Origin of the sequence: Staphylococcus sp. GDB20D11A (assembly GCF_016893255.1) — a bacterium.
GTDB classification, from domain to species: domain Bacteria; phylum Bacillota; class Bacilli; order Staphylococcales; family Staphylococcaceae; genus Staphylococcus; species Staphylococcus aureus.
In genome coordinates, this window is the sequence record NZ_JAFEPJ010000002.1 from 57,672 (window position 1) to 115,342 (window position 57,671).

The 57,671-nt window shown below is 32.6% G+C and carries 59 protein-coding genes, 3 pseudogenes and 1 riboswitch (2 of these 63 cut by a window edge); of the genes and pseudogenes, 8 read left to right on the forward strand and 54 right to left on the reverse strand.

Annotated elements, in window-relative coordinates; genetic code table 11:
- The 20 genes from bshA to cmk form a co-directional block, all read right to left on the reverse strand.
- Positions 1-674 carry the 5' portion of an N-acetyl-alpha-D-glucosaminyl L-malate synthase BshA gene (gene bshA / locus JV528_RS01160; RefSeq protein WP_065315720.1) on the reverse strand. The gene continues 469 nt to the left of window position 1, outside the view, so 674 of the gene's 1,143 nt are visible here — the first part of the coding sequence; its start codon is at positions 672-674; its stop codon lies off the left edge, out of view.
- Positions 675-917: 243 nt separating this feature from the next.
- Positions 918-1,235 (reverse strand): nucleotide pyrophosphohydrolase, encoded by a 318-nt coding sequence (locus tag JV528_RS01165; protein WP_000839926.1) that lies wholly within the window; start codon positions 1,233-1,235, stop codon positions 918-920.
- 335 nt (positions 1,236-1,570) lie between these two features.
- The gene (locus JV528_RS01170) at positions 1,571-2,251 is read right to left on the reverse strand and encodes a zinc metallopeptidase (RefSeq protein WP_031774998.1); all 681 of its coding nucleotides are present in this window, start codon (positions 2,249-2,251) and stop codon (positions 1,571-1,573) included.
- A gap of 71 nt (positions 2,252-2,322) precedes the next feature.
- Entirely contained in the window at positions 2,323-2,910 is a 588-nt protein-coding gene (locus JV528_RS01175; protein WP_069993905.1) for a DUF1405 domain-containing protein, read from the reverse strand.
- A complete protein-coding gene (locus tag JV528_RS01180) occupies positions 2,900-3,475 on the reverse strand; it encodes a YpiB family protein (RefSeq protein WP_000005212.1) in 576 nt (191 codons plus the stop codon). Before JV528_RS01180 ends, JV528_RS01175 begins: the two co-directional genes overlap by 11 nt.
- A gap of 13 nt (positions 3,476-3,488) precedes the next feature.
- Positions 3,489-4,733 carry a tetratricopeptide repeat protein gene (locus tag JV528_RS01185; protein WP_000389525.1) on the reverse strand — a complete coding sequence of 415 codons (1,245 nt, stop codon included), beginning with the start codon at positions 4,731-4,733 and terminating at the stop codon, positions 3,489-3,491.
- A gap of 6 nt (positions 4,734-4,739) precedes the next feature.
- Positions 4,740-6,038, reverse strand: coding sequence for a 3-phosphoshikimate 1-carboxyvinyltransferase (gene aroA / locus JV528_RS01190; RefSeq protein WP_000245905.1), 1,299 nt, complete (start codon positions 6,036-6,038; stop codon positions 4,740-4,742).
- A gap of 9 nt (positions 6,039-6,047) precedes the next feature.
- The gene (gene aroB, locus JV528_RS01195; RefSeq protein ID WP_000776335.1) at positions 6,048-7,112 is read right to left on the reverse strand and encodes a 3-dehydroquinate synthase; all 1,065 of its coding nucleotides are present in this window, start codon (positions 7,110-7,112) and stop codon (positions 6,048-6,050) included.
- A gap of 25 nt (positions 7,113-7,137) precedes the next feature.
- Positions 7,138-8,304 carry a chorismate synthase gene (gene aroC / locus JV528_RS01200; protein WP_204177147.1) on the reverse strand — a complete coding sequence of 389 codons (1,167 nt, stop codon included), beginning with the start codon at positions 8,302-8,304 and terminating at the stop codon, positions 7,138-7,140.
- Positions 8,305-8,772: 468 nt separating this feature from the next.
- Positions 8,773-9,222, reverse strand: coding sequence for a nucleoside-diphosphate kinase (gene ndk, locus JV528_RS01205; RefSeq protein WP_000442480.1), 450 nt, complete (start codon positions 9,220-9,222; stop codon positions 8,773-8,775).
- Between the two features lie 91 nt (positions 9,223-9,313).
- The gene (locus tag JV528_RS01210) at positions 9,314-10,273 is read right to left on the reverse strand and encodes a polyprenyl synthetase family protein (RefSeq protein WP_001096476.1); all 960 of its coding nucleotides are present in this window, start codon (positions 10,271-10,273) and stop codon (positions 9,314-9,316) included.
- A 1-nt stretch (position 10,274) separates the two neighbouring features.
- The gene (locus tag JV528_RS01215) at positions 10,275-11,000 is read right to left on the reverse strand and encodes a demethylmenaquinone methyltransferase (protein WP_000774684.1); all 726 of its coding nucleotides are present in this window, start codon (positions 10,998-11,000) and stop codon (positions 10,275-10,277) included.
- A gap of 2 nt (positions 11,001-11,002) precedes the next feature.
- On the reverse strand, positions 11,003-11,575 hold the full coding sequence (locus JV528_RS01220; protein WP_000450559.1) for a heptaprenyl diphosphate synthase component 1: 573 nt from the start codon (positions 11,573-11,575) through the stop codon (positions 11,003-11,005).
- 430 nt (positions 11,576-12,005) lie between these two features.
- On the reverse strand, positions 12,006-12,278 hold the full coding sequence (locus tag JV528_RS01225; RefSeq protein ID WP_001043863.1) for an HU family DNA-binding protein: 273 nt from the start codon (positions 12,276-12,278) through the stop codon (positions 12,006-12,008).
- Between the two features lie 170 nt (positions 12,279-12,448).
- A complete protein-coding gene (locus JV528_RS01230) occupies positions 12,449-13,447 on the reverse strand; it encodes an NAD(P)H-dependent glycerol-3-phosphate dehydrogenase (RefSeq protein ID WP_000161749.1) in 999 nt (332 codons plus the stop codon).
- A 16-nt stretch (positions 13,448-13,463) separates the two neighbouring features.
- Positions 13,464-14,774 carry a ribosome biogenesis GTPase Der gene (der, locus tag JV528_RS01235; RefSeq protein WP_000165530.1) on the reverse strand — a complete coding sequence of 437 codons (1,311 nt, stop codon included), beginning with the start codon at positions 14,772-14,774 and terminating at the stop codon, positions 13,464-13,466.
- 221 nt (positions 14,775-14,995) lie between these two features.
- Entirely contained in the window at positions 14,996-16,171 is a 1,176-nt protein-coding gene (gene rpsA, locus JV528_RS01240; RefSeq protein ID WP_000133955.1) for a 30S ribosomal protein S1, read from the reverse strand.
- 256 nt (positions 16,172-16,427) lie between these two features.
- The gene (locus tag JV528_RS01245) at positions 16,428-16,619 is read right to left on the reverse strand and encodes a hypothetical protein (protein ID WP_014532634.1); all 192 of its coding nucleotides are present in this window, start codon (positions 16,617-16,619) and stop codon (positions 16,428-16,430) included.
- Between the two features lie 116 nt (positions 16,620-16,735).
- Positions 16,736-16,852 carry a hypothetical protein gene (locus JV528_RS01250; protein ID WP_014533108.1) on the reverse strand — a complete coding sequence of 39 codons (117 nt, stop codon included), beginning with the start codon at positions 16,850-16,852 and terminating at the stop codon, positions 16,736-16,738.
- A gap of 30 nt (positions 16,853-16,882) precedes the next feature.
- Positions 16,883-17,542: a (d)CMP kinase gene (gene cmk / locus JV528_RS01255; RefSeq protein ID WP_000644391.1), complete on the reverse strand. Its 660-nt coding sequence runs from the start codon at positions 17,540-17,542 to the stop codon at positions 16,883-16,885.
- A 76-nt stretch (positions 17,543-17,618) separates the two neighbouring features.
- Between cmk and JV528_RS01260 the strand changes: the two genes are divergently transcribed.
- The gene (locus JV528_RS01260) at positions 17,619-18,584 is read left to right on the forward strand and encodes an asparaginase (protein ID WP_000681764.1); all 966 of its coding nucleotides are present in this window, start codon (positions 17,619-17,621) and stop codon (positions 18,582-18,584) included.
- Positions 18,585-18,701: 117 nt separating this feature from the next.
- Here the strand turns inward: JV528_RS01260 and ypdA are convergent, their stop codons facing one another.
- From ypdA to JV528_RS01285, 5 genes are all read right to left on the reverse strand, one after another.
- Positions 18,702-19,688 (reverse strand): bacillithiol disulfide reductase YpdA, encoded by a 987-nt coding sequence (ypdA, locus tag JV528_RS01265; RefSeq protein WP_001174260.1) that lies wholly within the window; start codon positions 19,686-19,688, stop codon positions 18,702-18,704.
- A 160-nt stretch (positions 19,689-19,848) separates the two neighbouring features.
- On the reverse strand, positions 19,849-19,965 hold the full coding sequence (locus JV528_RS01270) for a hypothetical protein (protein WP_041201401.1): 117 nt from the start codon (positions 19,963-19,965) through the stop codon (positions 19,849-19,851).
- A gap of 124 nt (positions 19,966-20,089) precedes the next feature.
- On the reverse strand, positions 20,090-21,553 hold the full coding sequence (gene ebpS, locus JV528_RS01275) for an elastin-binding protein EbpS (protein ID WP_000069303.1): 1,464 nt from the start codon (positions 21,551-21,553) through the stop codon (positions 20,090-20,092).
- Between the two features lie 152 nt (positions 21,554-21,705).
- Positions 21,706-23,085 carry a RecQ family ATP-dependent DNA helicase gene (locus tag JV528_RS01280; RefSeq protein WP_000902110.1) on the reverse strand — a complete coding sequence of 460 codons (1,380 nt, stop codon included), beginning with the start codon at positions 23,083-23,085 and terminating at the stop codon, positions 21,706-21,708.
- Positions 23,075-24,028: a YpbB family protein gene (locus JV528_RS01285; RefSeq protein WP_001163810.1), complete on the reverse strand. Its 954-nt coding sequence runs from the start codon at positions 24,026-24,028 to the stop codon at positions 23,075-23,077. Before JV528_RS01285 ends, JV528_RS01280 begins: the two co-directional genes overlap by 11 nt.
- Positions 24,029-24,135: 107 nt before the next feature.
- Here JV528_RS01285 and JV528_RS01290 point away from each other — a divergent pair, with 107 nt between their 5' ends.
- A complete protein-coding gene (locus tag JV528_RS01290; protein WP_001151997.1) occupies positions 24,136-24,384 on the forward strand; it encodes a ferredoxin in 249 nt (82 codons plus the stop codon).
- Between the two features lie 105 nt (positions 24,385-24,489).
- Here the strand turns inward: JV528_RS01290 and JV528_RS01295 are convergent, their stop codons facing one another.
- The 8 genes and pseudogenes from JV528_RS01295 to JV528_RS01330 all read right to left on the reverse strand — a co-directional run bounded on the left by JV528_RS01295 (position 24,490) and on the right by JV528_RS01330 (position 31,399).
- Complete coding sequence (locus tag JV528_RS01295) at positions 24,490-25,035, reverse strand: ECF transporter S component (RefSeq protein ID WP_001186908.1); 546 nt, start codon at positions 25,033-25,035, stop codon at positions 24,490-24,492.
- Between the two features lie 61 nt (positions 25,036-25,096).
- Positions 25,097-25,231: riboswitch (FMN riboswitch) on the reverse strand.
- Positions 25,232-25,313: 82 nt separating this feature from the next.
- Positions 25,314-25,444: pseudogene (locus JV528_RS01300) on the reverse strand (hypothetical protein).
- A 204-nt stretch (positions 25,445-25,648) separates the two neighbouring features.
- Positions 25,649-26,568 (reverse strand): annotated as a pseudogene (locus JV528_RS01305) (DUF1672 domain-containing protein).
- 244 nt (positions 26,569-26,812) lie between these two features.
- Positions 26,813-28,564, reverse strand: a complete 1,752-nt coding sequence (gene srrB, locus JV528_RS01310) for a two-component system sensor histidine kinase SrrB (RefSeq protein WP_000987768.1) — start codon at positions 28,562-28,564, stop codon at positions 26,813-26,815.
- Complete coding sequence (srrA, locus tag JV528_RS01315) at positions 28,545-29,270, reverse strand: two-component system response regulator SrrA (RefSeq protein ID WP_000064078.1); 726 nt, start codon at positions 29,268-29,270, stop codon at positions 28,545-28,547. Before srrA ends, srrB begins: the two co-directional genes overlap by 20 nt.
- 132 nt (positions 29,271-29,402) lie before the next feature.
- Complete coding sequence (locus JV528_RS01320; RefSeq protein ID WP_000159573.1) at positions 29,403-30,140, reverse strand: pseudouridine synthase; 738 nt, start codon at positions 30,138-30,140, stop codon at positions 29,403-29,405.
- Positions 30,133-30,675, reverse strand: coding sequence for an SMC-Scp complex subunit ScpB (gene scpB / locus JV528_RS01325; RefSeq protein ID WP_000368650.1), 543 nt, complete (start codon positions 30,673-30,675; stop codon positions 30,133-30,135). Before scpB ends, JV528_RS01320 begins: the two co-directional genes overlap by 8 nt.
- On the reverse strand, positions 30,668-31,399 hold the full coding sequence (locus JV528_RS01330) for a segregation and condensation protein A (RefSeq protein WP_000273371.1): 732 nt from the start codon (positions 31,397-31,399) through the stop codon (positions 30,668-30,670). Before JV528_RS01330 ends, scpB begins: the two co-directional genes overlap by 8 nt.
- 91 nt (positions 31,400-31,490) lie before the next feature.
- Between JV528_RS01330 and JV528_RS01335 the strand changes: the two genes are divergently transcribed.
- Positions 31,491-31,997, forward strand: coding sequence for a DUF309 domain-containing protein (locus JV528_RS01335; protein ID WP_001183425.1), 507 nt, complete (start codon positions 31,491-31,493; stop codon positions 31,995-31,997).
- 77 nt (positions 31,998-32,074) lie between these two features.
- On the opposite strand, the gene xerD is transcribed toward JV528_RS01335, so the two are convergent.
- From xerD to JV528_RS01350, 3 genes are all read right to left on the reverse strand, one after another.
- Entirely contained in the window at positions 32,075-32,962 is an 888-nt protein-coding gene (gene xerD, locus JV528_RS01340) for a site-specific tyrosine recombinase XerD (protein ID WP_000447733.1), read from the reverse strand.
- Between the two features lie 48 nt (positions 32,963-33,010).
- Positions 33,011-33,460, reverse strand: coding sequence for a ferric iron uptake transcriptional regulator (fur, locus tag JV528_RS01345; RefSeq protein ID WP_000392691.1), 450 nt, complete (start codon positions 33,458-33,460; stop codon positions 33,011-33,013).
- 104 nt (positions 33,461-33,564) lie between these two features.
- Entirely contained in the window at positions 33,565-34,107 is a 543-nt protein-coding gene (locus JV528_RS01350) for an NUDIX hydrolase (RefSeq protein ID WP_000365246.1), read from the reverse strand.
- 81 nt (positions 34,108-34,188) lie between these two features.
- Between JV528_RS01350 and JV528_RS01355 the strand changes: the two genes are divergently transcribed.
- A complete protein-coding gene (locus JV528_RS01355) occupies positions 34,189-35,097 on the forward strand; it encodes an aldo/keto reductase (protein WP_001171341.1) in 909 nt (302 codons plus the stop codon).
- A gap of 215 nt (positions 35,098-35,312) precedes the next feature.
- Here the strand turns inward: JV528_RS01355 and JV528_RS01360 are convergent, their stop codons facing one another.
- Both JV528_RS01360 and JV528_RS01365 read right to left on the reverse strand, forming a co-directional pair.
- Complete coding sequence (locus JV528_RS01360; RefSeq protein ID WP_000995802.1) at positions 35,313-35,561, reverse strand: hypothetical protein; 249 nt, start codon at positions 35,559-35,561, stop codon at positions 35,313-35,315.
- Between the two features lie 15 nt (positions 35,562-35,576).
- Positions 35,577-36,332, reverse strand: a complete 756-nt coding sequence (locus tag JV528_RS01365) for an SDR family NAD(P)-dependent oxidoreductase (RefSeq protein WP_000678229.1) — start codon at positions 36,330-36,332, stop codon at positions 35,577-35,579.
- 141 nt (positions 36,333-36,473) lie between these two features.
- On the opposite strand from JV528_RS01365, the gene proC reads away from it, so the two are divergent.
- Positions 36,474-37,289, forward strand: coding sequence for a pyrroline-5-carboxylate reductase (gene proC / locus JV528_RS01370; RefSeq protein WP_000779753.1), 816 nt, complete (start codon positions 36,474-36,476; stop codon positions 37,287-37,289).
- A 104-nt stretch (positions 37,290-37,393) separates the two neighbouring features.
- Here the strand turns inward: proC and rnz are convergent, their stop codons facing one another.
- Positions 37,394-38,314: a ribonuclease Z gene (gene rnz, locus JV528_RS01375; RefSeq protein ID WP_000454059.1), complete on the reverse strand. Its 921-nt coding sequence runs from the start codon at positions 38,312-38,314 to the stop codon at positions 37,394-37,396.
- Positions 38,315-38,626: 312 nt separating this feature from the next.
- Between rnz and zwf the strand changes: the two genes are divergently transcribed.
- Complete coding sequence (gene zwf, locus JV528_RS01380; protein WP_000105070.1) at positions 38,627-40,111, forward strand: glucose-6-phosphate dehydrogenase; 1,485 nt, start codon at positions 38,627-38,629, stop codon at positions 40,109-40,111.
- Between the two features lie 229 nt (positions 40,112-40,340).
- Complete coding sequence (locus tag JV528_RS01385; RefSeq protein WP_000382585.1) at positions 40,341-41,207, forward strand: AraC family transcriptional regulator; 867 nt, start codon at positions 40,341-40,343, stop codon at positions 41,205-41,207.
- An 82-nt stretch (positions 41,208-41,289) separates the two neighbouring features.
- Here JV528_RS01385 and JV528_RS01390 read toward each other — a convergent pair whose 3' ends face one another.
- From JV528_RS01390 to JV528_RS01415, 6 genes and pseudogenes are all read right to left on the reverse strand, one after another.
- A complete protein-coding gene (locus JV528_RS01390; RefSeq protein ID WP_001041924.1) occupies positions 41,290-42,939 on the reverse strand; it encodes a glycoside hydrolase family 13 protein in 1,650 nt (549 codons plus the stop codon).
- Positions 42,940-42,954: 15 nt separating this feature from the next.
- Complete coding sequence (locus JV528_RS01395; protein ID WP_204177148.1) at positions 42,955-43,974, reverse strand: LacI family DNA-binding transcriptional regulator; 1,020 nt, start codon at positions 43,972-43,974, stop codon at positions 42,955-42,957.
- Positions 43,975-44,230, reverse strand: a pseudogene (locus JV528_RS01400) (hypothetical protein).
- The gene (locus JV528_RS01405; RefSeq protein ID WP_000413439.1) at positions 44,169-44,540 is read right to left on the reverse strand and encodes a VOC family protein; all 372 of its coding nucleotides are present in this window, start codon (positions 44,538-44,540) and stop codon (positions 44,169-44,171) included. Before JV528_RS01405 ends, JV528_RS01400 begins: the two are co-directional and overlap by 62 nt.
- A gap of 218 nt (positions 44,541-44,758) precedes the next feature.
- Positions 44,759-46,165: an NADP-dependent phosphogluconate dehydrogenase gene (gene gndA, locus JV528_RS01410; RefSeq protein WP_000193707.1), complete on the reverse strand. Its 1,407-nt coding sequence runs from the start codon at positions 46,163-46,165 to the stop codon at positions 44,759-44,761.
- A gap of 67 nt (positions 46,166-46,232) precedes the next feature.
- On the reverse strand, positions 46,233-47,366 hold the full coding sequence (locus tag JV528_RS01415; protein WP_000606697.1) for a tripeptidase T: 1,134 nt from the start codon (positions 47,364-47,366) through the stop codon (positions 46,233-46,235).
- Positions 47,367-47,628: 262 nt separating this feature from the next.
- Here JV528_RS01415 and prli42 point away from each other — a divergent pair, with 262 nt between their 5' ends.
- A complete protein-coding gene (gene prli42, locus JV528_RS01420) occupies positions 47,629-47,808 on the forward strand; it encodes a stressosome-associated protein Prli42 (RefSeq protein WP_001789875.1) in 180 nt (59 codons plus the stop codon).
- Between the two features lie 126 nt (positions 47,809-47,934).
- Here the strand turns inward: prli42 and JV528_RS01425 are convergent, their stop codons facing one another.
- The 9 genes from JV528_RS01425 to JV528_RS01465 form a co-directional block, all read right to left on the reverse strand.
- Positions 47,935-48,915 carry an aromatic acid exporter family protein gene (locus JV528_RS01425; protein ID WP_000916199.1) on the reverse strand — a complete coding sequence of 327 codons (981 nt, stop codon included), beginning with the start codon at positions 48,913-48,915 and terminating at the stop codon, positions 47,935-47,937.
- Between the two features lie 13 nt (positions 48,916-48,928).
- A complete protein-coding gene (gene brxB, locus JV528_RS01430) occupies positions 48,929-49,366 on the reverse strand; it encodes a bacilliredoxin BrxB (protein ID WP_000367419.1) in 438 nt (145 codons plus the stop codon).
- A 350-nt stretch (positions 49,367-49,716) separates the two neighbouring features.
- The gene (locus tag JV528_RS01435) at positions 49,717-50,991 is read right to left on the reverse strand and encodes a dihydrolipoamide acetyltransferase family protein (RefSeq protein WP_000406850.1); all 1,275 of its coding nucleotides are present in this window, start codon (positions 50,989-50,991) and stop codon (positions 49,717-49,719) included.
- Between the two features lie 12 nt (positions 50,992-51,003).
- On the reverse strand, positions 51,004-51,987 hold the full coding sequence (locus tag JV528_RS01440; protein ID WP_065315726.1) for an alpha-ketoacid dehydrogenase subunit beta: 984 nt from the start codon (positions 51,985-51,987) through the stop codon (positions 51,004-51,006).
- Complete coding sequence (locus JV528_RS01445) at positions 51,987-52,979, reverse strand: thiamine pyrophosphate-dependent dehydrogenase E1 component subunit alpha (RefSeq protein ID WP_000568355.1); 993 nt, start codon at positions 52,977-52,979, stop codon at positions 51,987-51,989. The genes JV528_RS01440 and JV528_RS01445 overlap by 1 nt, the downstream gene beginning before the upstream one ends.
- Before the next feature lie 15 nt (positions 52,980-52,994).
- Entirely contained in the window at positions 52,995-54,416 is a 1,422-nt protein-coding gene (gene lpdA / locus JV528_RS01450; protein ID WP_001291537.1) for a dihydrolipoyl dehydrogenase, read from the reverse strand.
- Positions 54,417-54,566: 150 nt separating this feature from the next.
- Positions 54,567-56,246 carry a DNA repair protein RecN gene (gene recN / locus JV528_RS01455; protein ID WP_000942210.1) on the reverse strand — a complete coding sequence of 560 codons (1,680 nt, stop codon included), beginning with the start codon at positions 56,244-56,246 and terminating at the stop codon, positions 54,567-54,569.
- Between the two features lie 15 nt (positions 56,247-56,261).
- On the reverse strand, positions 56,262-56,714 hold the full coding sequence (ahrC, locus tag JV528_RS01460; RefSeq protein WP_001124985.1) for a transcriptional regulator AhrC/ArgR: 453 nt from the start codon (positions 56,712-56,714) through the stop codon (positions 56,262-56,264).
- 430 nt (positions 56,715-57,144) lie between these two features.
- Positions 57,145-57,671, reverse strand: the 3' portion of a protein-coding gene (locus JV528_RS01465; RefSeq protein ID WP_000183372.1) for a polyprenyl synthetase family protein. The gene runs 355 nt beyond the window's last position; only the last 527 of its 882 coding nucleotides appear in the window; its start codon lies off the right edge, out of view — the gene reads right to left on this strand; its stop codon occupies positions 57,145-57,147.

Here is a 57,671-nt window from a genome sequence, read left to right on the forward strand (position 1 = left end):
ATCTTTTCACGTACTTTTGCAAATGTTTCTATAATAGTATCTATGCGTTTTACTTGTCTAAAATTCGATACATGTATTAACACTTTTTCATCTGGTGCTATACCAAATTGTGATTTTAATGCTGTGTTATGTTTAGTTGGAAACTCATTTTCACGTACAAAATTATAAATCGGTATAATTTCTTTGTTAGTTTCAATAATTTCATGTGTTTCTTGCGCTAAAGATTTACTCACACTTGTCACAATATCACTTTTTTCAATGCCAAATTTAATTGCACCTTGGAGTGAATGATCATAGCCCAAAACAGTAATATCAGTACCGTGTAACGTTGTCATAATTTTTATATCTTTACCTGACATCTCACGAGCTAAAATCCCACAAATTGCATGAGGTACAGCATAGTGCATATGCAACAAATCAAGATCATATTCTTTAATAACTTCAGCGATTTTAGTACTTAACGTAATATCATACGGTGGATATTGAAATACTGCATATTGATTCACTTCAACTTGATGAAAAATCATATTCGGTAATGGTTTTCTTATTCTAAACGGGATATTTGAAGTGATAAAATGTACTTCGTGACCTCGCTCTGCTAATTTAATTCCTAATTCTGTGGCAATAATTCCAGAACCACCCATGGACGGGTAACATGTTATACCTATCTTCATTCGCTTGCCCATCCTTTCTTTCTATTTCTCTTTCTATTATTCTCGATGCGTAGATAATTGTTTAAATTTAAGTTTATAGTAATGTTGAGTTTATAATTTCAAATATCTAAAAAACAGGTGTTGTATATATAATCATTTATCTAGTTATACTTACTTTAAAAATAATATGATTTCATGCGATGCAATTCATTGGTCTATGATTTTAATCTTAATCAAATCCAAATAAAGCAAATATTTTTATATTCACTTTCTTTCGAATCGATTTTTATCTCTTGTATTAAACTTTTCCATTGTTTCATTAAAGCTCTCTGTCATATCTATTCCCATTGAATTCGCCAAACATAACAACACAAATAAATTATCACCTAATTCTGCTTTAATCGTATTTGCTTCCTCTGAATCTTTCTTCTTTTTTTCACCATATGTATGATTTATTTCACGTGCAAGTTCGCCCACTTCTTCAGTCAATCTAGCTAAGTTAGCTAATGGTGAAAAATATCCTGTTTTAAATTGTCCAATATATTCATCAACTTCACGTTGCATTTCTACCATTGATTTCATTTCTACGTTCTCCTTATATTGCATTTCTAATATAGTATATATCAATTTGAAGTCTCATGCATGTTTAGTGCAATTTACTGACTCTAGCTAAACTAGATGACAAATTGTTTATTTTAGTAGTTTAATAATTCAGTTTATATAAATGTAATGCATTCCTAACTAAATTAAATCAATTGAAATTGGGATTATAACTTTATGATTCGTACCACTACAATAAAATAATATAGTGAATAATCAACCATTAGAAAAATAAGCACAAAAAAACTAGCAATCACACAAAATGTGATAAGCTAGTTAATAAGTGTCTAATTTAAGTTAATTGTTAATCTATAAGATTAATCACTTGAACGCGCAAGCAAGATAATACGTACAAGCTCTGCTACAGCGACAGCAGTTGCTGCAACATAAGTCATTGCTGCTGCAGATAATACTTTACGCGCATGTTTGTATTCCTTTTCATTTACAATGTTCAATGCCGTAATTTGTTTCATCGCTCTTGAACTCGCATCAAACTCAACTGGTAACGTAACAATTGAGAATAATACCGCTAATGACATTAAACCAGCACCAATCCATAAAGCAGTTGAACCAAATGCACTACCTATCGCTGTTAAGATAATACCTAACATGATGATCATATAACTTAATGAACTCCCTAGGTTTGCAACAGGTACTAATGCTGCTCTGAATCTTAAGAACCAATATCCTTGGTGATCTTGAATGGCATGACCAACTTCGTGGGCTGCAATTGCAGTTCCAGCAACTGATGGTCTGTCATAGTTTGCAGGAGATAGTGAAACAACTTTCTTTTTAGGATCGTAATGATCTGTTAAGAATCCTTCACCTTTAACAACTTCGACATCATAAATACCGTTTGCATGTAAAATTTCTAATGCAACTTCACGACCCGTTTTACCACTAGTTGATCTAACTTGTGAATATTTCTCATAGTTAGATTTAACTTTGTGTTGTGCCCATAAAGGAAGCACCATTAATATTACGAAATAAATTATCATAGTAAAAATTGAAGACAATAAACTCACTCTCCTTTATAAATATTTTACTGTCATTTGCAGTTTTTATCAAATCATTTACACTTTAATAATTTGTTTAATTCAATATAAAGCAAAAGTCCAAAAACACTCAGACAACATGATAATACACCAATTTGCCACACATGTGTAGTTATAAAATCATAATATGGAAATTGAAGGTGAAAATAGTCAATATAATCATTCAAAAATACCCAAGTCATCGCTACAATGATTCCAATCATAGAACGTTTAAACCTAGGATAGAAGTAAATTGCCTGAACAGCCATTATACTGTGGGAAAACATTAATACCAGGCCATTTACTGTAATATCCCCTTGTTCAATAATAAATAATATATTCATAATAACTGCCCATATCCCATATTTGAATAATGTTACAAATGCCAGTGCATCGATAATACTATTTTGTTTTCGGATTAATATCAATGAGATAGAAATAACTAAGAATAATATTGCAGTTGGGCTATCTGGAACAAAAATCTTAAACTGCCACGGCGTATGACTTAATTGTTCACCATACCATATATAACCATAAATCATCCCTAATATATTACAAATGAGGAGCATCATTAACCAAGAACGTTGATAAAGTGTATATTGCCAAAGTGTATTAATCGTCATCTGCTAAGTCCTCAAATTGATTATGTTTATTTACTAGCTTGAGTGTATTTAAAATTTGCGTTAGTTGATAAAAACGTTGCTTTTCATTCATCTGTAAACTTAAATCAATATTATGTAGCAAGTAATCTATTAATAACGCATGTTTATGCCGATCTATAGCCATACTATTTAAATCATGAAGATAAGTTTGATAGCTAGGCGATTCCGTTAGTTGAGCAACTATTAAATCATCTAGCCTTTGCTCACGCTTTGACACGTTTGCGAAGTGAATTTGAATATCAAAAGCACAGTTATGATTAGCGATATAATCAAATATTTCATTTGTATTCATTAACTTTATATTACGCTTAGTAAATTGAATTGCAGAAGCGTGACTTCCCACTTCTGCAATTTCTAATGTTTCATGATGATTAATTTTTGTATCTACAAAATGAATGTTTGCCAACTTCGCCTCATTCACTTTTATATAGTTAAGCACCCAAACTGCAATACGCGACTTAAATCGATATTGAAAAAGTAAATATTCAATAAAACTTTCTTTAATTTGATTGAGTGTCTCTGACATCAAATACCCCATTTTAAGATTGCAATCTTGATAATTCGTCATGCCAATTTTCGTTACTTGGTTCTAGTTCCAACAATTGATTTAAAATAGTAATTGCTTGTTCCTTTTGACCAGTTTCAATTAAATAGAAATAATAATCACTCATAAAATCAATATTTGTTTTCATCGTTGGATATGCTAATTCAAAGAAATGTTGAGCTTCTTTATCTCGCTCTTCTTGACCATAGGCAAACGCTAAATGCCACATGAATGTAGGATCCAAATCTTCTTCATCTACATATGTTAATAATTCAATGATTGCTTCATAATCTTCTTCATTACGATATAAATCGCTTAAAATCAATAAAGGTTCTTGGTAAGCATTATCAACCTCTAATGCTTGTTTTAACAATAATACACCTTCATTAGCATCGCCGTGTTCTATTTCCAAACATCCAGTTGTATACATTAACTCTTTATAAAATTGACTTAGTCGTAATCCTTCTTTACCCGTTTCAATGGCATCTGGATAATTTTTTTCATTTTCATATAATGATTGTAAATACAAGTAGCCTTGAATATAATCAGGATCTTTAGAAAGTAATGTAGTCATTATTTTAATTGCTTCTTGAGTGATGTCATTTTTATCGTAAGAAATGGCTTTTTTAAGATAATCTTCTGAAGTCATTTCATCTTCATTAATTTCATCGTATAAGCGAATCGCATCACTATAGTTACCACTTTGTAAACTACAATCTGCCATACGAGAGAATAAGTTTACACCATTAACTTGATATTCACCAGTTTCTAAAACAGTTTCGTATTCAGAGGTAGCACGTAAATATTGACCATCATAATATAACATTTCAGCCAATGCGAAATGGATTATTGGATCATTTGGCTCTAGTTCAAGTGCTTCTTGTAATTTATCAATAGCAACTTCCATCATATTAATTTGTTGATATAAATCTGCTTCTAACATCAACTTTTCAGGTGATGGTTCAACATAACTTAAATATTCTAACGCTTCGTCAGTTTGATTTTCAGACATTAAACCTTCAATAAAATAAATCAGCAATTCACTTTCGTCTGGATATTTGTGATATAACACGCGGAATACTTCTAAACCTTGTGGCATTAATCCAAAATTGTAAAGTGTCTCTCCTAGAATAAATAATGCGTCATCGTTGTCAGTAGTTATTGCTTCATTAACACGAGAGTCTAAATTTTCTAGTTTTTGTAGATTGATATCGTCTATTAATTTATAGATATCTTCCATTTTATATTATCCCTCATTTTCTAAAAGCTTTAGTTTTGGTAAAAATCCTGGAAATGATACATTTACAGCATCAAATTGTTTAATTTTGACAGGTTCGCTTGAAAGTAGAGAAGCAACTGCAAGCATCATCCCTATTCGATGATCCGTTAAACTATCCACTGTTGCATTTGTTTTAAATTCTGACGGATGAATAATCAATCCATCATTAGTTGGTTGTAATTCAAACCCTAACAAGTTTAACATATCAGCCGTTGTATCAATTCTATTTGTTTCTTTTACTTTTAATTCCTCGGCATCTTTAATTGTACTCGTGCCAACTGCTTGTGTACAAAGTAATGCTATCACTGGCAGTTCATCAATTGCTTTTGGCACTAATTCTCCTTCGATTGTTATTGGTTGAAGCATTGGTGTGTATTGAATACGAATAGAAGCAGTAGGTTCAGCACCAGTTGTTTGATTGAAAAGTTGAATATTACCGCCCATTTTTTCAACAATATCAATAATACCTGAACGTGTTGGATTGATTCCAACATTATGAATTGTTACATCACTTCCTGGTGTGATAAGTGCTGCAACAATAAAGAACGCTGCAGATGAAATATCGCCAGGAACATGAAAATCTGCAGGTTTAATGTATCGAATTGCTTCAGGGGTTGTAGTAATTGATAACCCTTCTGCTTCAATTGGAATATTAAAATGTCTGAACATCGTCTCAGTATGATTTCGACTTACATCTAATTCTTTAATGATGGTCGCTTCCTTAGAAAATAGACTTGCGAATAAGATGGCACTTTTCACTTGTGCACTTGCCACTTCCATCTTGTAATTAATACCTTTAATTACAGATGGTTTAATGATTAATGGGGTGTAATTGTCTTCAATTCCTTCAATATTTGCATTCATACTTTTTAACGGTCTTAAAACACGATCCATCGGCCTTTTACCTATGGAAACATCTCCAGACAAGACACTTTCAATACCTAAACCACTTAACAAACCTGCCAATAATCGTGTTGTCGTACCAGAATTACCTGTATACAATACTTGATGTGGCGTGTTAAAAGATTGATATCCTGGGGAAGTCACAACTAATTTTTCATCATCTTCTTTGATTTCTACACCTAACAGTCGGAAAATGTCCATCGTACGACGACAATCTTCGCCAAGTAGTGGCTTATATATAGTAGATACACCTTCAGCTAGCGACGCCAACATGATTGCACGGTGTGTCATTGATTTATCACCCGGCACTTCTATTTCGCCCTTTAACGGACCTGAAATATCAATGATTTGTTCATTTACCATTTCATTCACCTACTTAAAATATGTTTTTAATTGTTCACATGCATGTTGTAATGTTAGTTGATCAACATGTTGTACAACGATATCTCCAAATTGTCTAATCAAGACCATTTGTACACCTTGCTTATCATTCTTTTTATCACTTAGCATATATTGGTATAACGTTTCAAAATCCAAGTCAGTTATCATGTCTAAAGGATAGCCGAGTTGTAATAAATATTGAATATAATGATTAATATCATGCTTAGAATCAAACAAAGCATTCGCAACTATAAATTGATAGATAATGCCAACCATCACTGCATGACCATGAGGTATTTTATGATAGTATTCAACAGCATGCCCAAATGTATGACCTAAATTTAAAAATTTACGTACACCTTGTTCTTTTTCATCTGCAACAACAATATCCAGCTTCGTTTCAATACCTTTAGCAATATATTTATCCATACCATTTAATGACTGTAATATCTCTCTATCTTTAAAGTGCTGTTCGATATCTTGCGTCGCTGATTCACCATTCAATAACGCATGCTTATAAACTTCTGCATAGCCACTTAATATTTGCTCAAATGGTAACGTCTTTAAGAAGTCTAAATCATAAATCACAGCAGTTGGACGATAAAATGCACCGATAAGGTTTTTACCTTGCTTTGAGTTAATACCCACTTTACCGCCAACACTAGAATCATGCGCCAAAATCGTTGTGGGAACTTGTATAAAATGGACACCTCTTAATAGTGTTGCTGCTACAAATCCTGCAAAATCTCCTGTTGCACCACCACCAACAGCTATAATCGCTGTATTACGCGTTACATGATGCGACAAAATGTATTCTAAGGTTTCTTGATATTGCTCAAATGTTTTCGTCTTTTCACCAGCTGGAATAATGACTTTATGCACATTTTCATATGATAAAATATCATCAAATTTATTCGCAAAATATTGATTTACATATTCATCAATTAACAAGAAACTTTGGTCAAATTGATTTAAATATGTGCCTATATACTTGATTGCACCGTGTTCAACATATATTGGATAATTGTTTGAAGGGTATGTTGTTTGTAATTTCATGATTACACCTCAATTGTTCTTGTTGTTAAAACTCAATATTTAATTGTCTGCGCTCAATAATTTGTTGTTTAAGTTGCTCAATATGATTTGATTGGAATTCTTCCAATAATGCTTTTGCAATTTCAAATGCTACGACATGTTCGCAGACGATACTTGCTGCAGGAACAGCACAACTATCAGAACGTTCAATTGTTGCTTTAAAGTCTTCTTTGGTATTAATGTCTACTGAATTTAATGGTTTATATAACGTTGGAATTGGTTTCATTACACCATTAATGATAATTGGCATTCCATTTGACATACCGCCTTCTAAACCACCTAAGTGATTTGACCCACGATAATAGCCCAATTCAGTATCGTAGAGAATTTCGTCTTGAATTTCGCTACCAGGCTTTTCAGCGGCTTTAAATCCTTCTCCAAAACTTACACCTTTAAATGCATTAATACTAACGACACCCTGTGCTATTCTTCCATCTAATTTACGATCATAATGTACATAACTACCTACACCAACAGGCATATTTTCAACTACAACTTGAACTACGCCCCCTATTGAATCACCATCGTTTTTCGCTTCATCAATTTTATCGCGCATTGCTTGTGCGATGCCATCATCAATTACACGGACGTCATTTCGATCAAGGTTTGCTTTAAATGTTTCTGAATCATAAAAATCTTTATCTTTAATGCCACCTATCTCAACAACACGACTGTATATTTCGATATCTAATTGTTCTAATAAAACTTTGCATAGTGCACCGACCGCTACACGTGCTGCTGTTTCTCTGGCAGATGAACGTTCTAATACATTTCGTAAGTCACGATGATTATATTTCATACCGCCAACTAAATCTGCATGTCCCGGTCTTGGCTTCGTAATTGTACGTTTCATATTTTCTCGTTCTTCGTCGCTTATTGGCGCAGCGCCCATAATTTTTCGCCAATGTGTAAAATCATCATTAGTAACAACCATTGTAATAGGGCTACCTAATGTATAACCATTTCTTACACCCGAAACAATCTCCACTGTATCTTTTTCGATTTGCATACGACGTCCACGTCCGTAACCGCCTTGACGCTTAAACATTTCTTTATTAATATCCTCAACCTTAATTTCTAAATTTGCAGGTACACCTTCAACAATAACTGTTAATTGAGGTCCATGTGATTCTCCTGATGTTAGGTATCTCATACACACTCGCTCCTTTCATACTTCCACGATAACATTATAATATGTTGTTAATCTTATCATATTCATTGTGCATTCATAAATGTTTGTTTTCAAGCTCAATTAAGAAATTGATTTATATCTCTTTTTAAATGTCAGAATTATCTTAATATTAAACGAACTAAGATTCATTATAATATATTCACAACGAGAAAAGTATTATGAATTTCTAATATTGTTAGATTGTTTAAACAACCATTTGAAAATTTAAAATTTATTCGAACAACTTATACCGCATATAATCGTAGCTAACCACTAATAAATAATATACAAGCTATATTTCTTTATATAAAAGTAAATGGACTGATCATTTTTTATAAAGTTAATCAGTCCGTATAAAAATAGGGCTTTGTTATGAATGATCATAAATCACTAACCACATAACAAAACCCTTTTTCCTTTTATAAATCAGAAAGGTTTATAGCTTATATTTTATTCGTATAACCAAGCATCACGTGGTGAAGCATAGCTAGTAATTTCATTTTCATTAAACCATAAATTAATTTCACGTTCAGCAGACTCTAATGAATCTGAACCGTGAATGATATTTCTACCAACAGTTAAACCTAAATCACCTCTAATTGATCCTGGTGAAGCTTCTGAAGGATTGGTGCTGCCAATAATATGTCTAGATACATTAACTGCATCTTCACCTTCAACTACCATTGCGAACACTGGTGCTGATGTAATAAATGAAATTAAATCATTATAAAATGGTTTACCTTGGTGTTCACCATAATGTGTTTCAGCAAGTTCCATTGGTACTTGCATTAATTTACCACCGACAAGTTTTAGTCCTTTTCTTTCAATTCTTGAAATTACTTCACCAATTAGATTTCTTTGTACTGCATCTGGTTTAATCATTAAAAATGTACGTTCCACTTTATGTATCCCCCTGTGTTTAATAGGTTTATGTATATTACTATTATATATTAACAGGTTGGTAAAGCGCTTTCAATACTTTTCATAAATACTATGTGTTTCTTGACCCCATTTTTTTCGTCAAACTTAAAAGTAGTGATTTCGGATGTCCATCTGGTAACTCAGAAATCAAATCCAAAGCTTTACTTAAATACTTCGAACTTACTGCCTTAGCTTCATCGATGCTGTCAGATTTTCTAATGATTTGGATACAATCTTCAAATTCTTTGCGATCACTATCACGACGTAACTGTTCGATTTTCAATTTGAAGTCTGGATTTTTACGCATTTCTAATAAAATCGGTAACGTAATATGACCATTAAGCAAATCACTTCCGACCGGCTTACCTAATTTCTTTTCAGTACTTGTGAAGTCTAATACATCATCAATGATTTGGAAGCTCATGCCTATATAATGACCAATCATTTTCAATTTTCGTACAGTCTCTTTATCAGATTGAGATGTAATTGCACCAACTTCAGTTGATAATTGAATTAACAGTGCTGTTTTACGATTGATACGTCGTAAATAATTGATAATTGTCTGTTGACTGTTAAATTGGTCTTGAAATTGGAAAAGTTCCCCTCTACAAACATCAACGATAGATTCAGATATTAATTGATGTACACGATTATCTTTAACGGCCATTAAGTGTTCAAGTCCTAATGCCAATAAAAAATTCCCAGTTAAAATAGCAGTTGTCTGATCCCATTTCTTTGATATGGTTAACTTGCCTCGACGCTTGTCGCTTTTATCAATAACGTCATCATGAACAAGTGTTGCCATATGAATTAACTCTAATGCGACTGCAACTTGATACGTTTGTTCAGACGTTTGTTCATCTTTGCCAAATTGGCTACTCAGAATTACAAATGCTGGGCGTACTCTTTTACCACCAGAAGACAATAAGTGTAATGATGCCTGTTCTAATACAGAATCTTTACTTTTTATTGCCTTTTCAAGTCGTTGTTCCACTTTCTTAATTTCATTGTTCATGTTTAACTTTGCCACGTTAATCACCTTTGGTATTATCTTTTTCTTTATAGCCAAGGTGCATTGCAGCAACGCCCCCTGTAAAACTACGTACTCTTACATTTATGAAACCCGCTTCTTCAAACATGCGCTTCAACTCTTCTTTTCCAGGAAAATTAAACGTAGATTGCTGTAACCATTCATATTCTTCTTTTGATTTTGCAAATAATTTTCCAAAAATAGGCATAACAAATTTAAAGTATAATGCATACATTTGTTTAAAGACTGGCAAAGTTGGTTGGCTCGTTTCAAGACATACCACCATACCACCTGGTTTAAGTACTCTATTCATTTCTTTTAACGCGACTAAATAGTCTGGCACATTTCTTAATCCAAACCCAATTGTTACATAATCAAAAGAATTGTCTTCAAACGGCAATTCCATTGCATCACCATGAACAAGTTTAACATTTTCCATTGAAGCAGTTTTTTCTTTTCCTACTTCTAACATATTCTCACTAAAGTCAATACCAGTAACTTCACCTGTTGGTCCTACAGCTTTGCTTAATGCGATTGTCCAATCACCAGTACCACAGCAAACATCTAATGCTTTCGTACCTTTTCTAACACCCATGTCTTTCATGACACGTTTTCTCCATACTTTATGCTGCTCAAAACTAATAATATTATTTAATCTGTCATATTTTTTTGAAATATTTTGAAAAACGCGATGTACTTGCTCTTTATTTGCTTTATTGTCAGCCATGCTTAATTACCTCTACTTTTTAAATAACTTTTTTGGATATCGTGTAAGTAATGCTTTACTTCACTTTGATTATATTTCTTGAAGTATGATGGATAGTAATCAGATATATCTTCAAATAAATAATTATATATTTCCGACTCATCAATATTGATACCGAAATGAGATAACGTAATATATGGGAAAAGTGTCTCAATTTTTACTATTGCTTGAGAAATTTTATAATCATTTAAAGCTTGATGATGTAATGAAGATTTCAATTCATTAATTTCAACAATTGCTTTACTAATTTCATTTTGAAATGATAAATCATTGATTTCTGCTAGTAGCGTATAAAAATGTGCACTAATTAAATCTCCAATCAAAATGGAATGCTTAGACAAATGATTATATGTAATGTCATCAAGGTGTCTCATTGATGTGTCAATTGTGAGGCATGCTACTTTGGCAACATCTGGAATATCATATGAATCGAGTAACTTACCTAACCGATGATTAATATTAATGGATTCATATTCTGATACGCCCTTTAATCTTTCTTCTATTTGTCTTTCCAATTTGCTAACAGTTGTTTCCATGTCTACACCTCACGATATTATCACTATTCATATTAACATTATATGTAAGAAATTAAAATCTTTTGAAGCATTAAGATTACTTATCATTTTTAAATTTCAATTTAAACTAACAGTAATTTATGTAGCTTTTGTAATTCTCATAATAACCCTTACTTCATTTACATTATTCATCATTTTAAATAACGTAAAATACTATAGTAGACATGGTTACCTTTTAAGTAAATTCAACGCTAACAATTAATCTCATTATTCATATGTATATTTTGTAGTTGCTATTTTTATCAAAACTATTATGTCATGTAATATTTTGAACGCTTAAACAATGAATGTTCCAAAGATTAAAAACTTAGAAGAACATTACAATTTATGTACAGGTTGTAAGTATTAAAAGCAAAATAAAAAGCCCTTATTCAGGGCTTTTTAAGTAAAATTATTTTACAGCATCTTTTAATGCTTTACCAGCTTTGAATGCTGGAACTTTACTTGCTGGGATATCAATTTCTTTACCAGTTTGAGGGTTACGACCTTTACGTGCAGCACGTTCACGTACCTCAAAGTTACCGAAACCAATTAATTGTACTTTTTCACCTTTAGCAAGTGAGTTTTGGATTGATTCGAATACAGCATCTACTGCTGAACCAGCTTCTTTTTTAGTTAAATCAGCTTGCTCTGCAACTGCATTGATTAAATCTGTTTTGTTCATTAGACATTCACCTCCTGAGGTTTGATAATGATATGTTTATATCATTATGGTAAAACTTTAACACAAGCATTACATAAATCGCAATCATTTATGTGGCAAAAACGTTGAATTTAAGCCATTTCTATTCATTTTGCGTAATTATTAGCTGTATATGTGTAATAATACACATTTTATTCAGATTTTTTATCGCGCTCCATTAAATCTTTTACGCATTCTTTTACCGAAATATTTTCAAATAATACTCTATATAATGCATTTGTAATTGGCATATCCACATTTTTTTCTTTAGCTAAATGATAAACGGATTTAGTTGTATAAATACCTTCAACAACCATATTCATTTCAGATAATGCTTGATCCATTGATTCACCTTGTCCAAGCTTATATCCTAATGTGAAATTTCGAGAATGTGTTGATGTGCAAGTAACGATTAAGTCACCGATACCACCTAAACCTAGAAATGTCATAGGATCGGCACCTAACTTTTCACCTAATCTGCTAATTTCCGCTAAGCCACGAGTCATTAATGCAGCTTTTGCATTATCACCGTAGCCAATTCCAGCTACGATACCACTTGCTACTGCGATGATATTTTTCAATGCACCACCAAGTTCAACACCAATCAAGTCATCATTCGTGTACACACGTAAATAATCATTCATAAATAAATCTTGCGTTAATTTACTTACATTTTTATCTTTTGATGAAGCAGCAACTGTAGTTGGTTGCTTGACTACAACTTCTTCCGCATGACTTGGCCCGGACAACACGCCAATACCTGCATTATATTCAGGTGAAATAGAATCTTCAATCATTTCTGACACACGTTTAAATGTCCCATTTTCAATACCTTTAGCAACATGTATAAAAGTCTTTTTAGATGTCAGCTTATCATTAATTTGAGTAGCAACTTCTCGCATTGCTTTAGTAGGTAAAGCCATTAAGTAAATATCTGCATATTGAATTGCTTTGGTCATATCTGAAGTAGCGATGATGTTAACATCTAATTTCGCGTATTTTAAATACTTTTTATTTGTATGACATGTATTTAATTCATCAACAGCATCTTGATTTTTACCCCACATCAAAACATCATGTCCATTTTCTGCAAGAACATTGGCAAGGGCTGTCCCAAAACTTCCCATACCAAAAACGGTAATTTTAGTCATTGTTATCCCCCAATCGTTAATTTCTCTTTCGAGCTATAATATGAATTGGTGTACCTTCAAAACCAAAAGCGGCACGGATTTGATTCTCTAAATAGCGTTTATAAGAAAAATGCATTAATTCTACATCATTAACAAATACAACAAATGTCGGTGGTTCTATAGCAACTTGTGTTGCATAAAAGACATTCAAACGTCTACCTTTGTCTGTTGGTGTAGGGTTCATGGAAATTGCATCAGTAACGACTTCATTTAAAGTTGAACTTTGAACACGTTTTTTATGATTTTCACTTGCTTCATTAATGTAAGGGAATAATGTACGTAATCTTGTGCGTTCTTTAGCAGACACAAAAGCAATTTGTGCATAATCTAAAAATTGGAATTCTTTACGTACTTCATCTTCAAATTTCTTCATCGTTTTACTATCTTTTTCCACAGTATCCCATTTATTTACGACAATCACGACTGCTTTACCTTGTTCATGTGCATATCCTGCAACACGTTTATCTTGTTCAATAATGCCTTGTTCTGCATCAATAACCACTAAAACAACATTTGAACGTTCAATCGCTTTTAAAGCTCTTAATACTGAATATTTCTCAGTTGATTCATATACTTTTCCTTTTTTACGCATACCAGCAGTATCGATTAAAACATAATCTTGTCCATCATAACTATACTCTGTATCAATAGCGTCTCTGGTTGTCCCTGCAACATTAGAAACGATAACGCGATCTTCACCTAAAATAGCATTTACTAAACTTGATTTACCTACGTTTGGTCGTCCAATAATGGATAGTCGAATTGTATCTTCATCATAAGGATCTTCTTCCTCTTCACCAAAATGAGAAACAACTGCATCTAACAAGTCACCAAGACCTAAACCATGTGACCCTGATATCGGATACGGTTCACCAAAACCTAATGAATAGAAATCATACACGTCTGTACGCATTTCCATATTATCTACTTTGTTAACCGCTAATACGACCGGTTTTTTAGATTTATATAAAATTTGAGCGACCATTTCATCGCTTTGTGTCAATCCTTCACGCACGTTAACCATAAAAATAATAACATCTGCTTCATCTATGGCGATTTCTGCCTGCGCTCTAATTTGTGTTTGGAATGGTGCATCACCAATTTCAATACCACCTGTATCAATAATATTGAAATCATGTGTTAACCACTCACCTGAAGAATAAATACGATCTCGTGTTACACCTGGTGTATCTTCAACAATCGAAACACGTTCTCCAACTATTCTATTAAAAATTGTAGATTTACCTACATTAGGCCTACCTACAATAGCTACTATAGGTTTAGTCATAAGCTAACTTCCTCTCTTTCTTATATCTTTTTAATAATATCACATGAGACTGTGTATTCAAAATGAGTTTATTACTGTAATGATAAAAATCAGCACTTAAAACTTTATCTTATAAAACACTTAGTTAAATTTGTCCACGTTATCACTCCGAATATTTTTGGTTACATAAAAATACTCCACATGCAATCATAAACATGTGGAGTTGACTATTAAATATTAAATTATAGTTTAAGATTTTTAAGTTTATCACCAATCATATCGCCAATTGTTGGATTATCTTCTTCTTCGCTTTCTAAGTACGCCTTAGTCGTAGAAGGATCACTTTCAACAACATCTTCGTTTGGTAATGTTGCTTTAATAGATAGTGATACTCTTTCATTCTCTTCATCAATACCTAATATTTTAACATTTACTTGTTGACCAGGTTCTAATACTTCACCTGGCGTACCAATGTGTTTGTGTGCAATTTCAGAAATATGTACAAGTCCTTGTACACCTGGTGCAATCTCAACAAATGCACCAAAGTTTGCCAATCTTACTACGACACCTTCAATGACATCATTTTCGTGGAATTGACCTTTAATATTTTCGAAAGGTGTTGGTAACGTATCTTTGATTGATAATGAAATACGTTCTGTATCTCTATCAATAGATTTAATTTTAACTTTAACATCTTGACCAATTGAAACAACTTCTTCTGGTGTTTGAACATGTTCGTGAGAAAGTTCAGATACATGCACTAAACCATCAACACCGCCAATGTCTATAAATGCACCAAATTGAGTTAAACGCGCTACTTTACCATCAATAACATCGCCTTCATTTAAAGATTGTAATAATTGATCTTTTTTAGCATCGTTTTCTTCTTGTTCAACTGCTTTACGGCTTAAAATGACTCTATTATTTTCAGGATCCAATTCTTCAACTTTAATACGAATTGTTTGTCCATCAAACACAGAGAAATCCTCAATGAAGTCTGTTGAAATTAGTGAAGCCGGAACAAAACCTCTTTGTCCTACATCAACAACCAAACCACCTTTAACTACTTCTGTTACTTTCGCTTCGATGATTTCATTATTATCTAATTTTTCTTGTAAATAACTATAAGACTTCTCAGTTTCAAGTTGTCTTCTAGATAAGATGTAAGCTCCAGTTTCATTTTCTTCATCAAACTCAACTTTAGTGACATATGCTTCAACTTCGTCGCCCTCTTTTACAACTTCACTTGGGCTATCAATATGATGCGTAGATAGTTGACTAATAGGAATAATCCCATTAAATTTACCACCGTTGATATGAACAACAACTTGCTTGTCTTCAACTTGTTGTACCTCGCCAGTGACTTTGTCACCTTCTTTAATATCGTTAATCATTGATTCATTGAATTCTTCAGTCATCTTGTTTGCCTCCTTATACACTACATATTTATAACATCTTATAAACTGACAGAATTGTCAAGAAATTCTACCTTTATTACATTTAGTAAATTAGTTGTATCCATAAATATGTCACTTAATCTCATTCTGTGTATTAGTTGGACATATATTTATTACAACCATATATTCAAACAAGTAATAAAGTCCGCTATGTTTATACATATTTTTTGTATAAAAATTAGCATAGCTCACTATTTTGTTTTATAAGTCTGTCATTTCATTGTTCTCTACAAGATATATTATAGTAAAATTTTATACTTTTATAAAACAAAAAGCCACGCAAATAAGCAACTTTTACATTTGAATAGTAAGAAAACCGTATATAGTGCATCTTTCTCGAATTATTACATAGGACATTTTTTGTGACTAAATCAGCTTCTTTTGCAATGCTTAGATATGTAACACTCATTTTCTTACCATTTGTAAAATGCTTTATGAATGTAATGAATTATTTTTGGAATTCTAATAATTTACCTTTATTATTTCTGTTTACTTTTTAAAAAACTTACACAATTGACTGACGCATTAACTTTTACCAAAAATAAAAAGGCAACTTTCATTCATCGTTGAATAAAAATCACCTTTTAATTTGAGTAAATCATTATCAGCACATTCATTTTGTATTTGCGTTAAGCGTTGCACATTACAAATAGATAGTTATGACTTACTAGATTATTTAATTTGACTCACCATCGCTAAAATTTCGTCAGTAACTTCTTCAATCGACTTGCCTGTCGTATCTAATGTCACTGCATCATCTGCTTTTCTTAATGGTGATATTTCACGGTTCATGTCATATTGATCACGTGCTTCAATATCACGTTTTAAATCTTCAAAATTTGATTCGATACCTCTTAATTGATTATCTTTATATCTTCTTTCTGCTCGCTCTTCAACTGATGCAATCATATATACTTTTAAATCTGCATCTGGTAGCACTACAGTTCCGATATCGCGACCATCCATTACGATACCTTTTTCTGCAGCTAACTCTTTTTGTTTTTTAACGGCGAATGAACGTACTGGCTCTTTAGATGCAACGTATGAAACATGTTGCGTCACATCATTATTTCTTAAAAAGTCTGTTACATCTTCGTTATCTAAAATGACACATTGACCTTTATCTGCTTTATAAGTTAAATCTAATGTTGTTTGGTCAACTAGTTTTGCAAAGTCCTCAGTTTTGTTTAATTTTAAATATTTGTATGTTAATGCACGATACATTGCTCCTGTATCGACATAAATCATTGATAGTTCACTGGCTACACGTTTCGCAATTGTACTTTTTCCGGCAGCAGCTGGACCATCTAATGCAATATTAATGGCTTTCATGCGTCATTTCCCTTCCTTGTCGTTTTATGAATAATATTTTATCATAATTAGGTAAATGAAATATAGGAGGAAATATATGAAACATCTACTTGTTATTCATACTGGTGGCACCATTAGTATGTCACAAGACCAATCTAATAAAGTAGTAACAAATGATATCAACCCTATTTCAATGCATCAAGATGTCATAAATCAATATGCACAAATAGATGAATTAAATCCTTTTAATGTACCATCACCTCATATGACAATCCAACATGTTAAACAATTAAAGGATATTATTTTAGAAGCAGTAACAAATAAATATTATGATGGTTTCGTTATCACGCATGGTACCGATACGTTAGAAGAAACTGCCTTTTTACTTGATTTAATATTAGGTATCGAGCAACCTGTTGTTATTACTGGCGCAATGCGCTCGTCTAATGAAATTGGTTCTGACGGATTATATAATTATATTTCCGCTATTCGCGTAGCCTCTGATGAAAAGGCCCGTCATAAAGGCGTGATGGTTGTATTTAATGATGAAATACATACGGCGCGTAATGTTACCAAAACACATACGTCTAATACAAACACATTTCAAAGTCCAAATCATGGTCCGCTAGGTGTATTGACAAAGGATCGTGTGCAATTCCATCATATGCCATATCGCCAACAAGCATTGAAAAATGTCAATGAGAAACTAAATGTACCATTAGTAAAAGCATATATGGGTATGCCAGGTGACATTTTTAGTTTTTATAGTCGTGAAGGTATCGATGGTATGGTTATTGAAGCGTTAGGACAAGGCAACATACCTCCAAACGCATTAGAAGGCATTCAACAATTAGTATCTTTAAATATACCTATTGTGCTAGTTTCACGTTCCTTTAATGGTATTGTGAGTCCAACTTACGCATACGATGGTGGTGGTTACCAACTCGCACAACAAGGTTTTATTTTTTCTAACGGTTTGAATGGTCCAAAAGCAAGATTAAAATTATTAGTCGCGTTAAGCAATAATTTAGATAAAGCTGAAATCAAAGCATATTTTGAATAATAATGATTACGTAACATAAAAAGGTCTATGTACAATAATTAGTCATCAACCTCATTTGACATATCATGAATGTCAGTCGTTGTAAAACTAAGTTATTTAGTACATAGACCTTTATTTTTATGATTCTAACGGCGTTTGTTTCTTAGCTAGCATGCTTTGAGCAATAATGCCACCGTGGAATTTACCATTTTCAATAAAAATGGTATTCGCATCGTTCCCTGCAGCAATCACACCTGCAATGTAGCAATTTTCGATATTTGTTTCGTATGTTTCTTTATTATACATAGGCGCTGTTCCAAATTCATTTGTATTAATTTGAATGCCTACAGATTTTAAAAATTCATAATCGGGATGATAACCAATCATCGCAAATACATAATCATTGTGTATCGTTTTACTTTCACCATTTACTTCATAAGTCACAGTATCTTCAGTTATTTGGGTAACATTTGCATTAAATTCCATGTCAATTTTTTCATGATTTACTAATGCTGTGAAATTTGGAAGTATCCACGGTTTAATTGAAGGCGAATAATCTCCACCACGATATAGAACCGTCACGTTAGCACCAGCTTTTTCCAACTCTAAAGCAGCATCGATAGCCGAATTCTTACCACCAATAATAACAACATCTTGATCAAAATACGGATGTGCCTCTTTAAAATAATGGAACACTTTAGGTAAATCCGCACCTTCAACTTCTAATGTATTATGCTGACCATAATAGCCTGTCGCGATTGTTAAAAATCGACATTCATAAACATCTTTCGTCGTAGTAATTGTAAATTTATTATTCATTTTTTTAACAGTTAATACTTCTTCAAATGCATTTACTTTTAATTGATGATGTTTTACAACTTCTCGGTAATAAACTAGCGCTTGATTACGTCTTGGTTTACTTTCTTCAACGATAAACGGTACGTCCCCAATACTTAATTTATCACTTGATGAGAAAAATGTTTGGTGAGTAGGATAATTGTAGATTGATTCAACGACATTACCCTTTTCAATAATTAAGGTATCAATACCTTTTCTTTTTTGTTCAATAGCCGCACTTAATCCGCATGGCCCTCCACCAATTATGATACTTTCAACTTTTTGCATTGTTTCGGCCTCCTTTAATCCCAAACTATTATAACAGTTCAGTGATTGATGCGCTAAGTCTGTGCTTGAAGATTTATGATATATTTTTGACAATTTGTTTAATGTGCATAGAGAATTGTTACCTGCGGAGTTGAATAGCACTACAATTTAATATGTTGATTTATTTTTTATTCTTTCTCGTTAAATTTGATGATTGTGGTGTTTTATCTTTTTGATGACTATGTAAAAAGTTAAATTGATATGTCAATATTCGAGACAACACCTTGTTAAATAACAAACTTTGAAAATGAAAAAACTGCTACATACTTATAAGCGCAATTTAAGTTCTCTAAAATATTTAGAGATACTTTATAATATGCACGTTTGTATATAGCAGTTCAGTTACAATTTATATAGTTATATTATGGAATAACGATTTGTTGACCGTTTCTAATATTGTTACCACTTAAACCATTGGCACGTCTAATTTTTTCAACATTTTCCGGTGAACCTGAACCGTAGTATTGAATTGCGATACGGTATAAGTTTTCTTGACCATTCACTGTATGTCTTTGGCCACCACCTTGACGTTGTTGTTGCTGTTGTTGATTTTGATTAGCTTGTTGTTGATTTTGATTATTTTGTGCTTGATTGTTCGCTTGATTAGCGTTGTTTTGATCATTATCAGATTCATCTTTAGTCGCTTTGTCTTGATCATCTTTTGATTTATCACTGTCTGTAGATTTTGTTTTATCTTTAGAAGCGTCTTTAGATGTGTCTTTATCTTTACTTTCATCAGCATTATTTTTATTTGTATTCGCGATTTTATTTTCTTTTGTACCATTATTATGATTGTTTAATGCCATGCCTCCAAATATCGCTAATGCACCGATAATTAGTACAGCTGCAATTAATGGTAACAATACTTTGGCCATGCCACCTTTTTTACGTTCTTTATCTCTGTCATGATGGTCATGTTCATCATGGTTTTGACTTGCATTGTTAGAGGCATGTGGTTTTGAAGCGGCAGAAGCACTTTTACTTGCTGCGCCTCCAGCCAAACCTGCTGTTCCAGCACCGATTGCTGCACCTTTTTTACCATTATGATGATCTTTAGACTTATCTTGAGACACTTTATCCTCAGTCGAGTTATTCGCCTTGCCAGAATTACTTTTGTTTTGAGCGTCATTTGAATGTTTCTTAGCTTTAGAAGCAGCCATTGCACCAGCTGCACCTGCGACACCTGCTGTTCCAGCACCAATTGCTGCGCCTTTTTTACCACTATGATGATCTTTAGATTCATCTTTGTCTTGCTTAACGGTTACATCATCATGTTTATCTTTTGATGTATTTGCTTGGTTAGCACCTGTTGCAAAATATGGTTTAGGTTGCTGAGATTGTTCAGCTTCACTCTTATCAGAAACTGTTGAATGCTCAGTGTTATTTTCTACATCTTTAACAGTCTCGTGTTTATCATTGTCTTCGATTGGTTCTGGATGTGATTTATCCATTGCAAAAGCATTCTTATTATAATATTCCTCTTCATGTTGAGGTGTACTGTCTTGATGGCTAGGTTCTTGATTTACAGAACTATGCGCTGATGATTCGACTTGACGATCATCTAATGTGCCAGCCTCATTGTGAGCATTGTCGTCAGATGCTTGTGATTCATCGTGATGTTGTTTGTTATGATTTGTTGCTAAATCACGGCGTCTTTTTCTTCTTTGGGCATTTCTTGGTGGGAACTGTTGCTCCGTATTCTCTGTTGTATCTTGATGTTCTAATTCTGATTGGTCTTTTTCGACATCTTCCGTATGGTCTTGATGTGAATTTGTGTCTATCGATTGACGATTTTTTTCAAAGTCATCTTTAAAATTATTAGACATAGCCATCTTCCTTTCTATTCTATTACAATGATTTTACATAAAATATACCCGTATGACACAAGTTTATGTATATTTTTCAAAATTATTTCAATCATTTTTCAATTGTGTATACACTAATTATAGCTTGTCAATTTTCTTTTAGTAAAGTAATACTATCTGAGAAATAAATTTTGCAACTTTTCATCAAACCCAATACTTCTAATTACCTTTTTCTTATTTAAAATTACGATATCAGTTATATTAGAATCATTGTCACAACATCGATCTTGTGCCGGTGGATATTCACCGAAAAATTCTAATAAATACTTCCGTCTACATTGATCCAATTTGCAATAGCCAATCATGCGAAAGAATCCTAATTGCTTTCGTTTAAATGATTGCTTAAATATCTGTTTCAAGGCGCCGATACTATAGAATGAATGCAACGTTGTCAAAACGTCTTGTTTATCGGGTGCTAAAAATTCTCCTATTTCGAAATTTTGTACATCTTCTTCTGTTATCATATCTGCAAATAATAACGTTTCTAAAATATATTTATCGTCCGGTTGGAATAAACTAATTGCCTGACTTAGTTCACCATCGCGACCTGCACGGCCAATTTCTTGAATGTAGTTAGAAGGACTTGTTGAAAGATGAAAGTGAATGATTGTGCGAATATCTTTTTTATTAATTCCCATACCAAAAGCACTCGTTGCGACTATAATCGGTATATCATTATTTAAAAATTGTTGTTGAACTGTGTGTCGCTCTTGATAATTCATATCACCATGATAAATGCCTGTAAGAAAACCTGAATCATAAATAAGTTGCGCTAAATTCAGACACATCTTTTTCGATGAGACATAAATAATCGTTGGTCCCGACTGTTGTAGAAACGGCAGTAGCCACTCAATTTTATCCTCATCATCATGAAAATTAAGATGCTTAAAGCTTATGTTTGGGCGATTCATTGTAGTTTTAATAACGTTGAATTGAACCGCTAACATTTCCGTCAAATCATCTTGCAAATGTGGTGGTGCAGTTGCTGTCAACGCCAAGACAACTGCGTCCTTAAAATGCTTAGTTACCTTACCTATTAGCGCGTAATGTGGTCTGAAGTCGTAGCCCCATTCAGATAAACAATGTGCTTCATCTAGTACAATCATGCCAAAGTCTATCGTGGAAATTAATTTAAAATTTGCCGGTTGTAGGAGAAATTCTGGACTTAGAAAGATGAAGCGGCTATGTCGTAAACATTTAATATTATGCTTTTTCTCAATTTCATCCATACCAGAGTGGATACATGTTACACGTTTTTCTCCATTTATTTTCAACTGCATAACTTGGTCATCCATTAAAGATATTAACGGTGAGATAATTAATGTCGGCTTACCTGATAAATAAGTAGGTATTTGATAACACAAACTCTTTCCACTTCCAGTTGGAAGAATACCTAGAGTGTGTTGTTGAGACATTATACTTTCTATAATTTCCTGTTGTCCCGGTTTAAAACTCTCGAAACCAAATTTGTTTCGTAAAATATCATGCAACATTCAGATCACCTCTTTCAAATCCAACGATTAATACTTTTAATTGAAAATATGATAACGTGTCAAATTGTTCTTTGTAAAATTTTAATCGTTCGCCACGATGCTGTTGATAAAAATTCAAAAATTGCAGTTGATCTTCTTGTTCAACATAATCATCGTAATTAGACATGTAACCTTTGATTAAGATTTCAAGTACATGATCTTCGATAGTATTGATTTTAACTTGTTGTTGAGCCGCTATATCTTCCATCGTGAATTGTTCAAGCAATCTTGTATAAGTAATATAGGTTTGATTTAATAATGTAGGTTTCATTATTATTTTTGATAAAATAGTATATTCTCCGCTTTCTAATTCAAACATCATTGTCACTAAATTATTCATTTCGAATTCAAACAATTGCTGTTGAGATAGTTTTTCTATTAAACTAACTTGCTGTCTCGTATACATTGGTTCATCATAGCCTTGCAAATAATAATGTAAGTAACATGGCCCTTTTAAAGTTATTGCTTTAAACAAGTTATGTAGTTCATTTTCAAAATCAATTTGTAATTGGTTTTCTTTAATGTAGTTATAGACAATCTTTACAGTTTCTTGTATCTTATTATTTTGAGAGATTGGTACAAAATGAAAAACATGTTGTTTGGTATTAGACATGGTTTGCACTAATAGTTGAATTGCTTGAAATGTTTGCCCCATACTTTCAAATGTATATCTAGGATGCAACATGATTTCCATTTCAGCATTAAATTCAGTTATATTTTCTAAAAATAGCTCAAAAGACGGATATTTTAATAGTGGTAAACTGTGATATAATGACAACTGTTGTTGACTACAAGCGTCAAAAAAGGTTTGGTGAGATTTCTTACCAACTAAGATATTGTAAATACTTTTATTTGTTTTATAGTTAAATGTTTGTTGTAATGCTGTTTTTATAATGTGTTGCAAGTTTAACCCTCACTCTGTAAAACGGATAATTTGAAAATAAAAATGATGCTGTCTAAAATTTTAGTCACATTACTATTTTAGCATTTTTATCAAAGGAGGCGAAGACATTGGCAAAATATACAATCGTTGATATGGATACTTGTATTGCATGTGGTGCATGCGGTGCAGCAGCGCCAGATATATATGATTACGACGACGAAGGTATTGCTTTCGTAATCCTTGACGATAACCAAGGTACTGCAGAAGTACCTGAGGAATTATATGAAGATATGGAAGATGCAATTGATGGATGCCCTACAGATTCTATTAAAATTGCAGACGAATCATTTGATGGGGACGCTTTAAAATTTGAATAATTGATTTTTTAGACAAATGTTCCATAGAAAAAGCAGGCAAGCTATCGTTTATTGATAGTCACCTGCTTTTTATTATTATGTGTATATTATTTTGCTTTAATTTGATTAAATTCTTTTCAAGAAATTCGCAAGCCTTCTATATAGTAAAATAAATACAATAGAAATGACGATACCTTTAATAATATTGAATGGTATAATTCCTGAAACAATGATTACTTTAAGATTATTTGCGATATCAGCTAAGTTAAATATCATACCGTACAAAGGTAATAGAACGAAATAGTTCAAGATACTCAACACGATAGTCATAACGATTGTCGCAATGATTAATCCAGTAATCAAAGATTTTGTTGAACGTTTATTTTTATAGATGGCGTAAGCAGTTAATAAGAAACTTGCGCCTGCTAAAAAGTTAGCAAATGGTCCAACTGGATCGCCCATACTAAATAAGTAGTTCAATAAATTTTTAACCAGTGCAACTATGATACCGGCAACTGGTCCAAACGTAAATGTAGCTAGTAGTGACGGTACATCACTAAAATCTAAAGTTAAGTATGGTGGCAAAAATGGTATAGGAAACTTGATAAAAGTTAACACAAACGCAATCGCGCTCAACATACTTATTGTGATAAGACGTTTATTTTGTTGCATATTCAATTTTCTCCTTCCATTCATCTCGTAAGAATAGGAGGATTATTGCACAACAAAAAACCTCCATCTTCTCCCATCCAGACTATACTGTCGGCTCTAGAATCTCACTAGATCAGCCACTAATATGATACATACTAGCAGGTCGCAGGCTTTATTTACTGCCGGTTGGGAATTACACCCGACCCCGAAGATGAATTTTACATTATTAAATTTAATTCTCATTAATTTTATACTATATACCACAAAACCTCAATAACTATGCTTTAATTAGATCATAGTTACGTAATTGGAGAATGTTTCATTGGTGATTTACGTACTTTGGTTGGAATGTTGTTTGTTTGATTGTTTTTTGAGATGGATTTTGGGACGGTTTTTTGATTCTATCACTCAATTGGGTCAAGATCGTCATAAAATGGAAAGCAAATTATAAGAATCTAGTAGGTTAAAAAGTTTTATATCAGCACTTCCATATATATTATTATTTAAATCGCCAGAAGTTATACTTAAAACCTTCTACTTATTTGCCTTCACAACAATAGTAGAATTGTCTTTCAATACTTAATCTAGCCAATATACACTAATCTCCGCTAAATATTCATCATTTATTTTATTCTTAGTCAAACACACCATATTCTGAAGTGCTTTTACCGTTATAATTTGGTTTAACTGTATTTATTTTTTTGTCCGAAAATTTTATACTAAGATCTATACCGTTTGGTATCTCTTTTTCTTTTTTTATTTCTTCTGCCATTTTTATTACATTTTCACTGTTACTTTTTTTAGTATAGTTCTTTTTTTACTAAATAGAGTAGTAGTTACCGAAACTTTAGACTTATCTTTTAATTGCTTCTTAACATTTGACAATTCTTTTGAAAATTCACTGTCACTTTTGTTTAATAATGGTACAAAATAGTCTCTATACTCAGTTAAATTATACGGTATAGTCGTAATATAAAAATATTCATTTTCATAGCCACTATTTTGTGTCTTGTTAATTGCCTCTTTTGTAAATCCTGTATATTGATATTTCTTTTCATTATCTTTGAAAAATTTATATAAATTGTCATACTTTTCTTTTTGTGCTCGATATTCAAAGCCACTCAACACTGTACCAACTAAAGTACTCATATCATCGCCTTTGTCCTCACTACTTAATGAGCTATTACTGTCAATAATTGATTTGTCAAATGGAATACTCGCATTAAATACGATGTCGTGGTCATCACAATGCACGAATACTTCTACGCCGTCGCCACTACCTACAACATTGGTAGCTTTAACTTTTAGACCAAAGTTATCCATAAAAAATTGTTCGCCTCGTTTAGCAATTTTATCTTTATGCTTCTTCACAAATTCAATCGCATCTTTTTCTGCAGGCGGTTGGAAGCCTTGTCCTACATATTTTGAAGCTTCCATTTCTTCTGGCACTGATTTTGTTTCTGTATTCGTGTCTTTACTTGATTCATTTTCCATCGTGGAACATCCCCCTAAAATTAATGTCGTAGCTAAAACTGATCCAATGAATTTTTTCATATGACACCTCGAATAATTTAATTATTACAATATATCTATATTTTACCCTATTTTTATAATCAAATAAATAACTTTATCAAACTTTATATTTTTATATAAATTAGTAATATATTTAATAGTTGATATTCGCAAAAACCCTAAATCCTAATCCACATACAAAATTCCCCACATCAATAAAAAAACGCATGCTATAAATTAGAGTCTCTAATTAATAACATGCGTTCTTAAATAACTATATTCAGTTTTATTCCGGCTTTGGTAGTTTGATAATAAACGTTGTGCCTTTTCCTAATTCGCTTTTAACATCAATGGAACCACCATGCTCTTCGATAATCATTTTACAAATGAACAAACCTAAACCAGTACCTTGTTTACCTCGCGTTCTCGCTGCATCAACTTTATAAAAACGGTCAAATACTTGTTGTAAATGTTCTGGTGCAATGCCTGTACCTGTATCTTTAATGTATAAAATATCTTCGCTTTCATTTTCAGCACAAGTAATTGCAATTTCATCCCCAGGTTTCGTATAACGTGATGCATTATCAATTAAGTTCGTTAGTACTTGGTCCATGCGATCCATATCATAACTCCAAACACGCTTCTTACAATAATTAAAAGTCATATTTAGACCTAAATCATCAGCTTGTTGGCGGTACTTAATTTTCATCTTATCTAGTAACGCTGCAATAGGCTGAACTTCTTTATTTACGGATAACCCTTCAGCATCCATGCGAGCGACATTTAACAATTCATTAACTAAACGATTTAAACGTTTCGATTCATCAAGGACAATGGCAAGCGATTCTTTTATTTCATCCGGTTCTGTAACAATACCATCTACAATTGATTCAGTATAACCTTGAAGTAATGATATCGGTGTACGTAATTCATGTGATACATTAGCAATGAAATCTTTCTTCATTTGATCTAGATTGTGCTCATTAGTCATATCACGAACTGTCACAACAACACCACTTTTACCTCCCTGTTCAATCTTATCGATATAGCTTGTGGTCACAACAAAGAATCGTGCATTCATTTCTAAATCACGCATTTCCGTTTGTTTTGATTTAAAAGTATCTTCAATTTGTCTTAATAAGAAAGCTTTAGCATCTTCATCAATATTGTCCATAATATCATTCGCCATCTTATTCGATAAGATAATTTGTCGACTCTCATTAATACCTAGGACACCTTCTACCATAGAGTTAATTAAGCTGTCTCTAATATTTTTAGATGTGGATAATGCGTCGACATGCTCTTCGATTTCTGTACTCATCTGATTAAATGCCTGTGATAATTGACCAATTTCATCTTTCGTTGTGACAGAAGGTTTATAAGAGTAATCCCCTTCAGATACACGTGTAGCTTGGTCTCTTAAACGTCTTAAAGGTTTTGTAATTCTTGACGATAAGAAAAACGCAAAGACTGTTGTAATTGTTAAGAAAATAACAGCCGTAATTATAGTGATAATCGTAATAGCATTATTTGTATCTTCGATTGATTTCAAGTCTTTATATATAAAGACTCCACTATATTTGCTATGACTATTCTTCTGTGCTTTTGTTGGATAGCCTAACAGAATATACGTTTGGGATGAACCCTTTTCTTTAATCGTTACATTTCGAGTAACAGATTTACCTTTATCAAACACATCGTCAAAATGGTCGTTGTTGACTACTTCATTCAACATTTGCTTTTTAATGTTAGAAAGTGAAGCCGTTGATTGACGATGTTTATTATTTATAATCATCAACCCACCAGGATTTTCAATTAATGTTTGACTATATTTTATTGCTTCTTCTTTATTATGTGATTGTTCGACCAGTGAACTTATACGTCTAGCATCTTCTCTTATGGCATTTTCAGTTTCTTGTGTGAAATAGTATTGCATAAAGGTAATTAAAGCAATACTTAATAAAATTAAAACTGTCGTCACTATTAAAATAATAGTTAACCACAGTTTAATTACGACACTATTTAGCCGGCTCATCATTAGATTTAACCTCAAATTTATACCCAACGCCCCAGACTGTTTGAATCATATGCGCAGCTTCGCTAGACACACGATTTAACTTTTCTCTAAGTCGTTTAACATGAGTATCAACTGTTCTTAAATCACCATAGAATTCATAATGCCAAACTTCTTTTAATAATTGTTCACGGTCAAATACTTTATTTGGTGTTTTAGCTAAATATATTAATAATTCGTACTCTTTAGGAGTCAAATTAACTTCTTGATTATCAGCAAGTACGCGATGTGCATCATTATCTATTTCTAAATGTTTAAATTCAATCACATCACGTGCGTGAGGTTCGCTTTGTTCTACAGTTGTAGATTGCGTTCTTCTTAGAAGTGCTTTAACTCTTAAGACTACTTCTCTTGGTGAAAATGGTTTGACGATATAATCATCTGCACCAGATTCAAAACCTTCAACACGGTTTGTTTCTTCACCTTTAGCAGTCAACATAATAATCGGTGTTTGTTTATGTTCACGCAATTTAGTTGCCACCTGGATACCATCCATTTCAGGCAACATTAAATCTAGTAGTATGCAAGCATAATTATTCTCCATTGCAAGTTCATAAGCCTCTTGGCCATTACTTGCTTCATGGATTTCAAAAGATTCTCTTTCTAAATACATTTTAAGTAATCTTCTGATTCTATCCTCATCATCTACGATAAGTATTTCGTTCGACATACAGGTCATACCTCCCACACATGCTTTTCTTTACAAAAGTATTATATCACAGGAAAGCGCATACAGTTATTAAAAACCTAAAATTTTGTGAAAAAATTCTCAAACTTTGTGATAAATACATATTTTATTTAATTATTTCCCATGTTCTGCTAAATGACGCATCACTTTTACTTCATGAGGCGTCAATACACGTCCTTCACCAGCATTCAAACCGACAACATTTAAAGGCCCATATTCAATACGAGACAGTTTCGTCACTTGATGACCAAAATGTTCGAACATTCTTCTGACTTGACGATTACGCCCTTCAGTAATTGTAATTTCCACCAATGTTGTGTTTTTATCTTTATCTTGTTTCTTAACTTTCACTTCAGCTGGTTGCGTCATACCATCCTCTAATTCAATACCTTTTTCTAGTGCTTTCACTTCTTCACGCATTAAATAGCCTTTTAATTTTGCGACATATTTCTTCTTAATTTGATATCGAGGGTGTGTCATTAAATTTGTAAATTCACCATCATTTGTAAGTAATAACAATCCAGAAGTATCATAGTCTAAACGACCAACAGGATAAATACGTGCGTCTATATCTTTAAAGTAATCTGTAACCACTGTTCGTCCTCTATCATCAGATACACTTGTTATCACTTGAGTTGGTTTATGGAATAAAATATAAATTTTGTCTTCTAGTTCTATTTTAATACCTTCAACTTCAATCGTATCTGAAGGCTTCACTTTTGTTCCTAATTCAGTGACAGTTGTACCATTCACTTTCACTTTACCTTCAGAAATTAATGTTTCTGCTTTACGTCTTGAAGTATAACCGCTATTTGCTATACGTTTTTGTAATCGTTCTAATTCTTTAGTCATTATTTTCTCCTTTTTGATTGACTAGATTACTGAAAAAAGCATCCATTTCTTCATCGTCTTCTTCAGTTGTCGGCAAATCTTCTATACTTGAAATACCAAATACATTTAAAAATAAATCAGTAGTGATTAATTGTTGGCTACGCTGTTCATTGACCACTTTAGCCTCAACTAGTCCTTTGGCAATCAATGTCTTGACCGCACCATCTGAATTGATACTACGAATTAATTCAATATCACTTCTTGATAATGGTTGGTTATAAGCAATAATTGATAGTACTTCCATTGCTGCTTGTGATAATTTCATTTGTGACTTTTGTTCAATTAATTGTTCAATGTACGTTGCCGCTTCTTTTTTAGTCGTTAAAACATACGTCGTTCCAAATCGTTGTATTATTAATCCATGTGATGAATAATTTTCAATTAATTCTACGAGTTGGTCTTTCGATATATCTAAAATTTCTAATAGCTGTTTTTCATCTAAACCTTCATCGCCAGCTGTAAATAATAGCGACTCTAATATACCATGATTATCCAAAATGGTAGTTCACTCCTCTAATAATGTTAATATCTTCAAAATTACGTTGTTGCTCAATATTAATTATTCCTGCCTTTGACATCTCTAAAATAGCTAAAAAGTGAGTGACTACTTGTTCAATTGGCTCAGAAAACGTAAACAGACTAAAGAAGTTAAAATGATCTTTATCTTTCAATCTCGATGTCACTTGTTCTGTAGCTTGTTGAATGGTAAATGTCTCTTTTCGGATTTCAACAGATTTAGGTGTATTTAACTCAACTCTATTTTTAACTCTTTGATAAGCTACAATTAATTCAGTTAAGTCAATCGTATGATTTGGATCCCAAGATTCATCTGTTTCCAAATGAGATAAATCTGTCGGTCTTTTTGTAAAATAAAAATCTCTTTCTTCTTTCATGTCATTTAAAATAGCAGTATATTCTTTATAATTTTGATATTCTATTAAACGCCCAACTAAATCTTCCCGTGGGTCATCATCAACATCCATATCTGATGTTGATTGTGGTAATAGCATCTTACTTTTAATCATTAAGAGTTCTGACGCTAATACTAGGTATTCACTTGCAATATTAATTTCAAGCTGTTTCATTGCATGAACGTACTGCATATACTGCTCTGTTAATGCTTGCATAGGAATATCATAAATATCTATTTCAAATTTTTGGATAAGATGCAGTAATAAATCTAATGGTCCATTGAAAGCATCTAATTTAACTTCATACATAATATCTACCTCGTATTGCGTCATATGTGCATAATTCTCTAAAATATTATAGCATGAAAATAACTTACTTTTAAATTGGGGTGATAACAAAATGCAACAGGCACTGATAAATTTCTATTATCAATTTCATACTAAGCAACATTATTTCCTATGTCATGACATTTTAGAAGATGCATGGAAAGCTGAAAATAACTACAGTAAGCAAGATGCAGTTGTTAGTTTAATCTTGTTTGCAACTGCTTGTTACCATTATCGCCGCAATAATTTAAAAGGCGCCTATAAGTCTTTTAATAAATCAAAAGAAATAATACAAAATGCTAAAGATAGAGATGCGTTATACCTTAATTTAAATGATTATCAGTTGTTAATTGAGCAACAGATTGCAAAATTGAATGCAGCAAAGCCTTTTTCATCTGTTATATTACCAATAACTCCAGACTTTGAACGCATCATCAAGGCCAACTATCCAGATTATGATTATAATCACGAAACAGCAACAGATCCTTTTATTGTAGACCATCACATGCGGCGTGATCGTTCAGAAGTGATTGCAGCAAAAGAAGAAGCGATTCAATTAAGAAAACATAGACGTAATTAATCAACCAATTTAAAAAAGCCACAATAGCACTGACATTTTCAGTCATGTGTATTGTGACTTTTGAGTTATGGTTCACGTTATGCTCTAGGATGAAATTGGTTATACATTTTTCTAATTTGAGATTTTGAAACATGTGTATAGAGTTGGGTAGTAGATATGTCAGAGTGACCTAACATCTCTTGCACTGCTCTTAAATCTGCGCCATTTTCCAATAAATGTGTCGCAAAAGAGTGGCGCAACGTATGTGGCGTTAGCGTCTTTTTAATGTTTGCCTTTACACCATTTTGTTTAATCATTTTCCATATTGCTTGTCGTGATAAAGGTTTACCATGCATATTTAAAAATAAGACTTCGGTAACAGTCTTTTTTAAAAGTTGCGGTCTAATCGTTTCAATATAAGTAGTTAAGTACTCAATGACTGCGTCGCCTAATGGTACAATTCTTTCTTTATCGCCTTTACCAAATACGCGTACAAACCCCATTATTAAGTTCACGTTCTCTAACTCTAAATGTATCAATTCAGATACACGCATTCCCGTTGCGTACAGAAGTTCTAACATCGTACGATCACGATAACCATTAATTTTATTTAAATCCGGCGTTTCTAATAAAGCCAACACTTCGTCAACATTTAAAACGTCAGGCAATTTTTTGTCATATTTTGGTGAATCTAATAATACCGTTGGATCTTTCGCTGCATATTTTTCTCTTATAGCAAATTGATGAAAACTACGGATTGTTGAAATAAATCGCGCAATAGATTTAGCAGATTGCCCTTGGTCTATTAAATGCCCCAAACACTCTTGAATTAATTGTCGATCTATAAAATCAATATGCGAGATATGATGTTCAGTCATATAATCTTGATACTTTTTCAAATCACGTCTATAAGCACCAATTGTGTTAGAACTTAGACCTTTTTCAATTTGTATAAAACGCAAATATTCTTCAATAATTGTTTCCATAACCACACCTCTAAAAAAAGCGAAGGTTAATTTAACCTACGCAATTTACTATCCTTTACCTTTAGCTTGGCACGTTTCACACACACCATGGAAAGTTAAACGATGATCTAAAATTTTAAAATTGAACTCATTTTCAACTCGATTTTCAACTTCTGGTAACAAATCTTCATCAATTTCATCTACACGACCACATTCCATACATACTAAATGATGGTGGAAATGTTTTGCGCCTTCTTTTCTTAAATCAAAACGAGCGACGCCATCACCAAAGTTAATTTTGTCGACAACTTTTAGTTCAGCTAACAACTCTAACGTTCTGTATACTGTCGCCAAGCCAATTTCAGGCGCTTTGTCTTTTACTTTCAGATATACGTCTTCAGCACTTAGATGATCTTTTTCATTTTCAATTAGAACTCTAACAGTAGCTTCGCGTTGTGGCGTTAGCTTATATGATGATTGTTGTAATTGTTGCTTAACGCGATTTAATCGTTCTTCCAACGATGTCCACTCCCCTACTAATAATTAAAATCATTACAAATTATTTCAAACTTCACAATTAAAACTAACAGTTTTCTCAATAAAATGCAAGCTTTTCTCATTTGTTATTTAGAATGATTATAATTTAATAATAGGTGTTGCAATGCAATGATAGTCTTCGCATCTTCTATTTCTTTATTCATTAGCATCGATTTAACATTCTCAATCGGAACTTTAATGACTTCGACAAATTCATCTTCATCTAAGTGAACTGTACCTTCTTCTAAATTATCCGTAAAATATATTGATAATTGTTCATCACAAAAACCTGGTGAACCATACATATCTACAACATGTGTTAACTCTTTGGCAATATATCCTGTTTCTTCTTCTAATTCACGCTTAGCCGCTTCGACTCTATCTTCATCATCTTCTAATTTACCAGCTGGAATTTCTAGCAATGGTTTTTCTACTGGTTTACGATACTGTTTCACTAATACGACTTCTTTTTTAGGTGTCACTGCACAAACAGCAACTGCACCATTATGATAAACTAATTCTCTTGTTGACGTTTCACCGTTTGGTAATGTCACTGTATGAATTTCTACATCTACAATTTTGCCATTATAAATAACTGTTCGATCAATTGTTTTTTCATTTAAATCCATTATAATCACGTTCCTTTAAATTCATATTATATATTGATACACTATGCTTGTTAGCTAAAGTGTATCGAAAGGAGAACAGACATGCAAAAAAATATATTAAAAAGTGGTATTGCATTATCTGAATTAGGTCTAGGTTGCATGAGTTTAGGTACAGATTTAAAAAAAGCCGAACAAATTATAGATTGTGCTGTTGAAAATGGTATCACTTATTTTGATACAGCAGACATGTACGATAAAGGTATAAATGAATCAGTTGTTGGTAAGGCACTTCTTAAATATCAACAACGCGATGATATTGTCATTGGTACTAAAGTAGGCAATCGTTTAACAAATGATGGCAGTACAACATGGGATCCGAGTAAATCCTATATTAAAGAGGCGGTTAAAGGTTCACTAAAGCGTTTAGGTATTGATCATATCGATTTATATCAACTTCATGGCGGAACCATTGATGACCCATTAGACGAAACAATAAGCGCATTTGATGAATTGAAACAAGAAGGAATTATACGTGCTTACGGTATTTCTTCTATTCGCCCAAATGTAATTGATTATTATTTAAAACATAGTCAAATCGAAACGATTATGTCTCAATTCAATTTGATTGATAATCGTCCAGAATCATTATTAGATGCAATCCACAACAATGATGTTAAAGTATTGGCAAGAGGACCTGTGTCTAAAGGATTATTAACTTCAAACAGTGTTAATGTGCTCGACAATAAATTTAAAGATGGTATTTTTGATTATTCTCATGATGAATTGGGTGAAACAATAGCCTCTATTAAAGAAATTGAAAGTAATTTATCTGCATTGACATTTAGTTATTTAACATCACATGACGTGCTTGGTTCCATCATTGTGGGTGCAAGTAGCGTCGACCAATTAAAAGAAAATATTGAAAACTATCATACTAAAGTTAGTTTAGATCAGATTAAAACAGCAAGAGCTCGTGTAAAGGATTTGGAATATACCAATCATTTAGTGTAGAAGTCATTTTCAGTAATAAAAACAGCAGTATGAGGCGTTTCATTATAAAAATGCCTTACTGCTGTTGTTTATGTAAAATTCGCTATAATTTATGATTAAGATTACTCACTTATGATAGAAATTAAAGAGTTGTCCTCACGCATCAGTATTTAGTAATTTCGCCCTGCGCCAGTGCCTCAAGCAAACTTCTGCTACTTCATCTTTTAATAATTTTATTAAAACATCTTTCTATATTTCACTTCGCATGTTGATTCATCATTATTAGTTATTATTTGTACACCCAGCACATTTCCTTGCAACACAAGTAGTTTGAATTTTTCACAAGTATAATATAATGTACTGTCTGAAATTTGGTCTACAGAAATATCGCCTAAAATATCCAGCACTGTAAATTCTTCAAACACTGATAGTTGTTCCGCATATCGTACACAAAGTCTTACCACACTCTCCGATTGACAGTTCATTGCCATCCCACCTACTTATGCTTTATTTTTAAATAATTTAGGGAAACATCGTTCAAAAAATCTAGGCGCAATTTGATACATTTTCAACGCATGATGCATCCATTTAGGCCGATTAATTTCTAATTGTTTTGTTTTAATGCCATAAATGATATCTTCTGCAAGCTGATTAGCATCAAGCATCATTTTCCCCATCTTTTTAGCATACTTCATTGATGGGTCGGCTTTTTGATGAAAAGGTGTATCAATCGGGCCAACATTAACTGTCATGATATGTAAGTTTGGTGACTCTAGTCTTAAAGCATTCATTAATGCATAAAACCCTGCTTTCGATGCCCCATAATGTGCAGCATTTGCTTGTGTGGAAAATGCGGCTTGACTTGATATACCTACAATATGTGCGTTAGATGTTAAATATGGTCTCAACACAGTATATAAAACATTAAAACTAATTAAATTAAGCTGATACGTTTCAATCATTTCTGAAAAACTATGGTCTGAAATAGATTTGAAATAACCTAAACCTGCACTATAAATGAATCCATCGAATGATGTATTGTCTTCAAATTGCAATGCCTGTGTCGACTTCAAATCATTTAAGTCACAAGGAATAACATTTATAGTTTTCCCCAATTCCTGGTCAAAGATTCTAGTTGCTTTATCAACATCACGCACCAACAACGTTACATGCACTTTATTTTCTAGTAACTTTCGGACAATCGATAAACCTAAACCACTTGTACCACCAGTCACTATAAAATGTTGTCCTTTCATCAATTAACCTTCCTTTTCAATTATATAGAATGCAATTTATCAACTTTACATAATTGAGACAAGTTGATTATCTTTCCTAATATATATACAATAATAAGAAAATATAACATACAAATCAAAAACTAAAGGGATGTGACGTTAATGAAACTCGTATTTTATGGAGCTGGTAATATGGCACAAGCTATATTTACAGGAATTATTAACTCAAGCAACTTAGATGCCAATGATATATATTTAACAAATAAATCTAATGAACAAGCTTTAAAAGCATTCGCTGAAAAACTAGGTGTTAACTATAGTTATGATGATGCGACATTATTAAAAGATGCAGATTATGTATTTTTAGGTACCAAACCACATGACTTTGATGCTCTAGCAACACGCATCAAACCACATATTACAAAAGACAATTGCTTCATTTCAATTATGGCAGGTATTCCGATTGATTATATTAAACAACAATTAAAATGCCAAAATCCAGTTGCTAGAATTATGCCAAACACAAATGCGCAAGTTGGACACTCAGTTACTGGCATTAGTTTTTCAAACAACTTTGACCCTAAATCTAAAGATGAAATTAACGATTTAGTTAAAGCATTTGGTTCTGTAATTGAAGTATCAGAGGATCATTTACATCAAGTAACAGCTATCACCGGAAGCGGCCCAGCATTTTTATATCATGTATTCGAGCAATACGTTAAAGCTGGTACGAAACTTGGTCTAGAAAAAGAACAAGTTGAAGAATCTATACGCAACCTTATTATAGGTACAAGTAAGATGATTGAACGTTCAGATTTGAGCATGGCTCAATTAAGAAAAAATATTACCTCTAAAGGTGGTACGACACAAGCTGGCCTTGATACATTGTCAGAATATGATTTAGTATCTATTTTCGAAGATTGTCTAAATGCTGCCGTCGACCGTAGTATTGAACTTTCTAATATAGAAGACCAATAAAAACAAACCCGCCAACACATGTATGCATCATCGCAAGCACTGTGTTTGACGGGTTATTTTTATAAATTATTACTATTTGGCAAGCATTGTTTATTACTTTGTCATTAGATTTTAAAACTATCAAAATCTTTCACAAAATTAAAATTCGGCGTATCCTCATTTTGTATCAATGTTTGATAAATTTCATTTATATCTTCTGTATTATAGCGATTGCTCAAATGTGTAATCAACGTACGTTTAACATTGGCTTCTTTTATCAATGCAAATACGTCTTCAATATGGCTATGATGATAATTGTTGGCTAAATGCTTTTCACCATCTATATAGGTCGCTTCATGTACCATCACATCAGCATCTCTAGAAATCACACGTTCATTAGAACATGGTTTTGTATCACCAAAAATTGCTACAATTGGACCCTGTTTGGACTCACCTCTAAAATCTTTTGATTGATAAACTTGACCATTATGTTCAAATGTATCATGAGATTTTACTTCTTGATATTTAGGACCTGGTTCAAGACCAATGTTTTTTAACGCTTCAACATTGATTGTACCTGTAGTTTCAGGTGCCATTACTCTATATCCATATGATGGAATACCATGATTAAGTAAATGCGCCTCTACAGTAAAACCATCATGATGATATGTTAGATGATCATCGATTTCAATATATGTAATTGGATAGTTTAAATGTGACTCTGATAAATTCATAGACATTTCCACATATGCTTTAATTCCTTTTGGTCCAACTAATGTAAGCGGCTTTTGTTCACCACCCTGAAAAGAACGACTAGAAAGTAATCCTGGCAAACCGAAAATATGATCGCCATGCATATGAGTAATAAATATATGTGTCACTTTTCCTAATTTAATTGCATGATGTAAAATTTGGTGCTGTGTACCTTCACCAACGTCGAAAAGCCATATGGAATTGGAATATGGTTCTAAATTTAAGGCGATTGCTTGTGTATTTCTCTCTTTTGTAGGCAAACCTGCACTCGTTCCAAAAAATGTAACTTCCATATATGCCCCTCCTTTTCTTCAATTCATTTTATCATAAAATTTGTATCAATTTAGTTTTAATTTATACTTGAATCAAAATCTGTTTAAAATTCGTCTTTGCTAGTTAATTTTTCTAACTTTAACGTAGACATAACTATATAAATTTTGATAATTACGTTATACTTATCATTAATAAGTATCACATTAAACATGATACATGAATCGATATTTCATTTAAGACAATGCATACTGTCGAGCATATTGAATGACCTGCTGAATGGATTATCTTATAATAATAAATCATATATCTAATTAAGAATTGAGGTTTTAATCTTGAGTACTAAAAACAAACACATCCCTTGTTTAATCACAATCTTTGGTGCAACTGGTGACTTAAGCCATCGTAAGTTGTTTCCATCAATATTCCATCTCTACCAACAAGACAATTTAGATGAACATATTGCCATCATCGGTATTGGACGTCGTGACATTACTAATGATGATTTCCGTAATCAAGTAAAATCATCAATTCAAAAGCACGTAAAAGATACAAACAAAATTGACGCGTTTATGGAACATGTCTTCTATCATAGACATGATGTTAGTAATGAAGAAAGCTATCAAGAATTATTAGATTTTAGTAATGAATTAGATAGCCAATTTGAATTAAAAGGTAATCGACTATTCTATTTAGCAATGGCACCACAATTCTTTGGCGTTATTTCTGATTATCTAAAATCTTCTGGTCTTACTGATACAAAAGGATTTAAACGCCTTGTTATCGAAAAACCATTCGGTAGTGATTTAAAATCAGCCGAAGCATTAAACAATCAAATTCGTAAATCATTTAAAGAAGAAGAAATTTATCGTATTGACCACTATTTAGGAAAAGACATGGTTCAAAATATCGAGGTATTACGTTTTGCGAATGCGATGTTTGAACCATTATGGAATAACAAATATATTTCAAACATTCAAGTTACTTCTTCTGAAATACTAGGTGTTGAAGATCGTGGTGGTTATTATGAATCAAGTGGTGCACTAAAAGATATGGTGCAAAATCACATGTTACAAATGGTTGCATTATTAGCTATGGAAGCACCTATTAGTTTAAATAGTGAAGATATCCGTGCTGAGAAAGTAAAAGTACTTAAATCACTACGTCATTTCCAATCTGAAGATGTTAAAAAGAACTTTGTTCGTGGTCAATATGGCGAAGGCTATATCGATGGTAAACAAGTTAAAGCATACCGTGATGAAGATCGCGTTGCAGATGACTCTAACACACCTACCTTTGTTTCAGGTAAATTAACAATTGATAACTTTAGATGGGCTGGCGTACCATTCTATATTCGTACTGGTAAACGTATGAAATCTAAAACAATTCAAGTTGTCGTTGAATTTAAAGAAGTACCAATGAACTTATACTATGAAACTGATAAACTGTTAGATTCAAACCTATTAGTAATCAATATTCAACCTAATGAAGGTGTGTCTTTACATCTAAATGCTAAGAAAAATACACAAGGTATCGAAACTGAACCTGTTCAATTGTCTTATTCAATGAGCGCTCAAGATAAAATGAATACTGTAGATGCATATGAAAATCTATTATTCGATTGTCTTAAAGGGGATGCCACTAACTTTACGCACTGGGAAGAATTAAAATCAACATGGAAATTTGTTGATGCAATTCAAGATGAATGGAATATGGTTGATCCAGAATTCCCTAACTATGAATCAGGTACTAATGGTCCATTAGAAAGTGATTTATTACTTGCTCGTGATGGTAACCATTGGTGGGACGATATTCAATAATTGAATTAAAACGCACATGTTAAACAAAAATAAATGAGCGAATGACAAGGATTGATTACGAATCAAGTAAATCAATTGTTCTATCATTCGCTTTTTTTCTAGACTATATTATGAAATTATATTTTACAATGCCCAAAACTATTTTAATAATCATTGAACAAATGGGTGTATAATTTATAGAAATAATGTAGAATAAAAATAAATGATTGAATTAATTGGAGTGAAAGTTTTGGACGTTATCAAGCAAATACAACAGGCAATTGTTTATATTGAAGATCGTTTATTAGAGCCTTTCAATTTGCAAGAATTAAGTGATTACGTTGGTCTTTCGCCATACCATCTTGATCAATCATTTAAAATGATTGTCGGCTTATCTCCAGAAGCTTATGCACGCGCGCGTAAAATGACACTCGCTGCAAATGATGTGATTAATGGTGCTACACGACTTGTAGATATCGCTAAAAAATATCACTATGCAAATTCAAATGATTTTGCAAATGATTTTAGTGATTTTCACGGCGTATCACCTATTCAAGCTTCTACTAAAAAAGATGAATTACAAATTCAAGAGCGATTATATATCAAATTATCAACTACTGAGAGAGCACCCTATCCATACAGATTAGAAGAGACAGATGATATTTCATTGGTTGGATATGCACGATTTATAGACACTAAGTATTTGTCACATCCTTTTAATGTTCCGGATTTTTTAGAAGACTTGCTCATTGATGGTAAAATTAAAGAGTTACGACGATATAATGACGTTAGTCCATTTGAACTATTTGTTATTAGTTGTCCTCTTGAAAATGGTTTAGAAATATTTGTAGGTGTACCAAGTGAACGTTATCCTGCACACTTAGAAAGTCGATTTTTACCTGGCAAACATTGTGCGAAATTCAATTTACAAGGTGAAATTGATTATGCAACTAATGAAGCTTGGTACTATATTGAATCAAGTTTGCAGTTAACATTGCCATATGAACGAAATGATTTATATGTTGAAGTGTACCCTCTCGATATTTCATTTAATGACCCATTCACTAAAATTCAGCTTTGGATTCCTGTTAAACAGAGTCCTTATGACGAAGATTAAATAATTAAAAACAAAGAAGCCCCCTAATATATCTATAGGTCTACAAATGGCCTTAGATACTATTAGGGGGCATATTAATATGTTAATTTAATTCGATAACACATGCTTCATATGGACGCAACTGTTTTAAATTAACTTTGGCATCATAATTAAATAGCTTCACTTCTCCATGACTTACATCAAATGGTACAGTTAATTCTGCTTCGTGGTTAGTAAGATTACCTACTATAAGAACTTGCTTTTCATTTAATGTTCTCATGTATGCAAAAACTTGTGAATTTTCAGCATCTACTAAATCAAATTGACCATATACGTATACATCATTAGATTTTCTTAATTGAATTAAATCTTTATAAAATTGTAATACTGAATGCTCATCTTCTAATTGTAGTGCAACATTGATAGTTTTATAATTCGGATTCACTGGGAACCACGGTTCACCATTTGTAAATCCTCCATTTAACGTATCATCCCATTGCATTGGTGTGCGAGAATTATCTCGGTTCTCATCTTTATATTTCGCAAGTAAAGCGTCTACATCTCCACCTTGAGCTTTCACAATTTGATAGTCATTTTTAACAGCAACATCGTTAAATGTTTCAATACTTTCAAATGGATAATTCGTCATACCAATTTCTTGACCTTGATAAATGAATGGCGTACCTTGTTGCAAGAAATAAACAGCTGCATGACTTGTTGCTGATTCATACCAATACTTGTCATCGTCACCCCACGTCGATACACGTCGTGGTTGGTCATGATTTTCAATAAACAACGCATTCCAACCTTTATTTTCAAGTTGTTTTTGCCATCTATTTAATACAGATTTATACGAATTTACATCAAAATGAGAATCACCACTATTCCACAGTCCCAAATGTTCAAATTGGAATATCATATTAAATTTACCATTTTCTTCCCCGACCCAGTCATCAGCATCATCAGGGCTTACACCATTCGCTTCACCAACAGTCATAATGTCATACTTACTTAATGAGCGATCTTTCATCTCTTGTAACCAAGTTTGTATACCTGGCTGATTCATATCTACATCAAATGCTGGGGCATATGTTTTACCCTCAGGTACAGGTAAGTCACCCGCTTCAAACGTCTTCTTAATATGCGTAATTGCATCTACTCTAAATCCATCAATGCCTTTATCAAACCACCAGTTCATCATTTCGAATACAGCATCTCTAACTTCCGGATTACCCCAATTCAAATCAGGTTGTTTTTTACTGAATAGATGGAAATAATATTGCTCAGTATTAGCATCATATTCCCATGTAGATCCATTAAATATACTTTCCCAGTTGTTAGGTTCAGAGCCATCTGGCTTTGGATCTTGCCAAATGTACCAATCACGTTTGGGATTGTCTTTACTAGATTTGGATTCTATAAACCAAGGATGTTCATCAGATGTATGATTCACAACTAAATCTAAAATAAGCTTCATGCCTCTATCATGAACACCTTTTAATAAACGATCAAAGTCTTCCATCGTTCCAAATTCATCCATAATCTCTTGGTAGTCACTAATATCATAACCATTATCATCATTAGGTGATTTAAACATTGGACTGAGCCAAATGACATCGATACCTAAATCTTTTAAGTAGTCCAATTTATCAATCATTCCAGGTAAATCCCCAATACCATCGTGATTACTATCATTAAAACTTCTTGGATATACTTGATATGCTACTGCTTCTTTCCACCATTGCTTATTCATTTTAAAACTCCTTTGCTATCGCTGTGTTGATTTTCTTATTTTTAATTCTGTATCTATAATGACGAGTTCAATAACATCCTGTGCTTTGTTTTTTAATATATTTAAAATAGCAGACCCGGCTTGTTGACCTAACATTCGAGGCTTGATGTCAATACTGGTTTGAGGTGGTGACGCAATTTCGGTTAAATAAGAATCATTGAACGTTGCTGTCATTACATCTTTCGGAATTTCAATATTAAGTTCATATAGGACACTTAAAATCGCTAAATGTAACATAGCATCTAACGAAATGATTGCCTGTTTAATGTTTGGGTCCTTCAAACGCGTTTGTAAATTTTGCATGTAATTAAAAATAACTTCTCTTTCATTACTAGTCTCAATAATTTGATAATTAATTTTATTTTGAGAAGCTATCGTTTCAAATCCTTGAATCCTGTCTTTCGAAACTTCAAAATCGCCTTTTTCTGTAATAAATATTAATTCATCTACACCTTGTTCAATAACATGTCGTGTCAAATTTTTAGAAGCTAATATATTATCATTATCTATGTGTGTAAATTGATGATCTATATCCGATGTAGGCTTACCAATCACAATAAATGGCATGTTTTCATCAATTAACATTTGTTTAATCGGATCATTTTCTTTTGAATAGAGCAGTATAAACGCATCAACCATTCGTTGTTTAATCATTTTATAAACTTCATCCATTAAATCATTCATATTATTTGAGACTGTCGTTTGTGTACCATAGCCATGCTGGTTGCACGTTTCAGAAATCCCTAGCAATACATTGATGTAGAATGGATTCAGTCGAATAGGCTCCTCAGACCCTTTTAACACTAAACCAATTTTATAGGTTTGGTTAGTAATTAAAGTTCTAGCAGCGGTATTAGGAAAATAATTCAATTCTTCCATAACTTTCTTCACTTTTGAAATTGTCGCTTCACTAATACGTTGATTTCCTTTTATAACTCTTGAAACTGTCGAAGGAGAAACACCGGCTTTTAGTGCAACATCTTTAATCGTAACCATTTAATCACCTCCTGTTAATCTCTGCGTTGGAAAACGCTTCCAACCTCCTGTATAATATCAGTTTAGTCACACTTTCTAAAAAAGTCAAAAGATTTGTGCAAACGATTGCATAAAACGATAAAAATAAAACCTTCATACTGAAATTCAATCCGAAAATCAATATAAAGGTTTGTATAAATATTAAAATCGATTGTTTAGTCACTAACTGCAAAATAGTTGCCTTGGCCATCTTGGAAATTAAATACACGTTGACCATTCATTTCTACTATATCATGCCCAGTTAAACCTAAATCATTTAATTTTGAGTATAATGCATCAAAGTTTTTCTCTTTAAACATTAAAGATGGTGTTCCTAGGTTCACCTCCGGGCTATACTTTTCAATAAATTCTTTTGCCATAATCGTCAATGACGTTTCAGCATCTTTCGTAGGTGATACTTCAACTGCAACATAGTCCTCAGCTAACGGTGTTTCACTTACAACAACAAATTCTAAAGTTTCTGTCCAAAATGCTTTCGCTTTTTCAACATCATCAACATATAACATAACTTGATTTAACTTTTCCATAAAATAGTACCTCTATTTCTCTATAGTACATGCTATCATAACACAGTAAATATTTTATTACTTCACAAAATGCTTAAAAATATGGCGGGATGATTTTAAGGTCAAAGATAATACTTGTGTAATTTTCTATAGGTTGTAGCTACTCTATCACACTCTCTTTTATATTTATCAAAAGATAAAAAAAAGGATAGTATCTTTCAACTATCCTTTAGTCAATATTATTCTTCAATCCATTGTGTATGGAATACGCCTTCTTTATCTTTTCTTTCGTACGTGTGAGCACCGAAGTAGTCACGTTGTGCTTGAATTAAGTTTGCAGGTAAATCAGCTGCACGGTAACTATCATAGTAATTAATACTTGATGAGAAACCAGGTGTTGGTACACCATTTTGAACACCAGTTGCGACAACATCACGTAACGCATCTTGATATTCAGTAACGATGTTTTTAAAGTAAGGATCTAGCAATAAGTTTTGTAATCCTGGATTATTATCGTAAGCATCTTTGATTTTTTGTAAGAATTGTGCACGGATAATGCAACCTTCTCTCCAAATCATAGCTAAATCACCAAGTTTTAAGTTCCATTCATTATCTTCACTTGCTTTACGCATTTGCGCGAAACCTTGTGCATAAGAACAAATTTTACTCATATATAATGCTTTACGAATTTTTTCTAAAAAGTCTTTCTTGTCACCATCAAATGATGCTTTTGGACCATTTAATTCTTTAGAAGCATTTACGCGCTCTTCTTTGATTGAAGAGATAAAACGTGCAAATACAGATTCAGTAATGATTGTTAATGGAATACCTAATTCTAATGCATTAATTGAAGTCCATTTTCCTGTACCTTTTTGACCTGCAGTATCAAGAATTTTTTCAACTAATGCTTCTTTATTTTCATCTAATTTCATGAAAATATCACCAGTGATTTCAATTAAATAACTTTCTAATTCACCAGCATTCCAGTCTTTGAACGTTTGAGCAATGTCTTCATGAGACATGCCTAATAATTCTTTCATCATAGCATAACTTTCTGCAATTAATTGCATGTCAGCATATTCGATACCATTGTGAACCATTTTCACATAGTGTCCAGCACCATTAGGTCCAATATAAGTAACACATGAAGCACCGTCTTTTGCCTTTGCAGCAATTGCATCAAGAATATCTGCAACTTTGTTATAAGCTTCTTCTTGTCCACCCGGCATTAATGACGGACCAGTTAACGCTCCAATTTCACCACCAGAAACGCCCATACCAATAAAGTTGATTGCACTTTGTGCTAATGCTTTATTACGTCTGATAGTATCTTGATAGTTTGTATTACCACCATCAATTAAAATATCTCCATCATCTAATAAAGGTAACAAACTATCAATCGTTGCGTCCGTAGCTTTACCTGCTTGAACCATTAATAAAATTTTACGTGGTTTTTCTAAAGAATTAACAAATTCTTCCAATGAATACGTTGGATGAATATTTTTCCCTTTTGATTCTTCAACCATTAAATCAGTTTTTTCACTTGAGCGGTTAAATACAGATACACTATATCCGCGTGATTCAATATTCCAAGCTAGGTTTTTACCCATAACGGCTAAACCAATAACTCCAATTTGTTGTGTCATATTACTTACCTCACTTGTTGATTTTTCATTAGTATTGTATCACAAAATAGACATACACTACACTAAATCATTTCGATTGTCGCGCAACTATTTTGATTATTTCTAACACTTGACTTGCAAGCAAGTTCAATGATTTAATCGGCATTCTCTCATTTGTTGTATGGATTTTTTCATAACCCACTCCTAAAATGACAGAAGGAATACCAAATGTATTAATAATACTGCCGTCTGAACCGCCACCAGAAATAATTGTATTTGCAGATAATCCTAAATTACGAGCACTTTCTTGTGCAATTTTAACAACCGTTTCATTATCATTAATTTTAAATCCTGGATAACTTTGCTCCACTGTAACTACTGCTTTCCCACCTAATTCTGATGCAGTTGTTTCAAACACATCAGTCATATGTTTGACTTGTGTTTTTATTCTTTCTGGATCGTGAGAACGTGCCTCTGCTTCTAAAATGACTTCATCTGCAACAATATTCGTAGCTGAACCGCCATGAAACTTACCAATATTGGAAGTAGTGATTTCATCAACTTGTCCTAATTTCATTCGACTAATTGCTTTCGCCGCAATATTAATAGCACTAACACCCTCTTTTGGCGTACTTGCATGAGCCGTTTTGCCAATAATTTTAGCTGAAATTAACATTTGCGTCGGTGCACCTACAACCGTAGTACCGACATCAGCACTTGCATCAATAGCATAGCCAAAGTCCGCGTCCAACAACTCTGAATTTAATTCTTTAGCACCAATTAAACCTGATTCTTCTCCAACAGTAATCACAAATTGAATTTGTCCATGTGGGATTTGTTGTTCCTTTATCACTTGCAAAACTTCAAGCATAGCTGCTAATCCTGCTTTATCATCTGCACCTAGAATAGTCGTACCATCAGAGTATATGTAGCCGTCATCTTTTACAATTGGCTTTACACTAATTGCAGGTACAACAGTATCCATATGGCTCGTCAAATATAATTTAGGTACTTCGCCTTCTTTGATAGCACTATTCATTGTACACACTAGATTATTGGCACCTAATTTAGGATGTTTAGCCGCTTGATCTTCTTTAACATCTAACCCTAATGCTATGAATTTTTCTTTTAAAATAGGTTGGATTGTTGATTCATTCCCTGTCTCAGAATCGATTTGTACAAGTTCTAAAAACGTATTAAGTAATCTTTGCTCATTAATCATAATGGAACCCCTTTTATCAAAATTTTCAAGTACGCCAAACGGTAAAAATTGATGAAATAAAATGTTACAGTAATTGACGTTACACAGATTTATCAGGCTTGTAAATTGTGTCATATTATTTTCAATTTAATATATATATTTATTGTAACTCAAACTAAGCTTTGTCAAAAATATATTGATTGATTTTTCGAAGATATCGTATAATGAGGAAAATGACATAAGCAAACTTACTCATGTTTTTTATAATATTCCTTTATGATGATTGCTAGTTATATCGTCTCAAGTTAAAAGTTTTATATCTTATGTCGTAATTATTAATACAAAGGTTATTCATTTGGAGGCACACAAAATGCAAAATAAAGTTTTAAGAATTATCATTATCGTTATGCTTGTATCAGTTGTATTAGCATTGTTATTAACGAGTATCATTCCAATTTTATAAACTATATCTCAACTACCTATACAAAATCATACAATTAAAAATCCATCCGTTATAAACGCATGTATTAATAAGTTATCGTATTGCAACGATTACTTTCAAACATGGGTCATACGGATGGATTATTTTTTAAGCTACTTCACTATGCATTTTCAATGAACCAAATTGCGATTTGATTTGTAAATATTCTTCTAATTCATTTAATATTTGAATAATACTTGCTCTCGAGTTAAGCGCTTTGTGTGTTGTTGGCAATGGCAGTTCATCCAATTTCAAACGCGTCTCATACAAATTGTGTAAACGCATTGCTGTATAGTCATTACTATTCACATTTAGACCAATTTCTTTCAGCAGTGACGCAACATCATTTAAAAGTGGATCTTTATGACAGATACTTTCGATGAGCGGTTTCATTCTCATTAACAATTCCACTTGCTCTTCTCGCATATCAAAATAATGATAGTATGAATTTTCGTTTCTAACAAAATGATTTTTAACATCTCGGAACGCGATAGACTTCGCCTTTTTAATATTTAAAAGTAACGCTTCAAATTCAATCGCAATGGTATCTTCATATTTTTCACAAATATAACTATATTTACTAAAAATATCAGCAATTTGTTGCTCAATTTTACATTTGTATTCGTCTAGCTGTTTGTCTAAACTTGGCATCATTAAATTCATTGTAAATGCAATGCTTAGTCCAATTAACAGTAATAATGTTTCATTAACAATTAAATGTGTATCAATTGATTTTGCATTAAAAACATGAAGTAATATAACGCAACTCGTAATGACACCTTCTTGTACTTTTAATACGACAGTTAATGGTATAAATAACAATACGATAATACCGAGTACAATTGGACTCTGACCTAATAAACTAAATATTGCTGAACCTAAAAACAATACTAAAAAACATGATACTAATCTTGAAATAATCGCTTGTAGCGAATGTACTTTTGTATGTTTAATACATAATACGACTAATATGGCGCTTGAAGCATAATTATCTAAACCTAACAGCTTACTAATAATTACACCTAAAGTCATACCCACTGCTGTTTTTATTGTTCTAAATCCAATCTTGTAAGGATTTAACTTTAACATGGGTTAGCGCCTCTTATCTTTCTTCACAATATTTATTGAATAATGTTTGTAATTGATTAATTACGTTCATCACATCATGACCTTCGATTTGATGTCTTTCAATCATTTCTGTAATCTTTCCATCTTTTACTAATGCAAATGACGGACTTGAAGGCGCATAACCTTCGAAGTATTCACGCGCTCTTTGTGTCGCTTCTTTATCTTGTCCAGCAAATACTGTCACTAGACGATCAGGTAATACGTCATAATGTAAAGCATGTGATGCTGCTGGTCTTGCGATACCACCTGCACAACCACATACAGAATTGATCATAACTAGTGTTGTACCATCTTGTTTAAGGACTTTGTCAACATCTTCTGCAGTAGTTAATTGCTCATATCCCGCAGATTCAATTTCATTCCTTGCTTGTTCTACAACACCGTTCATGTATAAATCGAAATTCATGTCCATAAGTTCAATCACCTATCCCTTTATATTTAAACTATCCTCATTCTACTAATTAATAACATATTGTTCAATAAACTAATCTGAATCACACCTATATTTAGACACAATTTTAACAATATACCAAACATTATTGTGCTTAAAATCATTGAAACTAATTTATTCACCTGTTTTCATTAATATGTTTAAAGTATGATGTCTTATTTTGACTTTACTGCAAAAATGCATTCAACCATGTTGATTATTTTTCTTTATCTTTTTTTGAATATATTGCAAATATTTTATTGTCCAAAAAAATACATCCATCGACAAGAACAAGATAAAACAAGTTGTCGATAGATGCATCTATGTTATCACTAATATATATTTGTATTTTCTAAAGTATACTGTTCGATACGCTGTTTAATATGATTCATAAATTTACCTGTTTGTAAACCATCTAAAATGCGATGATCTATTGAAATACATAAATTTACCATACTTCGAATTGCTATCATATCATCAATTACTACTGGCTTTTTAACGATGGATTCTACTTGTAAAATCGCTGCTTGAGGATGATTTATAATCCCCATTGATGATACTGAACCAAATGTACCAGTATTATTAACTGTAAATGTTCCACCTTGCATATCTTCAGTTGTCAATTGCTTATTACGCGCTTTTGTTGCTAAAGTATTAATTTCTCTAGCTATACCTTTGATTGACTTTTCGTCTGCATGCTTAATCACAGGTACGTATAATTTATTTTCATCAGCAACAGCAATTGAAATATTAATGTCTTTATGTAAGACAATTTCATTTCCTTGCCAGCTACTATTTAATAATGGATATGCTTTTAAAGCATCTGCTACAGCTTTTACAAAGAAAGCAAAGAAAGTTAAATTATATCCTTCTTTATTTTTAAAGTTGTTTTTATAATGGTTTCTCGTATTCACAAGGTTTGTAGCATCAACCTCAATCATCATCCATGCATGTGGAATCTCCGTTACACTATTAACCATGTTTTGTGCAATTGCTTTACGCACACCATTTACTGGTATTGTGCTATTTTCACTATTGTCTTCAGATGATTGGTTACTTGATGTAGCTACTGAAGTTGATTGTGTTTGAACTTGTTTGTCAGATTGAGCTGTGGTACCACCATTTTCAATAACTGACATTAAATCCTTCTTAGTTACACGACCTTCAAATCCACTACCTACAACTTGTGATAAATCAATGTCATGCTCTGAAGCGAGTTTAAATACAACAGGTGAAAAGCGACCATTATTTCGTGGTTGATTTTGTTTAGCAGTAGATGTCTGTTCCACTGTTGCACTAGCTTTTTTAGTAGATTTCTGAGTATGCTCATCCACTTTTGCTTGTATCTCTTCAGTTGTTTCATTTGTCTTTTCATCAGCAGTTTCAATTTTACAGATAATTGTATCAATAGCTACCGTCTGCCCCGCTTCAACTAAAATTTCTGTAATTGTTCCTGATATCGTGGAAGGGACTTCAGCCGTCACTTTATCTGTAATAACTTCACATAATGGTTCATATTCATCAATATGATCACCAACAGAAACTAACCATTGTTCAATGGTACCTTCATGAACACTCTCACCTAACTTAGGCATTGTTATTTCCATGACTTTCCCTCCCTAGAATTCTGCTAATTCACGCATTTTATTTAAGATTTTTTCTGGATTCATCATAATTTCATTTTCTAATACAGGAGAAAATGGCATAGATGGTACATCTGGAGCAGCTAAACGCATGATTGGTGCATCTAAATCGAACAAGCAATGCTCTGCAATAATCGCTGACACCTCAGACATAATACTACCTTCTAAATTATCTTCAGTTACAAGTAAAACTTTACCTGTATGTTTAGCACGATCAATAATTGTTTCTTTATCTAATGGATAAACAGTTCGTAAATCTACGACTTCAACATTGATACCGTCTGCTGCTAAAATATCCGCTGCTTGTAAACAATAATTGACCATTAATCCATAACAAAATACTGTTAAATCTTCACCTTCACGTTTAACATCTGCTTTTCCTAAAGGTACAGTGTAATATTCTTCTGGCACTTCTTCCTTTAAGAATCTATAAGCCTTTTTATGTTCAAAGTATAAAACAGGATCATTTGATTCAATTGAAGATAATAATAGACCTTTAGCATCATACGGTGTTGAAGGTATAACAATTGTTAAACCTGGTGATGAAGCAAATATACTTTCAATACTTTGTGAATGATAAAGTCCACCATGAACACCGCCACCAAATGGTGCACGAATCGTTAATGGGCATTGCCATTCATTATTTGAACGATAACGCATTTTCGCGGCTTCACTAATAATTTGATTTGTTGCAGGTAAGATAAAATCTGCAAACTGAATCTCAGCAATTGGTCTTTTACCAACCATAGCTGCGCCAATGGCTGTGCCGACAATATTTGACTCAGCTAATGGTGTATCGATAACTCTGTCCTCACCATATTGTTGTTGCAGTCCTTGAGTAGTACCAAATACGCCACCTTTTTTTCCAACATCTTCACCAAGAATAAATACATCTTTATTTTGTTGTAATGCTAAGTCTTGTGCCTGGCGAATCGCCTCTAAATAAGATAATTTAGCCATTAGTTAAGACTCCCTTCTTCGTACACAAATGCATAGGCTTCTTCGACACTTGGATATGGCGCGTCTTCAGCAGCCTTTGTTGCTTTATTGATAATGTCTTTATGTTCTGCTTCTATTTCTGCCAACCAAGCATCATCGATAATGCCAGCTGAAAGCAACTCTTTTTTGAACTTTTCGTTGCAGTCTGCTTTTTTAAGCGCTTCACGCTCTTCTTTCGTACGATATTGGTCGTCGTCATCCGATGAATGAGCTGTCATACGAGAAGTTACTGCTTCAATCAAAGTTGAACCTTGACCAGAAATAGCTCGTTCTCTTGCTTCTTTCATCGCTTTATACATTGCTAATGGATCATTACCATCTACTTGTTCACCATGTATACCGTAACCAAGTGCTCTATCCGATAATTTTTCAGCTGCGTATTGTAATGAATCAGGTACTGAAATTGCATATTTATTATTTATAATGACACATACAAAAGGAAGTTTGTGTACACCCGCGAAGTTTAAACCTTCATGGAAGTCACCTTGGTTTGAGCTGCCTTCACCAACAGTTGCTGTTGCAATTTTCTTCTTACCATCCATTTTTAAAGCTAAAGCAGCACCAACAGCATGGGGTATTTGAGTTGCTACCGGTGAACTTTGTGACAAAATATTCTTAGCTCTACTACTAAAGTGTGAAGGCATTTGTTTTCCACCAGAGTTAACATCGTCTTTCTTTCCAAACGCTGATAAAAACGTATCATACGCTGAGATACCCATATAAGTAACGAAAGCTAGATCTCTATAATAAGGCGCAGTAATATCACCTTCTTCTAATGCGTATGCCATCCCAATCTGAGTTGCTTCTTGTCCTTGACCACTTACAACAAATGGAATTTTACCTGCACGGTTCAATAACCACAGTCTTTCATCTATTTTTCTACCTAAATCCATCCATTTATATATTACTTTTAGGTCTTCTTCGCTAAGGCCTAATGATTTATAATCAATCATGTTAAATCCTCCTATTTATACGTGAATAGCTCTACTTTCTGCTTTCAATCCTAATTCCATCAACACTTCAGAGATGGAAGGATGTGCGTGTGTTGTTAGTCCTAATTCTAATGCCGAGCCATTCATGAACTGTAACAGTGATGCCTCATTAATCAATTCTGTTACATGTGGACCAATCATATTAATACCCACAATTTCTTCAGTTGATTGATCAATCACCATTTCGCTATACCCTTCGTTTGCGTCATGGCTATCAATCACTGCTTTACCAATTGCTTTAAATGGTACTTTAAAACTTTTAACTTTCATTCCCTCTGCCTTTGCTTGCTCAATGTTTAAACCGATAGAAGCAATTTCAGGTTGTGAATAAATACACTTAGGCATCATGTTATAGTTTACTGGGATTGGGTTCCCTTCAAACATATGATCGACAGCCACAACACCTTCTTTTGATCCAACATGTGCCAATTGTAATTTTCCAATACAATCACCAGCTGCATAAATATGTTTATCTTCAGTTTGTTGAAATTCGTTCGTTAAAATATGTCCTGATGTTGAAAGTTTTATTTTAGTGTTGTTTAAACCAATATCTGATGTGTTAGGTTTTCTACCAATCGATAGCAACACTTTATCTACTTTAATTATGTCTGAGGAAATTTCAAATGTAACACCATCTTCGTTAGCACTTATATCATTTTCAGAAAGTTTTATTCCCTCATAGAATTTAACACCACGTGCTGACAATGATTTTTTTAATAGTTGTGAAGCTTGTTTACTTTCAGTTGGTAAAATTCTTTCACCAGCTTCTATAACTGTTACGTCAACACCTAAATCTATCATCAATGATGCAAATTCCATTCCGATAACACCACCACCAATAATACCAATACTTGATGGTAACGTCTTTAATGATAATATATCATCGCTAGATAAAATTTTATCATGATCAAATGATAAGAATGGCAACTCTGCAGGCGAAGAACCAGTTGCAATTAATACAAATTGGTTGGGTAATAAGTCTGATTCACCATCTTCATATTCGACAGAAATTGTGCCACTTTGAGGTGAAAATATAGATGTACCTAGAATACGTCCCGTGCCGTTATAAATGTCAATGTGATTGTGTTGCATTAAATGCTTTACACCTTGATACATTTGATTAATAATGTCTTCTTTTCGTGCCAACATATTTTCAAAATTAACATTAGCATCTTTGACATCAACGCCAAACATTGCTGCCTGTTTTACTGTTTGAAATACTTCAGCAGATTTAAGCAGCGATTTAGTAGGAATACAACCTTTATGGAGACAAGTACCTCCTAATAGTTGTCGTTCTACTATTGCTACTTTCTTACCTAATTGAGACGCACGTATCGCAGCAACATATCCTGCAGTACCTCCACCGAGAACGACTAAATCATATTGTTTCTCTGACATGTTCTTACTCCTAACTAATGATATATATCCATTGAAAATTTATTAATACATAGTTTTCATGTCCATTAATTACCTATTTTACATGATTGTCTATTTAGTTTGAATGCACATAAATAAATCCACAAATGAGTATTCAACACACTTTGGAAATTATCTACGTCTTTGATTGTGTTGTATCATTTCTCTTGCATTTTCACGAGTTAAATCAGTAACACTTGCACCTGAAATCATTCGTGCAATTTCATCTACTTTATCATCGCCAATTAACTCTTGAACTTGTGTTGTTGTACGATCATCTTTTGATGATTTCGAAATTAATAAATGATGGTCGCTCATCGATGCAACTTGTGGCAAGTGAGATATACAAATAACTTGTATATATTCTGCTATATCTCGCATTTTCTCTGCCATTTTTTGTGCGGCTTGTCCAGATACACCTGAGTCAACCTCATCGAATAAAATTGCAGTTTGACCTCTCGATTTAACAAAAATACTTTTTAACGCTAACATAATTCTAGAAAGTTCTCCACCTGACGCAATTTTATTTAAACTTTTTAATGGTTCCCCTTTATTAGGACTGATTAAAAATTCTACAAATTCGATTCCATCAATATTCGGTTCTTCTAATTTTTTAAATGAAATCTCAAGATTTGCATCTTTCATTTGTAAGTTTTGAATTTCCGATACAATGTGGTCTCTTAACTCCCTAGCAACTATACGACGCTGCTTAGATAACGCTTGTCCAACCTCTATAACTTGATTATACAATGCATTTATTTCTTCTCGTAACTGCGATGTACTTTGTTCATAGTTTTCAATTTTATTGATTTCATTATTAAGCTTTTCTTGATATGCGATTAATTCTGAAATATCTTTTCCATATTTGCGTTTTAAATTATTCAGCAAATTCATACGAGATTCATACTCGTTTAACACTTGTTCGTCGAATTCTGTATTAGCCATTTCATCATATAACTCATGTTTTGCATCTTCTAAAATGTAATAAAATTGATCAATATCTTCTTTTAATTTGTCATATTTGTTTGGAACTATATCGTTTATTGTTAACAAATGGTTGCTTAGTTCATACAAACGATCAGTGATAGCATTTTCATCCGTTAATGTCATATGTGCGTTATTAAGCGCTAAACTTAATTTTTCAGAGTTTTGAATACGTTTAATATCTATTTCAAGTTGCTCTATTTCGCCTTCTTTTAGATGTGCTTCAGACAATTCTTCTAATTGAAATTTCATTAAATCTAAACGCTGCAGCAATGCTTGGTCTGCTGATTCTAAATCTTCTAACTCTTGCTTTTTGGCTTTATAATTTTGAAAAGTTTGGTGATATTTATCCAACAAATCTTGATAACGTGATTCTGCGTAATTATCCAATAATGTTAAATGGTATTTTTGTTTCAACAAAGATTGCGTTTCATGTTGGCCATGAATATCTAATAATTCTTGCATAACTTTTCGTAAATCTTGTAAAGTAACTGTTTGATTATTAATTTTACAAAGACTTTTACCAGAGCTGAAAATTTCCCGTTTAACTAATAAAAAATCTTCATCTACATCAATATCCATATTTTTCAATATATGTATAGCATCTTTACTCTCGTCAATATCAAATATACCTTCGATGACAGCCTTTTTTTCACCATGTCTTACAAAATCAGATGAAGCTCTCATTCCAATTAATTGTCCAATTGCATCTATAATAATTGACTTACCTGAACCCGTTTCACCACTTAAAACAGTTAAACCATCAGAAAATTGAATTTCTAACTCTTCAATAATAGCAAATTGCTTGATTGATAAGGTTTGTAACATAAACTCATCGCATCCTTATAACAAATTGAAAATTCTTGACTTGATTTCATCACTTGCCTCTTTGCTTCGACAAATAATTAAACAAGTATCATCACCACAAATTGTGCCTAGTACTTCTTCCCAATTGATTTGGTCTAATATAGCTCCAATAGATTGTGCATTACCAGGTAATGTTTTTAGAACAAGTAAATTATCAGTACCATCTATATTAACAAAGGAATCCATTAAATAACGTCCCAATTTTTCTAAAGGATGAAATTTTCTATCATTTGGTAAACTATAAACATATTGACCTGAAGGTATAGGTACTTTAATAAGTTGTAGTTCTTTAATATCACGAGAAACAGTTGCTTGAGTGACATTTAAATCATAATCGTTTAATCGTTTAACTAATTCATCTTGTGTCTCTATCTGTTCATTTGAAATAATTTCTCTAATTTTTATATGCCTAACCGATTTTTTGGGCACAGTAAACACCTCTGATTACGAATATTTATACATTTATTTTAACACATGCACTGATTTACGACTACTAAACACCTTTACGTAAAAAGGGTAAACATGGTTTATCTATCTTGATTATCTATTTATAAATATTTTTCATATTACGCATAACAATTGCTTAAAATATGTATAAAAATGAATATATGTGTAATAAACTTGCTAATTATTAGATTTAATAAGCGTCAATTGTTTGAACATATTTAATTAAAATCACATTGATATCACAGATGCGAATATTGTCGTATAGAAATTGAAAATTCTATTTTTAGATGAAAGTCTTTAACATAATTTTAAGTTTCAACATGAGAAAAATCGATTAACAAACAACGTCAGTTGAATATGCCTTTTGAGACATTTCAAACTTAACAATTGTTGCTAATCGATATATTTGCTTTTAGTGATCCCTGCTATAAAATAAATCAACGATTTCTAATAAGTGTTTTGTATTGAATTGTTCATCAATTTGCATTAGTTCATCCACTGCTGCGTCTCTATGATAAGTCAATTTATCTTCTGCGCCATCTTTTCCTAATAAACTCACGTATGTACTTTTATTATTTTCAAGATCGCTGCCCACTTTTTTACCTAACTTCGCTTCATCACCATAGCAGTCTAATAAATCATCTTTAATCTGAAACATCATACCTAAATGATAACTATAACTTTCTAAATGTTCTTTAGTTGCATCATCGACATTAGCGATATCTGCTGCACTCATAACCGCAAATGTTAATAGTGCTCCTGTTTTTGTTTTGTGTATCATTTCCAAAATTTCAAGATCAATTGGTTGGCCTTCGCTTTGCATATCTAACATTTGACCGCCGACCATTCCAACATGACCACTTGCTATTGACAGCCGTTGTAGAACTTTTATTTTTACTTCATCAGTTAATCTATCATCACTTGAAATAAGTTCAAATG

Coding starts and splice junctions, on each gene's coding strand:
- JV528_RS01165 (WP_000839926.1), bottom strand. CDS start 1,235: ATGAAATCAATGGTAGAAATGCAACGTGAAGTTGATGAATATATTGGA.
- JV528_RS01170 (WP_031774998.1), bottom strand. CDS start 2,251: ATGATAATTTATTTCGTAATATTAATGGTGCTTCCTTTATGGGCACAA.
- JV528_RS01175 (WP_069993905.1), bottom strand. CDS start 2,910: ATGACGATTAATACACTTTGGCAATATACACTTTATCAACGTTCTTGG.
- JV528_RS01180 (WP_000005212.1), bottom strand. CDS start 3,475: ATGTCAGAGACACTCAATCAAATTAAAGAAAGTTTTATTGAATATTTA.
- JV528_RS01185 (WP_000389525.1), bottom strand. CDS start 4,733: ATGGAAGATATCTATAAATTAATAGACGATATCAATCTACAAAAACTA.
- aroA (WP_000245905.1), bottom strand. CDS start 6,038: ATGGTAAATGAACAAATCATTGATATTTCAGGTCCGTTAAAGGGCGAA.
- aroB (WP_000776335.1), bottom strand. CDS start 7,112: ATGAAATTACAAACAACATACCCTTCAAACAATTATCCAATATATGTT.
- aroC (WP_204177147.1), bottom strand. CDS start 8,304: ATGAGATACCTAACATCAGGAGAATCACATGGACCTCAATTAACAGTT.
- JV528_RS01215 (WP_000774684.1), bottom strand. CDS start 11,000: ATGGCTGACAATAAAGCAAATAAAGAGCAAGTACATCGCGTTTTTCAA.
- JV528_RS01220 (WP_000450559.1), bottom strand. CDS start 11,575: ATGGAAACAACTGTTAGCAAATTGGAAAGACAAATAGAAGAAAGATTA.
- JV528_RS01225 (WP_001043863.1), bottom strand. CDS start 12,278: ATGAACAAAACAGATTTAATCAATGCAGTTGCAGAGCAAGCTGATTTA.
- JV528_RS01230 (WP_000161749.1), bottom strand. CDS start 13,447: ATGACTAAAATTACCGTTTTTGGTATGGGAAGTTTTGGGACAGCCCTT.
- der (WP_000165530.1), bottom strand. CDS start 14,774: ATGACTAAACCTATAGTAGCTATTGTAGGTAGGCCTAATGTAGGTAAA.
- rpsA (WP_000133955.1), bottom strand. CDS start 16,171: ATGACTGAAGAATTCAATGAATCAATGATTAACGATATTAAAGAAGGT.
- JV528_RS01245 (WP_014532634.1), bottom strand. CDS start 16,619: ATGAGTGTTACATATCTAAGCATTGCAAAAGAAGCTGATTTAGTCACA.
- cmk (WP_000644391.1), bottom strand. CDS start 17,542: ATGAAAGCCATTAATATTGCATTAGATGGTCCAGCTGCTGCCGGAAAA.
- JV528_RS01260 (WP_000681764.1), top strand. CDS start 17,619: ATGAAACATCTACTTGTTATTCATACTGGTGGCACCATTAGTATGTCA.
- ypdA (WP_001174260.1), bottom strand. CDS start 19,688: ATGCAAAAAGTTGAAAGTATCATAATTGGTGGAGGGCCATGCGGATTA.
- ebpS (WP_000069303.1), bottom strand. CDS start 21,553: ATGTCTAATAATTTTAAAGATGACTTTGAAAAAAATCGTCAATCGATA.
- JV528_RS01280 (WP_000902110.1), bottom strand. CDS start 23,085: ATGTTGCATGATATTTTACGAAACAAATTTGGTTTCGAGAGTTTTAAA.
- JV528_RS01295 (WP_001186908.1), bottom strand. CDS start 25,035: ATGCAACAAAATAAACGTCTTATCACAATAAGTATGTTGAGCGCGATT.
- srrB (WP_000987768.1), bottom strand. CDS start 28,564: ATGATGAGCCGGCTAAATAGTGTCGTAATTAAACTGTGGTTAACTATT.
- srrA (WP_000064078.1), bottom strand. CDS start 29,270: ATGTCGAACGAAATACTTATCGTAGATGATGAGGATAGAATCAGAAGA.
- JV528_RS01320 (WP_000159573.1), bottom strand. CDS start 30,140: ATGACTAAAGAATTAGAACGATTACAAAAACGTATAGCAAATAGCGGT.
- JV528_RS01330 (WP_000273371.1), bottom strand. CDS start 31,399: ATGTATGAAGTTAAATTAGATGCTTTCAATGGACCATTAGATTTATTA.
- JV528_RS01335 (WP_001183425.1), top strand. CDS start 31,491: ATGCAACAGGCACTGATAAATTTCTATTATCAATTTCATACTAAGCAA.
- xerD (WP_000447733.1), bottom strand. CDS start 32,962: ATGGAAACAATTATTGAAGAATATTTGCGTTTTATACAAATTGAAAAA.
- JV528_RS01350 (WP_000365246.1), bottom strand. CDS start 34,107: ATGGATTTAAATGAAAAAACAATTGATCGAACAGTTATTTATAATGGC.
- JV528_RS01355 (WP_001171341.1), top strand. CDS start 34,189: ATGCAAAAAAATATATTAAAAAGTGGTATTGCATTATCTGAATTAGGT.
- JV528_RS01360 (WP_000995802.1), bottom strand. CDS start 35,561: ATGAACTGTCAATCGGAGAGTGTGGTAAGACTTTGTGTACGATATGCG.
- JV528_RS01365 (WP_000678229.1), bottom strand. CDS start 36,332: ATGAAAGGACAACATTTTATAGTGACTGGTGGTACAAGTGGTTTAGGT.
- proC (WP_000779753.1), top strand. CDS start 36,474: ATGAAACTCGTATTTTATGGAGCTGGTAATATGGCACAAGCTATATTT.
- rnz (WP_000454059.1), bottom strand. CDS start 38,314: ATGGAAGTTACATTTTTTGGAACGAGTGCAGGTTTGCCTACAAAAGAG.
- JV528_RS01390 (WP_001041924.1), bottom strand. CDS start 42,939: ATGAATAAGCAATGGTGGAAAGAAGCAGTAGCATATCAAGTATATCCA.
- JV528_RS01395 (WP_204177148.1), bottom strand. CDS start 43,974: ATGGTTACGATTAAAGATGTTGCACTAAAAGCCGGTGTTTCTCCTTCG.
- JV528_RS01405 (WP_000413439.1), bottom strand. CDS start 44,540: ATGGAAAAGTTAAATCAAGTTATGTTATATGTTGATGATGTTGAAAAA.
- gndA (WP_000193707.1), bottom strand. CDS start 46,165: ATGACACAACAAATTGGAGTTATTGGTTTAGCCGTTATGGGTAAAAAC.
- JV528_RS01415 (WP_000606697.1), bottom strand. CDS start 47,366: ATGATTAATGAGCAAAGATTACTTAATACGTTTTTAGAACTTGTACAA.
- JV528_RS01425 (WP_000916199.1), bottom strand. CDS start 48,915: ATGTTAAAGTTAAATCCTTACAAGATTGGATTTAGAACAATAAAAACA.
- brxB (WP_000367419.1), bottom strand. CDS start 49,366: ATGGACATGAATTTCGATTTATACATGAACGGTGTTGTAGAACAAGCA.
- JV528_RS01435 (WP_000406850.1), bottom strand. CDS start 50,991: ATGGAAATAACAATGCCTAAGTTAGGTGAGAGTGTTCATGAAGGTACC.
- JV528_RS01440 (WP_065315726.1), bottom strand. CDS start 51,987: ATGGCTAAATTATCTTATTTAGAGGCGATTCGCCAGGCACAAGACTTA.
- JV528_RS01445 (WP_000568355.1), bottom strand. CDS start 52,979: ATGATTGATTATAAATCATTAGGCCTTAGCGAAGAAGACCTAAAAGTA.
- lpdA (WP_001291537.1), bottom strand. CDS start 54,416: ATGTCAGAGAAACAATATGATTTAGTCGTTCTCGGTGGAGGTACTGCA.
- recN (WP_000942210.1), bottom strand. CDS start 56,246: ATGTTACAAACCTTATCAATCAAGCAATTTGCTATTATTGAAGAGTTA.